We start from the raw sequence: 56,873 nt of genomic DNA on the forward strand, positions 1-56,873 counted from the left end.
GTGGCCTCCTCCTCGCCCAGTTTCAGGATCTGGCTCAGCCTCTGACCGAGCTCGTCGTAGTCCTGAGGGGCGTCGGAGAGCCTCCTGCGGGCCTCGGCCAGCTCGATCCGGCCCTGCTCGGCCTGGTCGATCGCGCGCCCGAGCCGCTCCTCCAGATCGCGGATCTGGTGGCGGTGGCGGTCCATGTAGTCGTGAACCTGACGACGGCTGTAGCCGCGCATGACGACCTCGAACGAGTCCTCATGCATCAGGTCGGGAAAGCTCTCGTGCTGGTTTGTCATGGCACTGCCCGTGGAGGTTGTGTGGCGGGAAAGGAGACGTCAGGAGACGACTTTCCTGCTTACTGCCCAAGTCCGCAACCGGAACGCCCGACCTGCTTGCGGAAATACCGGGCAGATCACCCCCTCGTACCATCGTGTTCATGAACGCCACGCCCTACATCGCCGCCCTCGACGGCGACGCGATCCCCCAGATCCATCCGGACGCCTACGTCGCCCCCGGAGCGGTGGTCGTCGGGAGGGTACGGCTGGGCCGTGCCGCGAACGTCTGGTACGGCTCGGTCCTGCGCGGAGACGACGAGGACGTCGAGGTCGGGGAGGAGTGCAACATCCAGGACCTGTGCTGCCTGCACGCCGACCCGGGCGAGCCGGCCGTACTGGAGCCCCGGGTGAGCCTCGGGCACAAGGCCATGGTGCACGGGGCCCACGTGGAGACCGGCGCGCTCGTGGGCATCGGCGCGATCGTGCTCGGCGGCGCCAGGATCGGCGCGGGATCGCTGATCGCGGCGGGTGCCCTGGTGGGACCGGGCAAGCGGATCCCGGCGGGGGTCCTCGTCGCGGGCGTCCCCGGGAGGATCGTCCGTGAGCTCACCGACGACGACCGCGACTCCTTCGCCCGCACACCGGCCGGCTACATCGCCAAGGCGGCCCGCCATCGGGCCGCGACCGCCCTCCCCCCGGCCTTCCCGTCGCCCCTCCCACCGACCTGAACGCCCCGGATCACCTGAACGCCCGGACGCCCCGGACGCCCCGGACGACCTGAACGATTTGAACGACCTCGGCGACCGAACGCCCGAGGATCCAGAAGCTCCGGACGCCCAGGTGCACGGGCGTTTCGGGATTTCCCGGCCCTGGCCGCACCGGCACGCCCCCGACACGGCGGCGGGGAGGGCCTTACGATCGTGCCAGGCCCCATCGGGGGATCGCGGGGCCTGGCACGACCTTGACCGAAGGGAGGCAGGGGCATCCCGCCCGTGGCGCAGGCCAGGGGCCATCGCCCCGGAATGCCGATGACCGGCATGTGGCAGTGGGACGGGTTCGACGCCATCGAGAACGACGTGCGGACCATGGTCGCCGACCACCGGTGGGTGACGCTGCCGCCGCTCGCGCGCGCCCAGGCCATCGCACAGCGCACGCTGGCCACCCCGGACGGCGGGCGCTGGCTGTTCGGCGCCCACGCCCGGTGGTACCGCCAGGACCCCGCCGACGGCCGCTGGTACCTGACCGCTCCCCCCGCCGACCGGAGCTTCCGCGCCGCGGCGCAGGTGATCCACGTCACCTCGATGATCATGCCGCACCTGGTGCCGTCCGGCGCCGACCTCGTCGCCGACCGGGGTTCGATCCAGGGGTTCGTCGGTCCCGACGTGCCGTACAAGATCACCGAGCGGGTCCGCGAGCTGGTGGTCGCCCAGCGCGGCAGGCGCAGGGAGGACTTCCCGATCACCGGGCCGTTCGCCGAGCTCTTCGCCAGGGAGGTGGCCAGTCCCGTCGCCGCGATCTGGGGCACGCTCATGTGGTGCGCCTACGCCCCCGCCTTCGACGGCAACGAGGTGCTGTTGTCGATGTTCGGGGAGTTCCTGGCCCGCCCGCTGCCCGGTGACGAGTGGGTCCGCTGGCTGCCGCCCACCTCGCTGGACGACCTGGTCGCGCTGTACGGCGAGCGGGTCAGGGCCGGGCACCCGGAGGCGGGCCTGCGGCTGGTCGCGCTGATGGCCGACACCGCCGCCGTGGTGCGCGAGGACCCGAGGTTCAGGCCGAGGGCCGACGCCCTGCTGTCCATGGTCGAGCCGTTGCTCCGCCGGGCCTGCCAGGACCCCGTCGTGGCCCACCGGGGAGACGAGGCCGTACGGCACGCGTGGCTCTCGCGCTGCCCGCCCCACCTGACGCTGCCCGACACCTCACCCGGCGAGTACTTCCAGCACGCGGTCTACGACCTGGTCCAGGCGCTGGACTTCCTCGCCCCGATGGGCGCCGACCCCAGGGCGGTGGCCGCCTCGCTGCTCGCCGCCGACCTGTCGGGCGTCGCGCCCAGGGCGGCCGACGGCCTCTACCCGTGGCTGGATCCCGAGCTGCGGCACATCCTCCACGTGGTGCTCACCGACGCCTCCCACCCGCTGCGAGGGTGCTGGCCGCGCTCGGGGGAGCTGCCCTCGGCGCTCCACCCGCCGGACCGGGCCGCGGCGGCGGCCCTGCTCGGCGCCGCCTACGCCACGGGGCTCGCGTGGTGCCGCCTCACCGGGACCGAGATACCGGAGCGCGGGTTCGCGACGGCCTCCGCGGTCGTGCACCGGCTGACGCACGAGCGCGACGACCCCGTCCCCGGCGTATCGGGAACGTACCCCCGTCACTTCTGACACGCGCCGGTATACCTAAACCACAAATACAGTTATTTCATCCTTACTCTCCCTATATCCTTCTAGCCCCCCACGCATCAGACAATTAGCTGAATTGTGATCTCCTAAACGGGAAATGATCCTCCTTGAGGATGTGCCGGGCGGGGCGAGGAATGGTCCCGATGGGCCATGGGCACCGATGACCGCCCGCCGTAACCTCGAAGTGGGTGTGGGCTGCGGAAGGAAGGACGACGCGGTGGGGCACGACGACCTGGACTCTAGGGTCCACGACCGTGTCGCGTTGGACGAGATCGCGCTCTATGCCGAGGTGCTGTCCGCCGTCGCGATCAGCGAACGGCCCCTCACCTTGGTGGAGCTCGACAACGCGCTCGGATTGAGCGCCTCGGCTGTTTGCTGAGGCCTCGGGAAGAACCGTTTCCAAGACCTGGTCCCGGACCCTCCAGCGGGGTCCGGGACGTGGTCGGAAAAGATAGTCATGTGACTAGTCACGAACGGACGAGACGGGCGATCGCGGCCGAGGCCTCCTTGACCTTCTCCTCCGCCTCCGGCCCCCCGGTGCTGATGGCGTCGGCGACGCAGTGCCCGATGTGGTCCTCCAGCAGGCCGAGCGCCACCGCCTGGAGCGCCCGTGTGGCGGCCGAGACCTGGGTCAGCACGTCGATGCAGTAGGCATCCTCTTCGACCATCCGCTGCAGGCCCCTGATCTGCCCCTCGATGCGCCGCAACCGGGTCAGATAAGCCTGCTTGTCACCGCTGTACCCATGCATGTCCCAACGGTACCGGTGTCAGGCGCGATGGGACGTGGCAGCGATCAGTTTCTCCCAGCGGTCGGCCACCGAGGACGCGCCGTGGCCCGCCGCGACCTCCAGGGCTCCCGCGGCCAGCTCCCTGCGCCGCCGCTCGTCGTCGACGAGCGCGAGCAGCGCGGACGCGTACGCCTCGATCTCGTTCTCCCCCTCGGAGACCAGCACCCCGTTCCGCCCGTCGGTCACGAACTCGCCCGGCCCCCGGGGCCCGTCGAACGCGATCACCGGCACCCCGCTGGCCATCGCCTCGATCACGGTCATCCCGAGCACCTCCGTCCTGGAGGTCGTCGCCACGATCGACGCCTTGGCGAACTCGCCGGTCAGGTCGGAGGTCGTCCCCATGAAGTAGACGTGGTTGTGCAGGTCGAGGTCGGCGACCAGGGCGCGCAGGCGCTTCTCCTCGGGCCCCCCGCCGTACAGCCGCAGCCGCCAGTCGGGGCGCTTGCCCGCGACGACGGCGAACGCGCGGATCAGCCGGTCGTGGGCCTTCACCGGCACCAGGCGCCCTCCCGCGGCGACGATGCGGTTGTCCATCCGCGAGCGCGGCCACGGCCCGGCGGGCAGCGCGTCCGGGATCACGCTGACCGGGACGCTCCCGCCCAGCAGTTGGTCCCACTCCTGACAGCTCGCCTCGGTGGCGGCGGCGACCGCGTCCAGGCGCGGGTAGAACTTCCTGATCGGCCCCGGCACCGGCGGCCGGCCCCACTCACGGGCGATCCGCGTCACGTCGCGCGGCGCGTGCCTGGCCACCTGGACGCTCAGCCCCGGCCGGGTGCTGACGATCACGTCGGCCCGCAGCCCGCGCAGCCGCCGCCAGAGGGCGACCTCGGTGCGCATCTGGCCCCGCGGGAGCAGGTACCTCACCCCCGGCCGGCCGTCGACCACCCAGGAGAGCTTCACGCCGGACGCCACCGGGAAGAACGGTTTCTCCCGGTGGCGGCGGACGCTGATGATCTCGACCTCGTGACGTTCTGCCAGCTCCCCCGCGAGGTTGACGATCGAGCGGACGTCACCGCGCATGCCGTAGACGGAGGGGGTGAGCAGGCAGATCCTCACCCGCCGACCTCGATCCTGAGCTCGTCGTCAGCCGTGTAGCAGGGCCGGATCGGTACGCCGTCGATCTGGGCGGCGGGATAGTGCAGGCGGCGGCGCTTGCCGTCGACGTCGTCCAGACGGGAGGCCAGGCGGAGCGGCGTGGCCACCCCACGCACCTCCAGGGAGGGTTCCCAGGTGCCGGTCTGGTCGGGGGCGGCGGCGATCACGTCGCACAGCGAGAGCGCGGCGTGGAAGCGCACACCCTGGACCGTTGCAACCGAGGTCAGCTCCGCGTCGGGCCGGCTGCGGCGCAGGGCGAGCTTCGCCTCGTGCCGCGCCTCGTCGTCGTCGAGGCCGGTGAAGGCGAGCAGGCCGGTGACCTCGAAGCGCCCCTCCCTGAACCAGACGGAACGGACCTCCGCCGCCGGCTGGGCGTCGTCGACCTTAAGGGCGAGGAAGCCGTTGCGGGTCCGGTAGGCGCGGTAGGCCAGCGTGCGGCGGCTCAGCGCGTACGCGTCGAGGTGGTCGAGGGAGAATCCGGGATCGACGCTGCGCAGCCGCGTGCGCGCCGCGCCCTGTTGCAGGTAGGTGTCCCAGCGGCCGGGACCGAGTTCGAGCGGCGCGAGCGAGACCGCCAGCTCCGCCTCGCGCATCCGTGCGTCCGGGGTGCCCAGCGGCACCCGGCTCTCGACCGAGGTGGCCCGGTTACGCAGGACCAGTTCGGTGCCGTCGGCCAGAGGTTCGTCGACGGCCAGCCGAAGTGAGAGAACATCGGCCAGGGTAACCTCGGCATCGCTGACGACGACGGGCATCGTCAAGCCCCCTCCCCGTTGAATGAGCTACGCGACGTTGAGGTTACCGTGATTTTCCCGTTATGTGGAGAAAGGTTTTCGGACCTGACGTCCTTTTCCCGTTGACTTGACCATATGTCAGAGGGGATATCGGGAAGATGTCCCCTCTGACCGGTCACCGGACGGATGTCAGGATGCCTCGACGGGCTGGCCCTTGATCGACTTGATCAGCAGCTGGGAGACGTCGACGACCTCCAGCGTCTCCTTGGCCTCCCCCGTGTTCTTCTTCTCGTTGATCGAGTCACCGAGCATGACCAGGCAGAACGGGCACGCCGTGGAGATGGTGTCCGGCTCGGTGGTCAGCGCCTCGTCCACCCGCTCGGTGTTGATGCGCTTGCCGAGCCGCTCCTCCATCCACATCCGCGCGCCACCCGCGCCGCAGCAGAAGCCGCGGTCCTTGTGGCGGTGCATCTCCTGGGTCCTCACCCCGGGCACCTTGGCCATGATGTCGCGGGGCTGGGAGTAAACCTTGTTGTGGCGTCCGAGGAAGCAGGGGTCGTGGTAAGTGATCTTCTCCTCGATCGGCGTGACCGGGACCAGCCTGCCCTCGTCCACGAGCTTGGCCAGCAGCTGGGTGTGGTGTACCACCTCGTAGGTGCCGCCGAGCTGGGGATACTCGTTGGCGAGGGTGTTGAAGCAGTGCGGGCAGGTCGCGACGATCTTCTTGACCCCGGCCTCGTTCAGGGTCTCGATGTTCTGCTTGGCCAGCATGTCGAAGAGATACTCCATGCCCAGGCGGCGGGCCGGGTCGCCGGTGCACGCCTCCATCGGGCCGAGCACCGCGAACTTGACGCCCGCGACGTGCAGCAGCTCCGCGACCGCCTTGGTGGTCTTCTTCGCCCGGTCCTCCAGGGCTCCGGCGCAACCGACCCAGAAGAGATATTCGACATCTTCGCCCATTTTGTCATCGATGAGCGTGACCTCGATGGGGTCGACCTCACGCCCGGCCAGCTCCTCGATCCAGTCGGCCCGCTTCGTCTCGGACATCCCCCACGGGTTGCCCTTGTTCTCCAGGTTCTTGACCATGACCCCGGCCTCGGACGGGAAGTTGGACTCCACCATCGCCTGGTAGCGGCGCATGTCGAGGATGTGGTCGATGTGCTCGATGTCGACCGGGCACTGCTCGACGCAGGCGCCGCAGTTGGTGCAGGACCACAGCACATCGGGGTGGATGACACCGTCCTCGCCGACCAGCGGCTTCTCCAGCAGGGCCAGCACGTCCTCGTGGAAGCCCGCGCGCTCCTCCTGGGTGGCCGTCAGGTACGGCGCGACCTTGAAGGCGTGGTCGCGCTGCTCCAGGATCAGCATCTTCGGCGACAGCGGCTTGTCGGTGTTCCAGGCCGGGCACTGATCCTGGCAGCGTCCGCACTCGGTGCAGGTGTAGAAGTCGAGGAAGCCCTTCCAGGTGGTGTCCTCGATCTTGCCCCGGCCGAGCCGGTCGCCGTCGAGCTCCTCGTCCTCGAAGTCGACGACCTTGCCGTCGATCCGCATCGGCTGGGCCGGGCCGTTGCCGTCGGGGCGCCGGGAGAACGCCACGTTCAGCGGCGCGGTGAAGATGTGCAGGTGCTTGGAGTTCACCACGATCACGAGGAACACCAGCATGACGCCGATGTGCAGGAGCAGCCCGATGTGTTCGAGCACCTCGTTGGCCGAGGCTCCCAGCGGGCGCAGCAGGGCGGCGACCGCGTCGGAGGCGAACGCCCCCGAGGCGTACGGCAGGTTGCCGGTGTTGGCCGCCGCGCCGCGGAAGAGCAGCATCGTCCAGATCACGTTGAAGATCATGAAGAGGACGAGCCAGGCGCCGCCGAGGTGCGACCCGGAGAAGCGGGACCTGCGGCCCAGCCTCTTCGGCGAGTTCTTGATCCTGATGATCGCGAAGGCGAGGAGGCCGAGCAGGGCCGCGACCGCGATGAAGTCCTGCAGGAAGCCCAGGACCGCCCACGTCCCGACGAGCGGGATGTGGAAGTCGGGGGTGCCGGTGACGGCCCCCTGGATCAGCGCGCCGTACGCCTCCAGATAGACGGTCGCCAGGATGAAGAACGCCCACATGACGAAGAAGTGCGCGATGCCGGACGCCGTCCACTTCAGCAGCTTCCGCTGCCCGAAGACCTCGACCAGCTGGGCCTTGATCTCCTCACCCAGGTGACTCCTGGCGTACGCGACGCGCTCGGGCGCGGCGGGCCCGACGGTGGCAAGCTTGTACAGGAACAACACGCGGCGCGCGGCAAGCGCGACCGCGACGGCTGTCATGACCAGCCCGATGATCGCTACCCAGAGCACGGGTCCTCCCACAGACGGCGTTGGCTGCCAGCGTACGACCGCCGGTCATCCACGATGACAAGAGGTCTCCACGAATCCTACCGACGAGTAACTTCGCTTCGCACCGGGGCCCGTGGCGACCGTGGTCACCCTATGGTCAACACCGTTCCCAGAACAATGCTCTGTACGCCTCCGGACGGCACCGGAGTGACCGGGGAGACCCTCAGGACGTGACGGGAAGGTGGCCGTCCGGACACCGGAGCGACCGGGAAGGTCACGCGGTCGAGCGGGAAGAGGCTATCGGGGAGCGTCGAGATAGCCCTGGATCGTGGGCGTGAGCAGTTTCACCAGATCCTCGATGTCCGCCGAGGCCAGCGGCTCCAGCCTGAGGACGTAGCGCACCAGCACCACGCCGAACATCTGCGCGAACGCCGCCTCCATCCGGATCGGCGGGACGTCCAGGGCCTCGGCGACCCGGTTGAGGAGCGCCCGGGTCATGAACTCGCGGATCGTGGCGACCATCTGCTCGTTGGTCATCGCGGTGCGGACCAGCGCCAGCACCGGCTGGCGCGCCCCCTCCTCCGCGACGATCGTCAGGATGAGCCGGACCAGCCGCTCCCCGGCCTCCTCGCGAGGCACCGCCGTCACCGCCGAGAGGACGAGGTCGGGGGTGATCGGCAGATCCATCGCCTCGACGAACATCCCCTCCTTGCCGGAGAAGTAGTGGTGGACCAGCGCCGGGTCCACCCCCGCCTGCCGGGCGATGCCCCGGATGGTCGCCTTGTCGAACCCCTTCTCCGCGAAGGTCTCGCGCGCCGCCGCGAGGATCTGCCCCCGTGTGTCGGCCGACCCCGGCCTGCGCCCCGGACGCCTCCTGGCCTCCGCGACGGGCTCGTCCCCGGACGCGAGTCCGTCCCCGGACACGGATCCGCTCCCGTCCCTGTTCCCGGACACGGATCCGTTCCCGGACGTGAGCCCGTCCCCGGACGCGAGTCCGTTCCCGTTCCCCTTCCCGGACGCGGGATCGTTCCCGGACCCGTTCCCGGACCCGTTCCCGGACCTGTTTCCGGACAAAGGCCCGTTCCCGGACGGGGTGCTCGCGACGGGCTCGCTCATGCGGGAGTGGAGGCCGCGAGGTGCAGCCGGGCGAAGGCCAGCGCCTCCGCGAGGTCGTCGATCCGCTCGGAGCGGCTGGCCGCCTTGCGCGTGTTGATCTCCAGCACGACCAGCCCGGAGTATCCGTTGCCCGCCATCCGCTCCAGGATCGGCGCGCACGGCTGGCCGCCCCGGCCGGGAACCAGGTGCTCGTCCTTGTTCGGCACCCCCAGGCCGTCGGCCAGGTGCAGGTGCGCGAGCCGGTCGCCGAGCTTGGTGAACATCTCCAGGGCGTCGGACCCGGACACCGCCGTATGCGACAGGTCCAGCGTGACCTGCGGGAAGTCGTAGTCGACCGGGTTCCAGTCGGGCGAGTAGGGGACGACCTCGTTGCCCCTGGCCTTCAGCGGGAACATGTTCTCCACCGCGAAGACCACGTCGGTCTCCTCGCGCATCCTGGCCAGGCCGATCTCGAAGTCGCGCGCGTAGTCGCGCTGCCAGCGGAACGGGGGATGCACCACGACCGTCCTGGCGCCGACCCGCTCGGCGGCGCGCTGCGCGCGCTCGAGCTTGGCCCACGGGTCCTTGCCCCACACGCGCTGCGTCACCAGCAGGCACGGCGCGTGGATGGCCAGGATCGGCAGCTGGTAGTGGTCCGACAACCGCTCCAGGACGTCGACGTCCTGGCTCACGGGGTCGGCGCCCACCATGATCTCCACGCCGTCGTACCCCAGGCGCGCGGCCAGCTCGAAGGCGTCGGGAGTGCGCTCGGGATACACCGACGCTGTGGACAGCGCGATCTTCGCGCTGGATACACGGACGCTCATACCGCTTCCTCGTCTCCGGCTCGGAGCGCACACTCGCGAACACCGCCGGGCCGACCGGCCCACTCGCTCAAGTCGCTCACCTTTGCCAGCCTAAGCGGGTCTGGCGGGCAGTGCTGTCCGCCACCACCGACGCGTCCCAGATCACACCATTACGGTGAGGGCATGCCGAGGTTCTTGAGGGGCGCCATCCCCAGCCCCAACATCTGGAACACCCCCCAGACCTACGAGTTGGAGAACCGGGCGGTGGACCCCGAGGGGCGCGCCGAGGCCGCGATGTCGGCCATCCGGTCCTGGACCGGGGCGACGGTCCTCGACATCGGCTGCGGCACCGGCTACCACCTGCCCGCCCTCGCCGCCACCGCCGCCCGCGTGATCGGCGCCGAGCCGCACGAGGACCTCGTCCGGCTGGCCAGGCGCCGCTGCCGCGCCCTGCGGAACGTCGAGATCCACGCCGCCACCGCCCAGGCCCTCCCGCTGCCCGACGCCTCCGTGGACGTGGCCATCGCCCGCTGGGCGTACTTCTTCGGCCCCGGGTGCGAGCCCGGCCTGGCCGAGCTCTCCCGGGTGACGCGGCGCGGCGGCGCGGCCTTCGTGATCGACATCGACACCACCCGAGGCGCCTTCGGCCGCTGGTTCGGCCAGTCCATCCCCGCGTACTCGGCCAGGTCCGTCGAGAACTTCTGGAACCGCCAGGGCTGGCAGACGAGCAGGCTCGACCTGCGCATGTCCTTCGAGCGCCGCGCCGACCTGGAGGCGGTGCTCCGCATCGAGTTCACCCCCGCGGTCGCCGAACAGGCCATCGCCGAGACCCCCGGCCTGGAGATCGCCTACCCCAACCTGCTGCGCTGGAAGCTGTTCTGATCTCCGGACACGGCCGTACGGGCGGTGATCTCCGCGACCTCCGCGACCTCCGCGACCTCTGCGGCCTCTCCGGGGTCGGCCGACCTCCCCGGGCCGGCCGGGAACAACGGGACGGGGGCTTGACCTTGACGTTGATGTCAAGGTTTATCGTCGTGTCATGGGGAGGGCCGGATGCGGATCGGTGAGCTGGCGCGGCGGGCGGGTGTCAGCACCCGGGCGCTGCGCTACTACGAGCAACAGGGCCTGATCACGGCCCGGCGCTCGGCCAACGGCTATCGGGAGTACGGGGAGGCGGATCTCAGACTCGTCTCCGAGATCCGTTCGCTGCTCGCCGTCGGATTCACCCTGGACGACGCCCGCCCGTTCGTGGACTGCCTGCGGGCCGGGCACGGCTCCGGGGGGTCGTGCCCGGAGTCCGTGGCCGTCTACCAGCGCAAGCTGGCGGAGATCGACGACGAGATCCGCGCGCTTCTCACCCGGAGGGCGGAGGTGGCTGCACAGCTGACCACGGCCTGCCCAGGATGCGTACTGAGGAAAGTGGGAGAGTCATGATCACATTGACCGCGGAGAACTTCGACGAGCAGGTGCTGCGGAGCGACAAGCCCGTCCTGGTCGACTTCTGGGCCGAGTGGTGCGGACCGTGCAAGATGATCGCGCCGGTCCTGGCGGAGATCGAGGCCGAGTACGGCGACCGCGTCACGATCGCCAAGCTCAACGCCGACGAATACCCCGAGATCACCGCGAGGTACGGCGTCCTCGGCCTGCCGACGCTCAACCTCTACAAGGACGGCGAGGTGGTGCAGCAGATCAAGGGCGCCAAGCCCAAGCGCCTGCTCCTGGCCGACATCGAAGACCACATCTGACGGAGCGCACGCCGCCCCTCCCGACAACTTTCACCCGGTACGGCATGCCGTACCGGGTGAAAGTTGTCGGGCCCTGCCGGTAACGTGCGGCCATGGCGAAGAAGGCTGGTGGCTACCGCTGTGCCGAGTGCGGGTGGCAGACGGCCAAGTGGGTGGGGCGCTGCGGCGAGTGCCAGGCCTGGGGCACGGTCGAGGAGGAGACGGCGGCCGCGGGGGCGCGTGTGGCCTCCGCCGCGGCGGTGTCGGCGCCCGCGGTGCCGATCGGCCAGGTCAAGGCCGAGGTGGCGCACGCGCGCGGCACCGGGGTGCCCGAGCTCGACCGGGTCCTCGGCGGCGGCCTGGTCCCCGGAGCCGTCGTGCTGCTCGCCGGTGAGCCCGGCATCGGCAAGTCGACCCTCCTGCTGGAGGCCGCGGCCAAGATCGCCCGGCAGCAGACGGTCCTCTACATCACGGGCGAGGAGTCGGCCGCCCAGGTGCGGATCAGGGCCGACCGGATCGGCGCGATCCAGGACCGCCTCTACCTGGCCGCCGAGACCGACCTGGGCGCGCTGGTCTCGCACGTCGAGAAGGTCCAGCCCGACCTGCTCATCGTCGACTCGGTGCAGACGATCGGCTCCACCCAGGCGACCGGCGTCCCGGGCGGGGTGACCCAGGTCAGGGAGGTCGCGGGAAACCTGGTGCGGCTCGCCAAGGAGCGCGGCATGGCCACCGTGCTGGTCGGCCACGTCACCAAGGAGGGCTCGATCGCCGGCCCCCGGACCCTGGAGCACCTGGTCGACGTCGTGCTCCACTTCGAGGGCGACCGGCACTCCCGGCTCCGCTTGGTCCGCGCGATCAAGAACCGGTACGGCCCGGTCGACGAGGTCGGCTGTTTCGATCTTCACGAGAACGGCATCGAGGGCATCGCCGACGCCAGCGGCCTGTTCGTCTCCCACCGCACCGACCCGGTGCCCGGCACGTGCGTCACGGTCACCCTGGAGGGCACCCGCCCGCTGCCGGCCGAGGTCCAGGCGCTGGTCGCCAGGACCGAGGCGCAGCAGCCGCGCCGCTCCTCCTCCGGGCTCGACACCTACCGGGTGACGATGGTCCTCGCCGTCCTGGAGCGGCGGCTCAACGCCAAGCTGGGCGGGTGCGACGTCTTCACCGCCACCGTCGGGGGGATCAAGCTCAGCGACCCCGCGGTCGACCTGTCGGTGATGCTCGCGGTCGCCAGCGCGGCCGGCGACAAGGCGCTCCCCTCCGGCCTGGTGGTGCTCGGCGAGGTGGGCCTGGCGGGAGAGCTGCGCCCGGTGCGCGACGTGCGGCGCCGCCTGTCGGAGGCCGCCCGGCTCGGCTTCACCCGGGCGCTGGTCCCCGCGGGCTCCCTCGACACCGGCAAGAAGCGCAACGGCGACCACTCCCTGGTCCCCATGGCCGGGCGCGGCGCGCCCTTCGCGCCCGGATTCGACGTCGTCGAGGCGGAGAACGTCTGGGATGCCCTCACCCACGTCACCTGAGCCGCACCCCGCCCCCGTGACCGCCACGGGCTCCGTACGGCCCATGGAGTGCCCGCCCGCGCCCGTGCCGGGGGCCACCCCGTCGCGGCGGTGCCGACGCCTCACAGGGCCGTACGGGACACGGCCGGCGACCCCGCGTCACGGGCACCGGGCGGGAGACGGCCGGCGGCCTCCTCCCGGTGCGGCGCGTCACGGGAGTCGCACGGCGCGTGGCATCCACCGATTTCGGGCCGCACCGGGCCTTCGCCGGTAAGCTGAGCGTTATACGCAGACCACGGGGGTCATGTGGCATCAACCTACAAAGGGCTCGACGAACGCCGCAGGGCCGTCCTGGCCGCGGTCGCACCGGGCACCGCCCTGCGCGACGGGCTGGAGCGCATTCTTCGCGGTCACACGGGTGGCCTGATCGTGCTGGGATACGACGGCACGGTCGAGGAGATCTGCAGCGGAGGCTTCGAGCTGGACATCGAGTTCTCCGCGACGCGGCTGCGGGAGCTGGCCAAGATGGACGGCGCCATCGTCCTCAACGCCGGCGATCTCAGGATCGTGCGGGCGGCCGTGCACCTGATGCCCGATCCGTCCATTCCCACCGACGAGTCCGGCACCCGGCACCGTACCGCCCAGCGCGTGGCCCTGCAGACGTCGCTGCCGGTCATCTCCCTCAGCAAGTCCATGCGGATCATCGCCCTCTACCTCGACGGCATCCGTTACGTGGTGGAGGAGTCGGCGGTCATCCTGTCCAAGTCCAACCAGGCCCTGGCCACGCTGGAGCGCTACAAGCTCCGCCTGGACGAGGTCTCCGGCACGCTCTCGGCGCTGGAGATCGAGGATCTGGTGACGGTCCGCGACATCGCGGTGGTCGCCCAGCGGCTGGAGATGGTCAGGCGCATCTCCGAGGAGATCGCGGGCTACGTCGTCGAGCTCGGCACCGACGGCCGGCTGCTCTCCCTGCAGCTGGACGAGCTGGTGGCCGGCACGGAGAGCGACCGCGAGCTGATCGTGCGCGACTACCTGCCCGTGGCGGGCCGCCGGCCGCGCAAGTTCGCCGAGGCGCTGCACGAGCTCGACCAGCTCTCCTCCGCCGAGCTGCTCGACCTCTCGGTCGTCGCCCAGGTCCTCGGCCACTCGGGCAACGACGCCCTTGAGGCGCCGGTGAGTCCCCGGGGCTACCGCCTGCTGGCCAAGGTCCCGCGCCTGCCCAACACGGTGGTCGACCGCCTCGTCGACCAGTTCGCCAGCCTGCAGAAGCTCCTGGCGGCCAGCATCGGCGAGCTCCAGGAGGTGGGCGGGGTGGGCGAGGCCAGGGCCCGCCACATCCGCGAGGGCCTGTCCCGGCTGGCGGAGTCGTCCATCCTGGAACGCTACGTCTGAGGTCCGGGCGCGGGCGGCGTCCCGCCCGGCACGGCTCCGAGGTGCGGGCTCGTCGGCCCCTGGGGCCCCTGCCGGACCGGGCCCTTCGGCGGCCCCACCAGGGGCGGAGCCGGGATCCCCGCCAGGCGAGACCCCTCGGCGGCCACCGGGGACGGCCCCGGGGTCTCCCGCCGGGACGAGGACCCTCGGGCGGCTACCGCAGGTGGAAGACGGCCTTGCGGCTCCTCAGGCCCGGGGCGTGGACCACCGCGACGTAGGTGCCGGGCAGGGCCGCGGCACGGTCGGCGGTGCAGTCGTCACCGGACCGGCGACGGTCCCACACCAGCTCCTTGACGTACGGGATGCCACGGTCGAGCTTGCGGACGTTGGTGGCCTCGCCGCTGACGCAGTCGGAGGACGACCACACGCGGTCGTCACCGGAGGTGATGCGCACCTCCATGGCGCGCGGCCCCACGTCGGTGGTGCACATCACCTTGCCGACGTTGACGAGGGTGAGGGTGAAGCGGGGCCGGATGCCCGCCGGGTAGATCGTTCCCTGGCCCTCCATGCTCAGCACGAGCTGCGGGGAGAGGCAGGGCTCGCCGGGCCGCCTGGGTCTCGCGGACGCCTCGGCCGCCCCCGGCGAGGGCGTCGGGCTCGCGGACGGCGAGGGGATGACCGTCACGGTCGGCAGGACGGCCACCAGCGGGTCCGGGGTCTCCTGCCGGGCGGCCGAGCTCCTCTCCCTGACGTCGTCCGGCCCGCTCGTCGACGAGCAGGCCCACGCCACGACGGCGACCACCACGAGCACTCCGACGAGCGCGGCCATCCGGCGCCGCCAGTAGACGTCGACTCCGATATCGCTACGGAACGTGTCGGGATCCATACGCTCAGTATGGTTAGTCCTCGCGGACCACAGCAGGCGACCCGCCGCTTCCGGCCTGTTTCGGCCTCCGGACACGGGACGGGGGACGCGGACGGACGAAGACAGGCCGAGGGGGCCCGGGGCCGCACTATCGTCGAAAGGTGCCCGAGCCGAACCGCTTACTCGAACCCGTCCTCGACTGGTACGCCGCCAACGCCCGCGACCTTCCCTGGCGGACGCCCGGCGCCTCCCCCTGGTCGATCCTGGTCAGCGAGATCATGCTGCAGCAGACCCCGGTGGTCAGGGTGCTGCCCGTCTGGACCGAGTGGATGGAACGCTGGCCCACGCCCGCCTCGCTCGCCCGCGAGTCCCCCGGCGAGGCCGTACGCCACTGGGGCCGCCTCGGCTACCCCCGCCGGGCACTGAACCTGCACGCGTGCGCCCGTGCCATCACCGACCGGCACGGCGGCGAGGTTCCCACGGAACACGACGCCCTGCTGGCGCTTCCCGGCGTCGGCGAGTACACCGCCGCCGCGGTCGCCAGCTTCGCCTTCCAGGGCCGGCACGCGGTTCTCGACACCAACGTGCGGCGGGTCCTGGCGCGGGCCGTGAGCGGTCAGGAGTACCCGCCGAAGGCCACCACCCCCGCCGAGCGCAGGCTCGCCGCCTCGCTCCTCCCCGACGCCGACCGCGCGCCCCTCTGGGCGGTCGCCGTCATGGAACTGGGCGCCCTGGTCTGCACCGCCCGCGCCGCCCGCTGCGCCGACTGCCCGATCAGCGACCTGTGCGCCTGGCGCCTGGCGGGCAAGCCGGCCCACGACGGTCCGGCGCGCAAGGGCCAGACGTACGCGGGAACGGATCGCCAGTGCCGCGGCCGCCTCCTCGCGGTGCTGCGCCAGGCCCACGGCGCCGTGCCCAAGGAGGCTCTCGACGTGGTCTGGGACGACGCCCCGCAGCGCGAGCGCGCCCTCGACGGCCTGGTGGCCGACGGCCTGGCCGAGGTCCTCGACGACGGCACCTACCGCCTCCCCGGCTGAGTCACCAGCCGGTGCGGTACATCGTCCATGCGATGGCAGCGGCAGCCGCTCGGCGTTGGTAGCCGCGAAGGTTCGGGACACTCGGCGGTGCGGGCTGCCGGCTCATCCGGGTCCAGTACCCGGCGAACGATGCGGCGTAGCTGGTGATCACATCTGGTGGGGCGGAATCCCATGCCTGGACGCCGATCAACGCTTTCTCCGCCGCCGCCGGAGAGTGGCCCGCCATGATCATGTGGGGGACGAGGTCGGCGACGTCCTGCCAGGCGGCTCCCCGGCTGGGTTGCGCCCAGTCCACGACGAACACGACCTCGCCCGCAGAGATGATCATGTTGTCGGGGCGAATGTCGCCGTGAACCAGGGCGGAACCCTCGGTGTGCCGCGCCCAGTGGGTTTCCAGCTCCGAGAGATCGGGTAGGTGGCGTCGTTCCCAGGCTCCGAGGTCCACCGGCGGGCAGGTGACCAGTTCGCGCCAACCGTGCAGGAGGGAAACGCGAGTGGCGGAGGCCGAGGGAAGGTCGGACAGCGGGGAGGGCGTCAGCAGTTCACCCATGCCGGATACGGCCGTGACGACAGCGGGCACATCGGCCGACCCCGGCGACAGATCGGGGTGGCGGCCGTCGAGGTCATCGAAGATCAGAACGATCCACCCCGCCGATGCGCCGTACCACCGTAGACGTGGAACCGGCGCGGTGGCGGGAAGACCGGCGGAGGTCGCGGCCTCGGTCAGGTACTTGCCGGACAGAACGTGGTCGTCCGGGATGGCCTTGACGAACACTCGATCGTCGTTGGCCAGACCGAGGCGTGCGGCGACTCCGGGGGTGAAGCCTCCCCCTTGGACATCGGCGGTGACGACGGCGGAACCGAGATGAGCCGTGATGGAGTCCCGCAGGCTCCCGGGGAGCTCGCCCCAGGACGGACGTATCGCGGTGGCGCCGAGCGGCGGATGGTCGTACGAGGCGGGCGACAAGGGAGGACCCCTTCGTGTTGGTCGGGCAGAGCGCGAAGGCACACACCGGACAGGACGAGGAGGTTCCTCGTCATCCCTGTCCGGCGCCGATAGCTCGCCGTCCCATCTGAAGGGGCATGTCATCCACCGTATCGCGTGGCGACGGCTGATCGCCGTGCACTCAGTCGAGGTCGAGATGGTAACGATAGGCGTCGATGGACAGGCTCAGCCCTTCGACGGCATGCGGGGCGGCGCGGTGGGCGAGCGCGAGGATGCGCTCCAACATTTCGGTCAGGGACTCGTGGGTGGGCAGCGGTGGGGAAGCGATCAGCACCTCCAGCTCCCGCAGGCAGGCTCGGCCGATGGGTGTGGTGCCGATATCGGTGTCGAGGTGGTACCAGCCGTAGAACGCCGTCTGCGGGGAAAGTGCAGTCCGGACCAGGGTGCGCGCGGCGGTGTGAAGCATGTGCGTTTCGGCGTAGGCCATGAACCGCTGCCCCCGGATGATCCGCTTGTGGATCATCCAGCTCAGCGCCAGCATCTCGATGATGAGCTGCTCGCAGGTGGGCGGTGCCGCCATGCGGTCGGCGATGAACTGAGTCACAGCCGGATCAGGAATGGTGTCGTTGGCCTGCGCGGTGTAGATGATCTGCCCTCGGGTGAAGGCGGCGATGCTCTCGATCTGTTCGGACGGGGCCAAGTACAGGTCAAGTTGATAGAGCTTGCCGTCGTACTCGATCAGGTGGACGTAGCCGAGCCCGCCCATTCGGGGAACGATCGTGTCGAACCAGCCGGGCATGATCGCGCCGAGCCGCGTGGCGGCGAGGGCGTCGTGCACGGTGACGAACTCTATGAACGCCGAAGGGGTGATACCGATTACGAGGTCCACATCGGACAGCCGATCGGAGGTGCCCCGTGCGAAAGAGCCACGTACGAGCAGGTGTGTGACGAAAGGGCTGGCGGCCAGGAGATCGGTGACGTTCTCCATGATGGTGAACTGGCGGGGCCGGTTCGCTGCCGCGAGCCGATCGATGGCGTCCAGGCAGATAGCGGGCATGGGGGTGTCCCTTCTCACGCGGTGAGGCCGAGCAGGATGGATTTCCGACTCCGCCATTCCTGGGCGATGTCGGGGGTACCAATGGCGTCGTACATGTCGCTGATCAGGTCGTAGGTTCCGCCCTCGGGCAGGGAGTGCTTGAAAAACAACCGCAGTAAGTGCTGCTCGGCGGCCTTGGGGTATCCGAGCCGGGCGAGGGATGTCGCCTTGTCGAGCTGTTGCTGAAGCGATTCGCCGTGCAGGGGCGGCAGGTGGCGAACGTAGTTACCAGGAAGCTGCTGGCCGGCGATGAGGTCGTCGAGTTCAGGGCTGGCGTAGCAGTCGAGGATCAGGTGGATACGGGTAGGCCCGTACAGGTTGCAGGCGCCGTGAACGAAGGTCGGAGTGAGCCTCCACAGAGCACCGGCCGCCAGATGTACAGCAGACCCGGCCAGGACCAGAAAGGCCGAAGGACTGGTGACGATGGGGATGTGCAGGCGGTAACGCTCGACCGATCGCAGCTCTCCGTAGTCGCGGTGTTCCCACAGGAAGGAGCCGGGAGTGAGTCTGGCGATTCGTGCCCACATATAGCGGAAGCCGAGACCGGACAAGAGCTGTTTCGTGGCGGGCATCGAGGCGAGCACGCTGGTCTCGATCGGCTCGCAGTCGGTGATGGTCACGTCGGTGGCCACGCCGCTGGCGTTCAGCAGCGACAGCGTCCCCCAGCCTCCGGACTGGTAATCGCCGTACTCGGTGACCCACCCGTCCGGAACCGTGAGCGTCTCGTGGCGGACACGCTCCAGAAGCGCGGCATCGAGGGCGCCACTGGTGCAGGCGACTTGCTGAGTGAGCAAGGTGGTCATGGTGGAACCTCCCCTTACACGTGCGGCTCTTTGGCCGCTGGATGTACGCGGTTGGTTGTGTCCGTCCCTACGGGCGGCCCCTGGTGGCGCACCACCGCCCGCAGGAAGTTGGGGCGGACAGCACCGGAGATCAGGTATCGCCGTGCTGTCACGTGGCTCAGGGCGGATCTATCGGTTCGGCGTAGTGCTTGCCGAGTCGTCCAGCGATGCGGCGCGCGACCTGCGGCACGTCGTCTGTCGGCGCCTGGTCGACAGGCCCCTGGAGGAAGCAAGCTCCCCAACAGAAGATCATGCCCGCCTGATCAGCCCATACGGTCAGCTCAGAGCTGATCACAAGGCGAGGCCTGCCCTCGTCGTAGGCGATCTCTGGGTAGATGCGGTGGGCGTGTAGTTCGGTGCGCAGGTGTTTGACGGCGCTGATGGCACCGAGGCGCCAGGTGGTCGCGCTCAACTGGTCGCCTGCCAGGGGGTTGAAGTACGGGATCACGGACGCCTCCTTTTCCACGACGAGAAATGTGGCTTCGGGACTTGCTCGGCACGCGCCGAGGGCAGGGCGCGGGGACGAGGAAAAAATCCCGAGGTCATCGGGAGTGGCGGGTTCGGGCTGGCCACGTCGGAGGGCAGCGTGGCGCCATGCGGTGAAATCCGCCGCAGGCCGACTTCGGTCAGCTGCATGAGGTTCCACAGGGCGGTGGCGCTTTGCGCGTAGACGATGCGGCACCCCTGAGGGTCGGTGCAGTTCCATGCCTCGAAGCGACGGTGGCGCAGGCTCCAGATGACGAACCAGGCGGGCGCGTGCTGTTGGACCTGTTGAGCGGCTCGGGCCGCGTCGAGGTCAGCGAGGGTCAACATGCTCGGCCCCGATCACATCGCCCAGCAGGGGTAGCCCGCCGCGCACCACGTCGGTGGCCTCCCGCGCGCTCAGGATGGCATGGTGTTCGGCGAGCTGGGCGGCGGCTTCGGTCAGAGTGAGCGCGGAGCTGAGGATCGGTGCTCCGGCGTGATTGAGTTCGGGGCTGGTCCACCAGAAACCTTCGCCATCGGTGTAGGCCAGCAGCCCGTAATGAACGGACACGATGGCGTTGCCGGAGGCGAACTCGTGGACATCGGCCACGATGCCGTGGAGGTCGGCCAGAAGAGCGGCCAGGTCCTCGGCGTGCCGCACGGGAGACGGCCGTTTGGCGGTGGGCGACAACGCGGCAGTGATCGTTCGAGCGGCAGGACTGCTGTCGCGTCGGCTGGTGGGGGCGTCGCCCCGTTCCGGGGGCGCGTTCATGCCGCGACCTCCTGACGATACGGAGCGAGCAGGAAAGAAGGGAGGGAAGTCGGCGGGTGACCCCGGCCGAGGGCGACGGCCGACCTCGGCTGGAGGATCCGGTGCAACTGACGTCGTTCACTCGCGTCGGGAAGGTGGGCGGACTGCTGGAGCACAGCGGTCCGGCGCGGGGATGTGTGCTCGTGCGCGCGAGCCACGACACGGGCTCGGCGGTGGGCGCGCGGGTCGCGGGCGAGCGTTAGGCGGGCCGCGCGGTCCTGCCGGGGCTCGACGAGGCGGGGGGCGGGGCGGGTGTTCGAATGAGGGAAGGACAGGGGTGGGCGCTTGGGCAGTGGCGTCGGCGCGGCCGAGGCGGGTTGTTCAGGACGGCGCTGCGCGGGCACGAGGGGGATGACCTCGGCGTCGACGAACGCTTCGGAGGCGGGCAGCGGAATGCCGAAGCGCCAGGCCTCCAATCGGACGGCCATCAGTTCCCTGGACGGCTGGGCATAGTCGTGGTCGACGGCGCCCTGGCCGGGACAGCCATGCGCGTAGGGGGCGTGCCCGCAGAGGGCGCAGCCCATCGGCATCGGCGAAGCCTCGGCAAAGCAGCCGCAGCCGATTGCCGCAGTTCGGTCGAGACTCGGGGCATTAGGGTTGTTCACGGGTCAGGAGTGCCTTCCTGATCAAGGGCCTGTTCGGTGTTCTCAGCACCTGGCAGGCCCGATCTTTTCTCTGACAGCTCAAGGCGGTACTCTAAAAGACAAACGTTTAACGTCTCCAGCTTGGCGCGGTCGAGACCCCACGTCAAGAGATGACAAACGTTTAACCCTTATGCTGAGGTGTCAGCGAGAGAGGAAAGCCGGATCGTGAAGTTCACATACAGGGACATAGCCGAAGACCTACGTAAATCAATCCGGAGTGGAACCTACGCTCCTGGTAAGACATTGCCGTCCGAAACAGCCCTCGCTGCGGACTACGGCGTCTCTCGTAGTCTGGTGAACAAGGCGTTGCAGCTCCTGGCCGTTGAAGGCCTGGTACGTCCCCGACAGGGAGACGGAACCCGAGTGACTTGGCTTCCGCCGCTGTCGCGGTCCGGCGCCCGCTATCGGCGCGACACGCGTGAGCACGAAGGAGCGAAAGGGGCGTTCGACGCTGAGATCCGTGCCATCGGCCTGGAACCACAGCATGAGATCTCAGTTACACGAATGCCCGCTCCGGACGACATCTCCGTCCTTTTTGGCCTCTCGGAGATCACCGTAGTGCGCAGGTCACGTCGCCTGCTTGCCTCCGGCATACCCGTCAGCCTCGTTGTTTCCTACATGCCTGCTGACATCGCGGTCGGCACGGCGCTTGAAGAGCCTGAGCCGGTGATCGTCGGAGGCATCAAGTCCCTGTACGCCAGTCTCGGCCATCCTCAGGTGGAGGCAGACGAACGGATCTTGGTTCGCCTCCCAACCGACGAAGAGGCGGAGAAGCTGGAGATCAGTGCCGAAAGGCCGGTCTTCGACATTCTTCACACGGGGCGCACGGCCGACGGCCGGACCGTGGAGGTGACCACGACCGTCACGCCTACCAGCTACCTGATCATCGAATCCACGTTCCCTCTCGCCTGATCCTCGGCATCCCACATCCATCGGAGATTTTTGTGGACGCTCTCACCGTAAGAGCCCGTGAGCTGGCGGCGGCCGGAAGGCTGCCCGCCTATGTGTACGGCCTGGCCGCCCTGGACGCGCACGCGGCGGCGGTGCGGGCGGCGCTTCCGGGAGTCGAGCTGTACTACGCGGCGAAGGCCAACCCGGACCCGGAGTTGCTGCGGGTGCTGGCCCGGCACGTGGACGGGGTCGAGGTCGCCTCCGGTGGCGAGCTGGAGCATGTGCGGGGTGTGCTCCCCTCGGCCAGGATCGCGTTCGGCGGCCCCGGCAAGACCGACGACGAGCTCCGGCTCGCCCTCGATCACGGCGTCGAACGGCTGCACGTGGAAAGCCCGAACGAGTTGCGCCGCCTGATCGCCACCGGGCGGGAGGCCGACGTGCTGCTCCGCGCCAACCTGGCCCTCTCGCTGGGGGACGTGGCCCTGGCGATGGGCGGCGGTGCGACCCCCTTCGGCATGGACCCGGCCGGCGTCGAGGAGTGCCTCGCGCTCCTGGATCGCCAGGACGCGGTGCGCCTGCGCGGCGTTCACGCCCACCTGGCCAGCGGCCTGGACGCCCCGCGCATGCTGGAGGTCGCCGACGGCGTGCTCGGCTACGCCCGTGGTCTTGGCCTGACCGAGATCAACCTCGGTGGCGGCATGGCCGTCGACTACGCCGACCCCGGCGCCGTCTTCGACTGGGAGACCTACGGCAAGGGCCTGGCGGGGCTGCGCCGCCCCGGCGAGACGCTGCGTGTCGAGCCCGGCCGGTCCGTGTCGGTCTACTGCGGGCGGTACGTGACCCGTGTGCTGGACGTCAAGCGGGTCCACGGCGAGTTGTTCGCCATCGTGGCGGGCGGGACCCACCACATCCGCACGCCCGCGACCAAGGGCCACGATCAGCCGATGGTCATCGCCGAGGAGGGCGAGCCGGTGACGATCGTCGGCCAGCTCTGCACTCCCAAGGACACCCTCGCGCGCCGGGTCCCGGCGGCTCTGGCGACCGGCGATCTGGTGCAGTTCCTGATGGCCGGCGCCTACGCCTGGAACATCTCCCACCACGATTTCCTGATGCACCCGCATCCGGAGTTCTCGTACGTCTGAGGTGTGCCGTCCCGATGCCGCGAAAGCCCTCGGCTCTTCCTGGAGCCGAGGGCTTCGACGTTTTCCCGGTGATGAGCGCCGTGGCACGGAGAGATCAGGACACCTCTCTCGGAGCCGTCCGGCGCCGAGGGCGGTGAGTCCGCCCTCGACATCGACACGACAGGGCACCGAGCGAGGATCGACACGACGGGGCGTCGAGCCGGGAGGGTCAGGCGGCGAGGCGCAGGCCGAGGGCGGTGAGGCTGGTGCGAGCCCAGTCGAGCTCCTCGGCGATCATGTTGACCAGGGCGCCGGGGCCCCTGGTCCGCAGCGGCACGGCCAGGTCGTGGGTCTCCACCTCGATGTGCGCGGTGCCGTTCACCGCGCCGGAGAGCATCGCGGTGAGGGTGTCCTCCAGCACCGGCCGGGTGCTGGGCAGCTCCTGGCAGGCGGCGGCCATGTGGTTGTGCACGTGGCCGAGCTTCACGACCGGGGCCCCGGTGTCGGCCAGGCCGCGCAGGGCGGCTCCGGGCTCCTCAGAGCCGCCCGCGAGGTAGCAGGCGTCCAGGCAGATCCCGAGATGCTCGGAGTCGATGCCGCCCACCCGGTCGAGGGCCTGTTTGGTGGTCTCCAGCACGCATCCAGGCCACGGCTCGAAGCCGACCCTGATCGTCTTGCCGGTGACGCTGTGCAGCCCGCGCAGCTCGCGGGCGAGGCGCTCCAGCCGTCGCGAGGCGATCGAGTGCAGGTCGGCCGGCCAGTCGCGGCGCCAGCCGATGGGGATGGTGGAGATGCTTCCGAAACGGACGTCCTCCGGGAGCAGGAAGGCCAGGATCTTGGCCAGGGCCATCGTGTAGCGGTAGCGCTCGGGCTTGGCCCAGTCGGGACCGGGGACCTCCTGGTTCCTGCCGCCGGTGCCGTTGAGGCTCACGACCTCCAGGCCGCGCTCCTCCAGGGAGCGGCGCAGGCGCACCAGCTCGATCCTGTCGGCGGTGAGATGGTCGGCGACGCTCGGGGAGAGCCAGAGGCCGACCCCCATGCGCTCCACCCCGAGGCGCTTGCGCACCGGCACCGCGTATCGCGTCAGGTGCGCGATGAGGTTCTCCAGATCCTCGGCGGGGTGCACACCCGCGTTGTAGGCCAGGTGAACGAGTGTCCCGTCCTCGTGCCGCAAACGCATGTGTGCCTCCAAGGCGTGCTTTCCGTGTGAGCGTCCCCGATGGCTCCGTGCCGGTCGTCGAGGGCGGCGTGAGCCGGGGCTCTCCCTGCCGGGAGCTCGACCCGGTCGTCCGAAGCATCCCGCGCGGGCACCGACCTCCGCGTCACTCCCGGAGCTGATTCCTCGGTACGTCGCTGGGCTGACCTCGATACCGCTCTCAGCGCAGTTCGTACAACGCTGAGATCATCTGGGTGGGATTAACCGAACTCGCTCTACAGAGTGTAGTACTACCTGTGGTGGCGAGATACCGTCTTTGGTAACAAATAAGCAGACCCCGCCGTGAGTCTCCTCACTGCGGGGTCTGCTCCCTGCCTGATCAGGCCATGCCTGGTCGTTCCTAGTTCTGGATCGGCTCCGCGATGGCGGCGGCCGAGTCGGGAACCTGGTCGACCGGCGCGTTCTCACCGATGAAGGTGAACTTCGCGTTCTCGCCCTCGCCCTCGATGCCGATCTTCACGATCTGGCCGGGACGGAGCTCGCCGTACAGGATCTTCTCGGACAGGGTGTCCTCCAGCTCGCGCTGGATCGTGCGGCGGAGCGGGCGGGCGCCCATCACCGGGTCGTAGCCACGGTCGGCCAGCAGCTGCTTGGCCTCCTGCGTGAGCTCCATCCCCATGTCGCGGTCCTTCAGACGCAGGCCCACCTGGGCCAGCATCAGGTCGACGATGCGGATGATCTCCTTCGGCGTGAGCTGGTGGAAGACCACGATGTCGTCGACACGGTTGAGGAACTCCGGCCGGAAGTGCTGCTTGAGCTCCTCCTGGACCTTGGACTTCATCCGGTCGTAGTTGGACTCGGCGTCGTTGTTCTTCGCGAAGCCGACGCCCTGACCCTTGGAGATGTCGCGGGTGCCGAGGTTCGTCGTCATGATGATGACGGTGTTCTTGAAGTCGACCACCCGGCCCTGGGCGTCGGTCAGGCGACCGTCTTCCAGGATCTGCAGCAGCGAGTTGAAGATGTCGGGGTGGGCCTTCTCGATCTCGTCGAACAGGACGACCGAGAACGGCTTGCGCCGCACCTTCTCCGTCAGCTGCCCGCCCTCCTCGTACCCGACATAGCCGGGAGGCGAGCCGAACAGGCGGGAGACGGTGTGCTTCTCCATGAACTCCGACATGTCCAGCATGATCAGCGCGTCCTCGTCCCCGAACAGGAACTCGGCCAGCGCCTTGGACAGCTCGGTCTTACCGACACCGGACGGGCCGGCGAAGATGAACGAGCCACCCGGACGGCGCGGGTCCTTCAGACCGGCGCGCGTACGGCGGATCGAGCGGGACAGACCCTTGATGGCGTCGTCCTGACCGATGATCCGCTTGTGCAGCTCGTCCTCCATGCGGAGCAGTCGCTGGGACTCCTCCTCGGTGAGCTTGAAGACCGGGATGCCGGTGGCGGTCGCCAGGACCTCGGCGATGAGCTCCTCGGTGACCTCGGCGACGACGTCCATGTCGCCGGCCTTCCACTCCTTCTCGCGGCGCTCGCGCTTGAGCTGGAGCTGCTTCTCCTGGTCACGCAGCGCGGCGGCCTTCTCGAAGTCCTGCGCGTCGATCGCGGACTCCTTGTCGCGCCGCACGTTGGCGATCTTCTCGTCGTACTCGCGGAGGTCCGGCGGCGCGGTCATGCGGCGGATGCGCATGCGCGAGCCGGCCTCGTCGATGAGGTCGATCGCCTTGTCGGGCAGGAACCGGTCGCTGATGTAGCGGTCGGCCAGCTGGGCGGCGGCCACCAGGGCGCCGTCGGTGATGGAGACGCGGTGGTGTGCCTCGTAGCGGTCGCGCAGGCCCTTGAGGATCTCGATCGTGTGGCTGAGGCTGGGCTCGGCCACCTGGATCGGCTGGAAGCGCCGCTCGAGCGCCGCGTCCTTCTCCAGGTGCTTGCGGTACTCGTCGAGGGTGGTGGCTCCGATGGTCTGCAGCTCGCCTCGGGCCAGCATCGGCTTCAGGATGCTCGCGGCGTCGATCGCGCCCTCGGCGGCACCCGCGCCGACGAGCGTGTGGAGCTCGTCGATGAACAGGATGATGTCGCCTCGGGTGCGGATCTCCTTGAGGACCTTCTTCAGCCGCTCCTCGAAGTCACCGCGGTAGCGGGAACCCGCCACCAGGGCACCCAGGTCGAGGGTGTAGAGCTGCTTGTCCTTGAGGGTCTCGGGCACCTCGCCCTTGACGATCTTCTGGGACAGGCCCTCCACGACGGCGGTCTTGCCGACGCCGGGCTCGCCCACCAGGACCGGGTTGTTCTTGGTCCTGCGGGACAGGACCTGCATGACCCGCTCGATCTCCTTCTCCCGGCCGATGACCGGGTCGAGCTTGCCCTCGCGAGCGGCCTGGGTCAGGTTGCGGCCGAACTGGTCCAGCACAAGGGAGGTCGACGGTGCGGCCTCGGTCGGCCCGCCCGCGGCGGCCGGCTCCTTGCCCTGGTAGCCGTGGAGCAACTGGATGACCTGCTGCCGGACCCGGTTGAGATCGGCTCCCAGCTTCACCAGCACCTGGGCGGCGACGCCCTCGCCCTCACGGATGAGGCCGAGCAGGATGTGCTCGGTGCCGATGTAGTTGTGGCCTAGTTGCAGGGCCTCGCGGAGCGAAAGCTCAAGGACCTTCTTGGCACGCGGGGTGAACGGAATGTGCCCCGACGGCGCAGACTGACCCTGGCCGATGATCTCCTCGACCTGCTGACGCACACCTTCAAGACTGATGCCGAGGCTCTCCAGAGCCTTGGCGGCAACGCCTTCACCTTCATGGATCAAGCCAAGAAGAATGTGCTCCGTACCGATGTAGTTGTGGTTGAGCATCCGGGCCTCTTCTTGGGCCAGGACGACAACCCGCCGTGCGCGGTCGGTGAACCTCTCGAACATCTCGTCGCTCCTCACAGAGCGGTCAGGCAGGTCCGGGATATCCGAGCCCTGTCATCCCGCATGGTAGCCCCGACCCGGCGACCGCTCTATGCAGAAGACGTTCCCCGAGAGCAGGGCGTTCACCCTCCATCCAACTACTTACGAGGGGCGGGATGTTCCCGCTACGCCGCAAGCGAACGGCGTTTGTCTGTCGGCGAAACGCATCATGCGGTCATGGCCGCCACCGGACCCCACCGTGACCGCCATAACCGCATGATTCACTCGATCCGCTGGGCCGATCTAGTGAGCCGCTTCGTACTGCTCGACGATCTTGGAGGCGATTCGACCGCGCTCGCTGACATTAAGGCCGTGGGACTTCGCCCACGCCCGGATGTCGGCGCTCTTCTCTCGCGTGAGCGCCCGCGCTCCGCCTGCGCGGCGGCGGCGGGGAGCCAGGGCGCCGGACCGGCGGGCGCTCTGCACGAAAGGCGACAGGGAGTCACGGAGCTTCTTCGCGTTAACGTCACTCAGGTCAATCTCATAGCTGGTGCCGTCAATCGCGAAGGCGACAGTCTCATTGGCCTCGCCCCCATCGAGGTCGTCGATGAGAATCTCCTGGATCTGCTTGGCCATCTACACAATCCTTTCGCGGGTATTGTTTCATTCGCAAGCTAAACATATACCCGGGATCGAAGAGCGGCAATTCCAGGAGCCCGGCGATTCTCACAGGCAACCGAGACTCGCAGTCGAGGCTCCCGTGGATCAGCTCTTCTGCGACTCGGGGTCGGGTCGTTTTGCCGGACGCCGGCCGACGGCTTCACTCCGAAGTAGCTTGACGACTCCGAAGATGAAGGCCCCGCCGACGACCGCCGGGGGTATCAACGCGGACAATACGTCGTACATTCGTCCTCGCTCCGCACCGTGGGTGGCTTTCTGGGGACCATGGAAATGTGGCGGCGACTCCCGGGTCGCGCAGGCACGCCCGATCGGTCTGGAACCGCCCACAGATGACCATAGCGCCACCGACCGGCGACGTGCGTCAGCAGGGGCGACCATGTCCGTCTCTCTCCAGCCTAATGCTTCTCTCCAGCCGCCTTACCGGTTGCGGTCGTAAAGCCGCGAGGAAAAACCGACAGGGCGATCAGGTGATCATCGCCGTCTCCGTAATACCAATGACCGCCGGGTTCCCGGCCGCCGCGCCGTCAGCCTCCTCGCGCCGAAACCCCTGGTGGAAGGGACCTGCCCGCCGGGACGAACGGCGCCCCGCCGTGGAACCGGAGATCGCCGCGAGCGGGTTCATCACGGGAATGCCCGCCGTTGACGGAACGCCCGGACGGAGAGCTGCTCGCTTCATCACCCCGGTGTGGACCGATGTGACGCAAGCGTATGGAACAAGACGGATCTTCAACACTTTCTCGCCAAGAGTACGACCCGCTCTGGCACGGAGTACATAGTCGTAGACCGTATAACCACCAAACGCGATGAGCCCCTCGGACAACCCCGCCAACACCACGCGCCCCCGATCCGGATCCGTAAGAAGGCCTTCACCGGCTGTCCTGAACGCGCGGCGGAAGGCGAAGAAGAGAATCAGGCACGGGGGCGCCGAGGATGCCGGAGGCATGCCGAGCCGACCATTCGGTGAGTAGTGCGCGAACCCCCGACGGCGGTGGATCCGGCATTGACGCCTCATAGGAGACCCACGGGCACGGGTGAGCCCGTTGTGGGCACCGTACGCGAATATTCCGGCGAGCGGGGCGAGACTCGGTCATAAGTTCCCCTACGTTGCTCAGGGCGCGGCAAATGGTTTTGCGCTTCCGTGGCCCTGGACCCCGAGACCCATACGGAGCCCCTAAGGCCCCTCGTTTTCTCACCCGTACGCGAAAACGGGGCCGGCGGTTCAACCGCCGGCCCCGTTATTCAGGGAACTACTTGATCTTGACGACGACCGTCCCGGCCACCTTGTCGTGCAGGGCCTGCTGCAGCGGCTTGTCCCACAGCAGCCACAGCACGTTCACGAGGGAGAAGATATTGGCCGCGTAGTTCAAGAACGGAACCCAGCTCAGGAACTGCGGGCCGAAGAGCACTCCGGCGCGCTTGAGCGCCACGTCGGAGCTGAGCCCGCCGGGCGGCAGGGCGCCGCCGACCGGCACGACCTTGATGCCCATGACCATCTTGCCGACCGTCTGGCCGCCCCGGGTGAGCATGAAGAACTCGTAGGCCACGTAGATCGCCCCGGTGATCAGGGCGGTGAGCAGGCTGGCGAGGAATACGCCACCCGGCTCCGTGAAGGCGCCCGTCTCCGTGTTGAAGCTCGCCTGCGTCACGATGACGGCGGTCAGCACCGCGGTGATGATCAACATCGGGATCACCAGGATGACCCCGTCGATGATCCTCGCCACCAGGCGCTGCCACCACTCGGCGAGCGGGGCGGGGGCCCCGGGGGGGCCGCCGTACGGCTGGCCGTAACCCTGCTGGCCGTACGCGGGCTGCTGCTGGCCGTAGCCCTGCTGCCCGTAGTCGGGCTGCTGACCGTAGCCCTGCTGCCCGTACTGCTGCTGCCCGTAGTCGGGCTGCTGGCCGTAACCGGGCTGGGGCTGCTGCTGCCCGTAGTCGGGCTGCTGGCCGTAGCCGGGCTGCTGCTGGCCATAACCCGGCTGCTGACCGTACCCACCCTGCTGGCCGTAGCCCTGCTGCTCGTGGGAGGACTGCTGACCGTAGCCGGGCTGCTGACCGTACGCGCCGGTCCCGCCCTGCTGGCCGTACCCCTGCTGCTGGCCGTAACCGGGCTGGGGCTGCTGCTGCCCGTAGTCGGGCTGCTGGCCGTAGCCGGGCTGCTGACCGTACGCGCCGGTCCCGCCCTGCTGGCCGTAGCCGGGCTGCTGGCCGTACCCGCCCTGCTGGCCGTATTCGGGCTGCTGGCCGTAGCCCTGCTGCCCGTATCCGGGCTGGCTCTGCCCTGGGCCGGTGTTCGGCTGTGAGGCCTCCGACCTGTACCCCACGACTGTCACGTCGGGGTCGAGTCCGCCAGGGCCTCGACCCGCGTTGTGCTGTCCGTAATCCGGCTGTCCCGACGGTGTGCGATCGCGGTCGGGATCATCCTGTGGATACGGCGGCTGTCCGGTGCTCACCGCGTCACCTCACTTAGACTGCGCATGTGGCAAATGTCAGACGCACATGCATGCTGCTGCACAAGGTATCGACATAGGTATCAACAGTCACCTTTCCGATCAGTCAGCTCTAAAGTCATCAGAGTCGGGCTCGCGTGTCAGATGCAGCAGCATCCGGGTGTTTCCCAAGGTGTTGGGCTTGACGTGTTCCAGATCGAGGAACTCCGCCACACCCTCGTCGTAGGAGGCGAGAAGCTCGGCGTAGACCTCCGGGGCGACGGGTGTGCCCTGGATCTCCCGAAATCCGTGCCGCGCGAAGAAGTCGACCTCGAAGGTCAGGCAGAAGACCCGGCGCAGGCCCAGGTCGGCGGCCGTGCGAATGAGCGCGGAGACGATCCGGTGGCCGATTCCCATTCCCCTGCGGGTCGGATCGACGGCGACGGTGCGGATCTCGGCCAGATCCTCCCAGAGGACGTGGAGCGCTCCGCAGCCGATCACCTCCCCCTCCGCGTCGGTGGCGACCCAGAACTCCTGGACGTCCTCGTACAGGGTGACGGTGGCCTTCTCCAGCAGGCGCCGGCCGACACCGCCGTAGGTGTCGACGAGCCGCCTGATGGCCCGGACGTCCTGGGTGCGGGCGCGGCGGACCGTGACCTCGGAACCCGTCCCCGGCACGGGCGAACCCTGCTCCGCCCCCGCGGATTCGGCGCGCCGCTCCCCGTCGCCGGGGGCGTGAACAACCGGCACGGGAGAATGCTCAGCAAGCTGCTCCATGACCGTTCAGCGTACGTCCTCACGGGTCTTCAATTACGGCTCACCCTTAACTCCCAGCTCGCGGGCCGCACATGACCCTTGGCAGTCGCTTTACCACGCTCGGTACACGACGCCTCCAGTGTGCCGTAGCTCACCTTTGGCACGGTCCCGGAGCTGGGAAGACCTTCGTCACACGCGTCGCACAGGAGGCAAAGGCAGCGTAACGGCCATGTTGATCATATTGAGGTGTGATCTTTTCGTGACACCTCGGTTGCGAAACCTCTACTGAATTCGCAGTTCTGGTTGAGCAGGAACCATAGGTGCACTAATCTCCGTGCTCGATGTCAGAGACGTAAAAAGCCTGACCCGCCGAATCCTCGCACGTGGGGAACCGGGGACCCACCACGTCCTCCGGGGTGAATCCGAGTGCCACCGGCGCACCCGGTAGGGCTGCCTCCGGCCCGAACCCGTCAGCTAACCCGGTAGGCGGCCGAGGAGAGGAGCCTGTTGGTGAAGCGCACGCGCGACCACGGAGGAGAGCACGCGGGTCACGACGCCCGCGGCCGCGAACGCGCGCCACGAGGGCTGCGCCGTCGCATGGCGGTCGTCGGCCTGGCATTCGCCACCCTGACCCTCGGCACCCCGCTGGTGGCGGCCACCGCGGACCCCGAGCCCAGCCTCCAGCAGCTGGCCAAACAGGCGGAGAAGCTGCAGCAGGAGATCGGCGTCCTCGCGGAGCGCTACAACGGCGAGCGGGTCAAGCTCAAGCAGGCCCAGCGGGCCGCGGAGAGCGCCAAGAAGACTCTCGCGTCGAGCGAGTCCGAGCTGGCGTCCCGTCGCACCAAGGCCACCCTCCTGGCCCAGAGCACCTACATGTCGGGCGGCCTGAACTCCGGGCTCGCCTTCACGCAGGCCACCGATCCCGACACCTTCCTCGACCAGGCGACCACCAACTACGCGCTCCAGCAGCAGCAGAGCGAGGAGGTCGCCCAGGTGAGCCGGGCGATCGAGGCCGCCGAGCGGGCCCAGGCCAGCGCCAAGGCCAGGACCGCGGAGGTCAAGAAGATCCTGGCGGAGATCGACGGCAACCGGACCAAGATCGAGCGGCTGGTCGACCGGGTCGAGAGCGACCTGTTCAGCGAGGTGCGCACCAGGGCCGTCAGCAACAGGGGCGCCCGGGTGAAGACGAACGTGCCCATCGTGGGCAGCGGCAAGGCCGCGGAGGCCACCCGCTGGGCGCTCACCCAGCAGCTGAAGCCGTACGTCTGGGGCGCCGAGGGCCCCAACTCCTTCGACTGCTCCGGCCTGGTCATGTGGGCCTACCAGAAGGTCGGCATCAGCCTGCCGCACTACACCGGCGACCAGTGGACCGCGGGCACCCACGTCTCCAGGAACGAGCTGCGCCCCGGCGACCTGGTCTTCTTCTACAGCGACCTGCACCACGTCGGGATCTACATCGGTGCGGGCCTGATGGTCCACGCTCCCCAGACGGGTGACGTCGTCCACATCACCACGATCGACAACCGGCCCTTCGTCGGAGGCGTCCGCATCGCCGCCTGAACCGGCGCCCGAACCGCCGCCTGAACCCGGCGTCCGAAACGGCATCTGAACGGCATCTGAACCGGCATCGCCGATCGGATCCGCGTACGGCGGAACCGGGGACGCGCACGGTCGCATCGGGGACGCGCACGGCAGAGCCGGGGCGTCCGCCGGATCGGATCGGCGTCCACCCGTGTCCGGGCCGCACACATGTCCGGCCCGCACGCGTGTCCGGCCCGACCTGCCGGACACGCGGCGGTGTGTCAGATCAGGCGGCGACGGGCTGCCCAGGCCACGGCCTCGATCGCCGTGGCGACGCCGATGCGGTCGCAGATGCCTCTGAGCCTGCGTCTGACCGTCCGGCCGCTGATGTCGAGGCGACGCCCCACCCGATCGACCGTGACACCCTTGGCGAGCTCAGCCAGCAGCACGAGGTCGTCGTCGCTGAGACCGATATCGCTCATGCCCAGGGGGCTGTCGCCATGGCGTGAATCCACTTCTGGATATGCCATCAAGAGTCACTCCCCCCACTCTGGAAACCGGGTGCGAGACGCCGGAAATGAATACCGTCCGCCAGGAACGGTAAACGCCTTGTTCAAAGGTCGTCAAGTTCCACTCTTCATAGCGTGCGTCCAGTATTGACATAGCAGGCGCTACGTGAAGTACTCATGATATGTCAGTGCCTTTGCGGCTATGTCATGATCGAGCGCAGGCACGAGCCGGCAAGCACCCCCTGGCTGCGGTGACCGAGGTCCTGGCAGAACAAGGTTTCGCCGGAACCACCGCTCCGCCGGTCACCTCGAAGCCACCCTCTCGGGATCCGGACCGCCCGCATTTCTCGGAAAAAATTGATCTCTTCCCGACGCCCTCCGGCGACCACGCCCCCGCTACCTTGACGGCGCACCGTGAAAAACGCGGAAATATGAGGGACAAGCGTACAGCTTTGCGGCATTCGCGAAGTACCGTGCGGCGGGGGCGGGATGTCCGGGCGATATTGGACATACAGGAAAGGGACTTCTGCCCCATACGGAAATGCGTCCGGTATTGCGCGGAACCATGAGCCCGACGGACATTTCCGGCCCGCCGGGTCAGCCCCGGCGCCTCGGGGCGCTCCCACGAGGACCCACCCGATGCGCGGGGTCCCACGGGGCCCCGCCCCGCCGCCTCGGGGCGTTTGCCGCGAAGGACGGCCGGGAGACGGCGGGAACGGCCTTGAGGCGTTTCCCGTGAGGGACGGACCGGAGACGATCGGGGAATCGCCTTTCACCGCGACCAGGCCGCGCGCGGCTCACACTCCCGGTTCACGCCCAACGGCGCGAGATCGCGTCGTGACGGCCGCGGGCCGGGCCGGCCGACGAGGAGAACGCCGATCGGCAGGGGGAATCGGCAGGGGGAGAAGAGAGGGCAGAGGGGACGGTGACGGCGCCGCCCCGCGCGGCAGATCAGGCTCCTGGGCGTCCCCGCCGGGCTCTCGGGCGCTCCCCGGACCCGCTGGTCCCGGCCGGACCCGCGCGGGACCGGCCGGGCCACAGCCCGATTCCGAGCGGGCCGGGACCCGTTCCCGAGCGGTGACCGAGGTGGCCATCCGGCCCCGTTCCCGGCACGCCCCTGCCCGGGAGCCCGCCGTCTCCGTCCAGGGGCGCGCCGTCGCCAGGAGGCGACAGGATGACCGGAGCGACCCGGGCCGACCGGGCCGACCGGGGCGACCGGGGCGACCGGGGCGACCGGGGCGACGCAGCCTCTCATGGCGGTGGCGCCGGGCCTGACAGTGTCAGGCCCGGCGCCACCGCACCGGTAGAACGTCCTTCCGCACCGCCCGCCGGACTCAGGCGGTCGGCTTGACCAGCGGGAACAGGATGGTCTCGCGGATGTTCTTGCCGGTGAAGGCCATGATGAGGCGGTCGATGCCGAGCCCCATGCCACCGGTGGGCGGCATCGCATATTCCAGGGCCGTGAGGAAGTCCTCGTCAAGCTGCATGGCCTCGACGTCGCCGCCCGCGGCGAGCATGGACTGCTCGGTGAGACGGCGGCGCTGCTCGATCGGGTCGTTCAGCTCCGAGTAGCCGGTGCCCAGCTCGGTGCCGAAGCCGATCAGGTCCCACTTCTCGGTGAGGAGCGGGTTGTCCCGGTGGATGCGGGCCAGCGGGGAGGTCTCCAGCGGGTAGTCCATGACGAACGTGGGCTGGACGAGCGTGTGCTCGACGAGGGCCTCGAAGATCTCCTGGACCAGCTTGCCCTGACCCCACTTGGCGTCCCAGTGGATCTCCCGCGCGTCCGCGAGCTTGCGGACGCGCTCCAGGGGCGTCTCGGTGGTGACCTCCTCGCCCAGGGCCTCGGAGACCGACCCGTACAGGGTGATCCGCGGCCACTTCGCCAGGCCGAGGTCGATCTCCTGGTCCTCGTGGACGACCACGGAGTGACCGAGGGCGGCCACCACGGCCTTCTGGATCATCCGCTGGGTCAGGTCGGCGATGTCGTTGTAGTCGAGATACGTGCCGTACGCCTCCAGCATCGTGAACTCGGGGTTGTGGGTGGAGTCGGCGCCCTCGTTGCGGAAGTTGCGGTTGATCTCGAAGACCTTCTCCAGGCCGCCGACCACCAGCCGCTTGAGGTAGAGCTCGATCGCGATGCGGAGGTAGAGCTCCATGTCGTACGCGTTGATGTGGGTCTTGAAGGGCCTGGCCGTGGCTCCGCCGTGGATCGGCTGGAGCATCGGCGTCTCGACCTCCAGGTAGCCCTCGTCGTGCCAGAAGTCGCGGACGGCCCTGACCACCGCACTGCGGGTGAGGGCCATCTTCCTGGCCTCGTCGTTGACGATGAGGTCGACGTAGCGCTGGCGGACCCGCGCCTCGGGGTCGGTGAGCCCGGCGTGCTTCTCCGGCAGCGGGCGCAGGCACTTCGAGGTGATCGCCCAACGGTCGGCGAGGATGGACAGCTCGCCCCTGCGGGAGGTGATGACCTCGCCCTCGATGCCCACGTGGTCGCCGAGGTCGACGTCGCGCTTCCACGCGGCCAGGGACTCCTCGCCCACCCTGTCCAGGGAGATCATGACCTGGAGGTCGCCGGAGCCGTCGCGGAGGGTGGCGAAGCAGAGCTTGCCGCCGGTCCTGGACAGCATCACGCGGCCGGTGACGCCCACTTTGTCGCCCGTCGCGGTGTCAGCGGAGAGATCAGCGTATTTCTGGCGGATCTCGGCGTTGGTCGCGGTGCGCGGGAAGTTCACCGGGTAGGGGTCGACGTCCTCGGAACGGAGGCGGTCGAGCTTCTCCCGGCGCACGCGCATCTGCTCGGGCAGATCTTCGGCGGGATTCGTCACGTCATCGGTCACAGTTCCAAAGGGTACCGATGCGGCGAACCTCGTGAGTTCGCCGGTCGTACGGCACCAGAGCCGGTCGCGCCGCACGAGAACCGGTCGGGCGGCGCGGGAACCGGTCATGCGGACACGAGGAACCGATCAGCGGACACGAGGAACCGATCGGGCGGCGGAGAGAGCCGGTCCGCGACACGAGGAACCGGTCGGGCGGCACGGGAGCCGGTCCCGCACGGTGCGCCCCGGCGCCGTGCGATGTGCCTCGGCGCCGTGCGGCACGTCGTGCGGCGCGGGGAGGACTCCTCCTCCGCGCCGCGGTCGCCGCCCTCAGGGGGCGTTGCGGTGGTAGATCAGCCGCAGGCCGATCAGCGTGAGCCAGGGCTCGTGCATGTCGATCGAGCGCGCCTCGCTCACCACGAGCGGCGCCGCGCTGCCGGTGGCGACCACGGTGACGTCGTCGGGGTCGGCGGCGAGCTCGGCCGCCATCCGCTCGACGATCCCGTCCACCTGACCGGCGAAGCCGTAGATGATGCCGGCCTGGAGCGCCTCGACGGTGTTCTTGGCGATCACCGAGCGGGGGCGGATCAGCTCCACCTTGTGCAGCTGCGCCCCGGCCGCGGCGAGCGCGTCCACCGAGATCTCGATGCCGGGGGCGGTCACCGCGCCGACGTACTCCCCCTTGGCGGAGACGGCGTCGAAGGAGGTCGCGGTCCCGAAGTCGACGATGACGCACGGCCCGCCGTACAACTGGATGGCCGCCAGCGCGTTGACGATGCGGTCGCTGCCGACCTCCTTCGGGTTGTCCATCCGGACCGGGACCCCGGTGCGGACGCCGGGTTCGACGATCACCGCGTTCACGTCGCCGTAGTAGCGGCGGCACATCTCGCGCATCTCGTTGAGCACCGAGGGGACGGTGGAGCAGATCGCGATGCCGTTGACGTCGGCGCCCTTGAGCAGCGGCGACTGCCCGAGCAGCCCCTGGAGCACGACGGCGATCTCGTCCGCCGTGCGCCGGGCGTCCGTGGCTATCCGCCAGTGCTCGATGACGTCCTCGCCCTCGAAGAGCCCGAGAACGGTGTGAGTGTTGCCGACGTCGATGGCAAGCAGCATCAATTCCCCCGAAGGTCCAAGGCGATGTCCAGCGCCGGCGCCGAGTGCGTGAGCGCGCCCACGGCAAGGTAGTCAACACCTGTTTCGGCCACGTCACGAGCGACCTGGAGGGTCAGTCCCCCGCTGGACTCCAGCCGTGCGCGGCCGGCCACCAGCCGTACGGCCCGTGCCAGCTCCTCGACGGTGAAATTGTCCAACAGGATCTCCTCCGCTCCCTCGGCCAGCACCGGTTCGATCTGGTCGATCCGATCGACCTCGACCTCGATCGGCAGGCCGGGGTAGGCGTCGCGGACCGCACGGAACGCCTCGGCGACCCCGCCCGAGGCCACCACGTGATTGTCCTTGATCAGCGCGGCGTCCGAAAGCGACATCCGGTGATTGGTTCCGCCGCCGCACCGGACGGCGTACTTCTCCAGGGCCCGCAGTCCGGGCAGCGTCTTGCGGCTGTCCCTGATCCGGGCGCCGGTCCCCTCGACGGCCGAGACCCAGCGGTCGGTCAGGGTCGCGATGCCGGACAGGTGGGTGAGCAGGTTGAGCGCGGTGCGCTCGGCGGTCAGCAGGTCCCGGGTGAGGCCGGTGACGGTCATCAGCACGTCGCCCCCGGCGACGCGCTCACCGTCCTTGACCCTGCGCTCGGTCACCAGGCGGCCCTGGCTGAGGTGGGAGAACGCGCCCTCGGCCACGGCGAGCCCCGCGACCACGCCGTCCTCGCGGGCCACCACGTCGGCGGTGGCGGTCTGGTCCGCGGGGATGGTGGCGGCGCTGGTGACGTCGCCCTCCTCCCGCAGGTCCTCGGCCTCGGCGGCCTCCAGGATCGCGGTCACCACCGCCGGGTCCAGGCCCGCCTCGACCAGGTCGTTCTCCACCTGGGGCGGCAGGGCGGTCACGCGGCGCCCGTGCGGTACGTATGTCATGGCGGGTCCCTCCGTTGTCAGGGTGGTGTCGAGGTGGCCCAGCCACCAGGCGTCGTCGCGCTCGGGAAAGTCCTCCCGCCAGTGCGAGCCCCGGGTCTCCCGGCGTTCGCGGGCGGCCGCCACGAGCGCGGAGGCGACCGTCAGGAGATTCGTGGTCTCCCAGGACTCGGTGCACGGCTCGACCGTCACCGGGGTCCACCTGAGGTTCAGCAGGGCCCTGGCGACCTCTCCCAGGGACTCCTGGCCGCGCAGCACGCTCGCCCCCCGGCTCATGTGCGCCTGGATCCTGCTCCGGGCCCTGGGGTCGATCAGGCCGGTGGGCCGGTCGTCGGGAACCGGCTCGCCCGCCACCGGCGTCGCGTTCCCGGCGTGTACGGCCCGTACCGCGTGGATGTCGGCGGCGATCCGCCCGGCGAAGACCAGTCCTTCGAGCAGGGAGTTGGAGGCGAGCCGGTTGGCGCCGTGCACGCCGGTGCACGCGACCTCGCCGCACGCGTACAGGCCGGGCACGCTGGTACGGCCGCGCAGGTCGGCGCGGACGCCGCCGCTGGCGTAGTGGGCGGCGGGCGCGACGGGGACGAGCTGGGTGACCGGGTCGATGCCGTGCTCCAGGCAGACCGCGTGGATCGTCGGGAAGCGGGTGCGCCACTTCTCCTCGCCGAAGTGGCGGGCGTCGAGATAGACGTGGTCGGCGCCGGTGGCGCGCATCCGCCGCATGATCGCCTTGGCTACGACGTCGCGGGGGGCGAGGTCGGCGAGCTCGTGCACGTCCTTCATGAACCGGGTGCCGTCCGCGTCGACCAGCACGGCGCCCTCGCCCCTGACCGCCTCGGAGACGAGCGGCTGCTGGCCGGTGGAGTGCTCGCCGAGCCAGAGGACGGTCGGGTGGAACTGGACGAACTCCAGGTCCCTGACGACGGCGCCCGCGCGCAGCGCGAGCGCCACCCCGTCGCCGGTGGAGACGACGGGGTTGGTGGTGGCGGCGTAGACCTGTCCCATGCCGCCGGTGGCCAGCACCACGGCCCCCGCCGTGACCGCGCCCACCCCGTCGCGGTCGCCCTCGCCCATGACGTGCAGGGTCACCCCCGCGGTATGGCCCTCGGCGTCCTTGAGGAGGTCGAGGACGAGCGCGTGCTCGATCACCTCGATCCCCGCCTCCGCGACGGCCTGGACGAGCGCCCGCTGCACCTCGGCACCGGTGGCGTCGCCGCCCGCGTGCACGATGCGGTCGCGCCGGTGGCCGCCCTCCCTGGTGAGCTGGAGCGCCCCCGAGTCGTCGGTGTCGAACCGGGCGCCCACCGCGATCAGGCCGCGCAGCGCGTCGGGCCCCTCGGTCACCAGGATCCGGACGGCCTCCTCGTCGCAGAGTCCCACTCCGGCGACGAGGGTGTCCGACAGGTGTTCCTCGGGGGTGTCCCGCGGGTCGAGCACGGCGGCGATGCCGCCCTGGGCCCAGCGGGTCGAGCCGGACGACAGGACGTCCTTGGTGACGACCAGGACCTTCGCCCCGGGGTCGAGGGCGACGTACCGCAGCGCCAGGGTGAGGCCGGCGACGCCGGAGCCCACCACGACCACGTCCGCCCGTACCGTCCAGCCCGGAGCGGGAGCGGTCAACCTCTGGGGAATGGCCGGGATGCTCATAGCCGCCTCCTCGCGGGGTTCATTAGAGGCTGTTCATTTCGTCAGTGTGACGATAACGCGGCCCTCGAAGCGGCTGTTCCCCGGGGTAGGACATTTCGCCCGAACCTTGAAATCACCGCAGTTCGGGGACGCCCCCAGCGACTCCCCGGCCGCCACTCACCACAGACCGCGCATCGCCCACCACGGGCCCCGCGCCGCCCACCACGGACCGCGCACCGGTCGCCACGTGTCGCTCACCGGTCACCCGTCGCAGGTCACCGGCGATCACTCATCGGTCTCCTCCGGCCACTCGCCGGTCACCGCCGCCCGCTCGTCGACCAGCGGTCAACCGGCGGTCGGTCAACCGGTCGATCGGTCGTCGGCCACCGCTCACGGCTCACGACTCATGGCTCACGACTCATGGCTCATGGCTCACCGCTCGCCGGGTGGGACCGGCGAGCGTCCGGGGTCAGCCGACGCCGAGCGTGACGTTGTCGATCAGCCTGGTGGATCCCACCCTGGCGGCCACCGCGAGGATCGCCTCACCCGTGTGGTCGTCGCCGACCTCCGTGAAGGTCGCGGGGTCCACCAGGACCAGGTAGTCGAGCGCCAGCGACGGCTCGGCCTCCAGGACGGCGAGCGCGGCCCGGCGGATCTCCGCGGGCGCGTGCCGCCCGGCCCCCGCCGTCAGGGCGCGGGACAGGGCCAGGGCCGTCACCCGGTCCTCCGATGACAGGTAGCGGTTGCGGCTGGACAGCGCCAGGCCGTCCGGCTCGCGGACCGTGGGCCCGCCGACGATCGAGACCGGCAGGTTCAGGTCGGCGACCATCCTGCGGATCACCGCGAGCTGCTGGGCGTCCTTCTGCCCGAACACCGCCACGTCCGGCTGGACCAGGTTGAACAGCTTCAGCACCACGGTCAGCACGCCGTCGAGGTGACCGGGCCTGAACTCCCCCTCGACGACCGAGCCCATCCCGCCCGCGGAGACGCCGACCTGCCTGTCCGGCAGGTACATGTCCTCGGCCGAGGGGGCGAACACCACACTCACCCCCTCGGCCTCGCAGACTTCGAGGTCGGCGTCGAACGTACGGGGATAGCGGGAGAAGTCCTCGGTGGGCCCGAACTGGAGCGGGTTCACGAAGATGCTCACCGCCACGTGAGCGGCTCGCTCACGGGCCAGCCGGATGAGCGAGCGGTGCCCCTCGTGCAGCGCGCCCATGGTCGGCACGAGCGCCAGAGCGCCTCTCCCGGGGGAGGCGCCCGCGCCGATCCCCAGTGCCTCGCGGGCCTTGAGCAGCCCTGCGCGGTCGTCCGCCACGATCACTGGAACCTCCCGGGGGTGCTCCGGCTCCCGGGCCGGAGAGGAATGACGGTCATCGGAATCCGCCGGTTCCCTTCGCCGGGCGGATTCGGCTCACCGGATCAGCTAACCCGATCGGGTCGCCGGGGCGGGCACCGGGTCGGCGCGTGGGCCCCAGCGCCATACGTCGCGCCCCCGGAGCCTGTACGGGCCCTCAGAAGGTCCCTCAGGTCCAGATGTTGCCGCCCAGGGCGTCCAGGAGGCGTTCGGCGGCCTCCGGCTTGAGCAGCCCGGCCGCGAGTGCCCGGTCGGCGGTGAGCCTGGCGAGCGCCACGTAGGCGTCCGCGGCCTCGGGGGCGGCGAGGATCAGCGCGTCCACGTGCCTGCGGACGGTCCCGGCGTCGCCGCGTACCACCGGGCCGGTCAGCCCGGCGATGCCTAGCCTCAGCACGTTCTCCAGGGCCGCGCCGAGCAGCGGGCCGAGCATCCGTCCCGGCTGCTCCACCCCGATCTTCTCCAGCAGCTCCGAGGACTCGGCGATGAGCGTCACCATGTGGTTGGCCGCCTGCGCCAGGGCCGCGTGGTAGAGCGGCCGGTCCTCGTCGGCGATCCAGACCGGCTCGCCCTCCATCTCGATGACGAGGGCCTCGGCCACCGGGCGGAGCTGGTCGGGAGCGGTCACCCCGTACGAGATCCCGGTGAGGCGGCGCAGGTCGTCGTCGCGGCCGGTGAAGGTCATCACGGGATGCAGCGCCAGCGGCAGCGCCCCGGCCTTGATCGCCGGGTTCAGCACGGCCAGGCCGTACGCGCCGCTGGTGTGGGCCACCAGCTTGCCGCGCAGGTCGGCACCGGTCTCGACCAGGCCGGAGACCAGGCCGGGCAGCACGTCGTCGGGGACCGTCAGCAGGACGAGGTCGGCGCCGGCCACCACGTCCTGCGGCCGGGTGGGGACGAGCCCGAGCCGCTCGACCGCCCGCTCCCTGGAGGCGTCGGAGACACCGCTCGCCGCGACCACCCGGTGCCCCGCCCTGACGAGCGCGGCGCCGAGCGCCGAACCGACCCTGCCCGCTCCAACCACTCCGACGGCCAGCCGTGCCGGGCGATCGACTGCGTCCATGACGTCCCGTCCTTCGACCATGTGGGGCTCCGTGCCCGATTGACCAGCGTAACGGGCCATGCCGCCGCACCCACGGCAAGACGCGTGTTCGGCAGCGGTCGGTAGCGGTCGGTAGCGGACCCCCGCAGGCCCGGCCCGGGAGAACCGGGAGCGTACAGGCCCCGCCGGAGAGCCCGCAGGCCCGGCTCACGAGGCGATCCGGGCGGCGACGCGCCGAGGCGGCGTCGACAACGATCAGGCAAACCGGTGACAGAATGTAGTCATGCATTCACTCGAAGCGTCAGCGCGAGTCGATCTCGTTCCCCCGCCGCGGCGGGTAGCGTCTGAGAGCGTGTGGCTCACCTGGCGTGCCGCGATGGAGCATGCGCTCTACGGCGAAAGCGGTTTCTATCTCCGGGAGCGCCCCTCCAGCCATTTCCGGACATCGGTCGGCGCCTCCCCCGTCTTCGCCGAGGCCGTGCTGCGCGAGCTGGCCGCGATCGACGAGGCGCTCGGCGGCCCCGACCCGCTCGACCTGGTCGACATCGGCGCCGGTGGGGGCGAGCTGGCGGCCGGCGTGCTCGCCGCGGCGCCGCCCGCGCTCCGGTCGAGGCTGCGGGTGACCGCGGTCGACCTGGCGCCCCGGCCGGCGGCGCTGCCCGGGGAGATCGTCTGGGCGAGGGCCGCGCCTGACGGGATCCACGGGCTGGTGATCGCCAACGAGTGGCTCGACAACGTCCCGGTCGACATCGCCGAGCAGACGGCCGACGGGCCCCGGCTGGTCATGGTCAACGTCACCGACGGTGAGGAGCGTCTCGGCGGCAGGCCCTCCGAGGCGGACCTCGCCTGGCTGGACCGATGGTGGCCGATGCGGGCCGTCGGGGAGCGGGCCGAGATCGGCAGGCCGCGCGACAGGGCCTGGGCGTCGGTGATCGTACGGCTGGCGCGCGGCCGGGCGGTCGCGATCGACTACTCCCACGCCCTGGACGACCGGCCGCCGTACGGCACGCTGGCCGGCTACCGCGACGGGTCGATGGTCGCGCCCGTGCCCGACGGCTCGTGCGACATCACCGCCCACGTGGCGCTCGACGCCTGCGCGGCCGCCGGTGAGAGCGCCGGGGCCGTCACGACGGCGCTGACCACGCAGCGGGAGGCGTTGCTCGCCCTCGGGGTCACCGGGGGCCGCCCGGCGATCGAGCAGGCCGCAAGTGACCCTCGCGGCTACCTGCAGGCCCTCGCGAGGGCCTCGGAGGAGGCGGAGCTCATCGCCCCGGGCGGCCTCGGCGGGTTCGGCTGGCTGTCGCAGAGCCGTCCCTGACCCGCCGGGCCGATGCCGTTCCGGCGGGGTCCGCGGGGCGGGCGTGGCTCCGCGTCCACGGGATGGGCGTGGCGCCGCCCGGCCATGGACGCCGTCACGCACGGCCGGACGGGGCACCGCCCGGCCTGTGTGACGGCACCCATGTCACCCGCGCCGGACCGGCTCTCAGAACCCACCTGGAGGGGCCGGTTCTCGGACTCCCACCCGCGCCGGGCCGGCTCTCAGACCCGCACCTGGAGTGCCTGCAGACCGCGGATGACGTAGCCCGGTCCCCAGCTGGGCTCGGCGGCGAGTTCCATCTTCGGCGCCCTGCGCAGCAGGGCACCGAAGGACTCGATCAGCTCGACCCTCGCCAGCGGGGCCCCCAGGCAGAAGTGGATCCCGGCACCGAAGGAGATGTGCGGGTTGTCGGCCCGGCCCACGTCCAGGCGGGCGGGGTCGGCGAAGACCTCGGGGTCGCGGTTGGCCGAGCCGAACAGCAGCGCCACCTCGGTGCCGCGCGGGATGTCGATCCCGCCCACCGAGACGTCCTCCAGCACCCAGCGCTCAAACATCTGCAGCGGGGTGTCCCAGCGCATCAGCTCCTCGACCGCGGTGGGCAGCAGGGAGTGGTCGGCGCGGAGCCGATCCAGCTCGGCCGGGTTGCGGAACAGCGACCACCAGCCGTTGCCCGTGACGTTGACGGTGGCCTCGTGCCCGGCGTTGAGCAGCAGCACGCAGGTGCCGACCAGCTCCTCCTCGGTGAGCCTGTCCCCCTCGTCGGCCACCAGGGCGAGCGCGCTGATCAGGTCGTCGCCGGGATCGGCCCTGCGGGCGCGGGCCAGCTCGACGAGGTAGGCGGAGAACTCCTCGGCCGCCCGTACGGCCGTGTGCTGGGCCTCGACCGACGGCTGGAGCTCGTACATGCCGCAGATGTCGGCCGACCAGGGCCGCAGCAGGTGCCGGTCGCCCTCGGGGACGCCGAGCATCTCGGCGATCACGGTGACCGGGAGCGGCTCGGCGACCTCGGCGATCAGGTCTCCGCCGCCGCGCTCGACGAAGGCGTCCACCAGCTCCCCGGCCATCCGGGCGACCTTGGGGCGGAGCGCCTCGACCATGCGGGGGGTGAACGCCTTCGACACCAGCCGCCGGAGCCTGGTGTGCACCGGCGGCTCGACGTCGAGCATCCCGGCCCTGATCACCCGCCAGAACGGATCCTGGAAGTCGGGGTCGTCCGGCCTGCCGAACTCCTGGTGCGAGGCCACGTGCAGGTAGGAGCGGCCGAGCCTGCGGTCCCGCAGCAGCGCGTTGACGTCGGCGTGCCTGGCCACCAGCCACTGGCCGGTCGGCTCGAAGAAGCTGACCGGCCGCTCCCGCCTCAGCTCGTCGTAGACGTCGTAGGGGTGGGCGACGAATTCCGGATTCCAGGGATCAAAGCGCACGTAGGCATCGTAATCCCCGGTCCCGGCGATCCCCGGTTCAGGATCCGGCCCGCTCGTCCGGCCTCCCCCCCTCGGCCGGCTCGTCCGCCCGGCCCGCCGGAGCCGCCTGGCCCACCTGGACCCCCGGGGTCCCCGGGGTTCTCCGGGGCTCCGGGCCGGTCTCGCCCTCGCCCTCGTCCTCACTCTCGTAGCGGGAACGCAGCTCGACCGGCTTCCGCCTGCTCGCCTTGCCGCGCATCCGGATGTTCAGCAGCTCCACCAGCAGCGAGAACGCCATCGCGAAGTAGATGTAGCCCTTGGAGATGTGCTGCTCGAACCCCTCGGCGATGAGCACGACGCCGATCAGCACCAGGAAGGACAGGGCGAGCATCTTGATGCTCGGGTGCCGCTCCACGAAGCGGCTGATCGGCCCGGAGGCGATCAGCATCACGATGACCGAGACGATGACGGCCGCGATCATGACGCCCAGCTCGTCGACCATGCCGACCGCGGTGATCACCGAGTCGAGCGAGAAGACGACGTCGAGGATCATGATCTGGATGATCACCGAGGTGAAGGACGAGGCCACCCTGCCCTCGGAGTGGCCGGAGTCGCCCTCCAGGCTGCCGTGCATCTCGTGGACGCTCTTGCCCAGCAGGAACAGGCCGCCGAGTATCAGGATCAGGTCGCGCCCCGATATCCCCTGCCCGAAGACCTCGAACATCGGTTCCGTGAGCCTCACCACCCACGACAGCGCCAGCAGCAGCAGGAGGCGGCTGAGCAGGGCGACGGCGATGCCGAGCTTGCGGGCCTTGTCGCGCTGCTCGGGCGGAAGCTTGCCCACCAGGATCGAGATGAAGATGATGTTGTCGATTCCCAGGACGATCTCCAGGGCGACAAGGGTGAAGAACCCTATCCATATCTCCGGATTGGTCACCCAGTCCATTGCTTACTCCTTCGTCGGTCGGCGCATGAACACACCGTCGGCCAACTGCCCGAACGCTTCTTCGGCTGACTGCCAGGACGACCGGGAGGCGCCCGGAGTTCCTTCCGCGCCATCACGCTTCGCTGTCAAAATTCGCCGGGCGCCTCCGAGGCGCTCGCTCCGGCTCCGATATCGGGTTGATCACGTTTCGGACTTGCGGGGCACCGCGGGGTGTCGGTTATAGTTCCCCCGTAGGTCATGAGTGCCAGTGACAAGCCCCGGCTCGCTGGCCGGCAACCCTCGCGTCCGCGGCGGGGTGCCCCGGGTGAGGACCTGGTCCGGCACGAGGTGTGCCGGGCAAGCGCGGGCTCCAGGCACCTGTGTCATGGGTTGGGGTCCGATGACCTCCAAGGAGCCCTGGCATGTCCACCCTGACGATCTTCACCGCCCCCGAGAGCCCCGCCCCCGCCGTGGTGAGCGTTCCCGAGACCCGCGCGTCCGGTGGCCGCCCGATCCCGGCCGTGCTCGGCTCGGACCTGGAGGTCCCGGTCAGGGGCGGCAGGCTCGTCCGCTACGCCAACCTCGACTACGCCGCGAGCGCCCCCTGTCTGGAGCCGGTGAGCGCCGCCGTCGCCGCCGCGCTCCCGGCCTACTCCAGCGTCCACCGCGGCGCCGGATACGCGTCCCAGCTGACCACGGCCCGCTACGAGCAGGCCAGGCACACGGTCCGCGCCTTCGTCGGCGCCCGTCCCGACGACTCGGTGATCTTCACCCGCAACACCACGGACGCGACCAACCTGCTCGCCCGCAGCCTGCCCGAGGGCACCACCGCCGTGGTCTTCGAGACCGAGCACCACGCCTCGCTGCTGCCCTGGGACCGGGTCGTGCGGCTCGCGGCCCCCGCCTTCCCCGGCGAGGCCGTCCGCGCCGCCGACGACGCCCTCGCCTCGATCGACGGCCCCAAGCTGCTGGTCGTGACCGCCGCCTCCAACGTCACCGGGGAGCTCTGGCCGATCGCCGCGCTGGCCCACATCGCCCACCGCCACGGGGCCCGCGTCCTCGTCGACGCCGCGCAGCTCGTCCCGCACCGCCGCCTCAACCTGACGGCGCTCGACCTGGACTACGTGGTCTTCTCCGGCCACAAGCTCTACGCGCCGTTCGGCACCGGGGCGCTGATCGGCCGTTCCGACTGGCTCGCCGAGGCCGAGCCGTACCTGCGGGGCGGCGGCGCGGTGAGGGCCGTGGACGACGACGCCACCGAGTGGCACGACGACCCCGAGGCCCGGCACGAGGCCGGAACCCCGAACGTGCTGGGCGCCGTCGCGCTCGCCGCGGCCTGCGACGCCCTCACCGCCACCGGCTGGACCCCGCTGGTCCGCGAGGAGGAGCGCCTCCTCGGGCGCCTGCGCGCGGGCCTCGCCTCCGTGCCCGGCGTGCACGAGCTGTCCCTGTGGGGCCCGGACCACCCGCGCGTCGGCATCGTCTCCTTCGTGGTGGACGGCTTCACCGCCCGCGAGGTCGCCGAGGCCCTGTCCGGCGACTACGGCATCGGCGTCCGCGACGGCAAGTTCTGCGCCCACCCCTTCGTACGGCACCTGCTGGGCGCCAAGGACGGCGGCTGCGACGACGTCACCGCCTCAGCCGTCCGCGCCTCCATCGGCATCGGTACGACCTCCGAGCACGTCGACCGGCTGATCGACGCCCTGCGGGATCTTGCCTCGCGCGGCTGACGTGACAGCATGGCCCTATGACTGAAGGCGCGCCCCGCGAGCTGAGCGTGGGAATGGGGGCGGGAGCCGAGGCCGTGCGGGGGGCGCACGGCAAGGAGCTCGCGACCGAGGACATGATCCTCAACATCGGCCCGCAGCACCCGTCCACGCACGGTGTGCTGCGGCTGCGCCTCACCCTGGACGGCGAGCGGATCAGCTCGGCCGAGCCGGTCGTGGGCTACATGCACCGGGGCGCGGAGAAGCTCTTCGAGGTGCGCGACTACCGGCAGATCATCGTGCTGGCCAACCGGCACGACTGGCTGTCGGCGTTCGCCAACGAGCTGGGCGTCGTGCTCGCGGTGGAGCGGATGCTCGGCATGGAGGTGCCGGTCAGGGCGGTCTGGACGCGCACGCTGATGGCCGAGCTCAACCGGGTGCTCAGCCACCTGATGTTCCTCGGCTCCTACCCGCTGGAGCTGGGCGCGATCACCCCGGTCTTCTACGCGTTCCGGGAGCGCGAGACCCTCCAGGCCGTGATGGAGGAGATCTCCGGCGGGCGCATGCACTACATGTTCAACCGGGTCGGCGGCCTCAAGGAGGAGATCCCCGAGGGGTGGACGGGCCGGGTCGCCCAGGCCGTGGCCGACGTGCGGCGGCGGCTGCCCGACATCGAGAACCTGATCGTCGGGAACGAGATCTTCCTCGCCCGTACGCGCGGGGTGGGCGTCCTCGACCGCGAGACGGTGATGCAGTACGGCGTGAGCGGCCCCATCGCCCGCGCCTCAGGCGTCGACGTCGACCTGCGCAGGGACGAGCCGTACCTCGCCTACGGCGAGCTGCCGGTGAAGGTCGTCACCCGGTCGGCCGGAGACTGCCACGCCCGCTTCGAGGTGCTGCTGGAGCAGGTGAAGGTCTCCCTCGACCTCGCGGACGCCTGCGTGGAAAGGCTCCTCGACCTGCCTCCGGGGCCGGTCAACCAGCGTCTGCCCAAGGTGCTGAAGGTTCCCGAGGGCCACACCTACGCCTGGACGGAGAGCCCGCTCGGCCTGAACGGCTACTACCTGGTCTCGCGCGGGGAGAAGACGCCGTGGCGGATGAAGCTCCGCTCGGCCTCCTTCAACAACGTCCAGGTGCTGCGCGAGATGCTTCCCGGCCACCTCGTCGCGGACATGGTGGCCATCCTGGGCTCGATGTTCTTCGTCGTCGGCGACATCGACAAGTAAGGCACGGTTGGAACCGCATGATCGAACCCGGTGAGGACCAGGAGAGGGCGACTCCCGCGGCCCCTTCGGCACCCCCCACGCCCTCCGCCCTCGTCTCCCCCTCCGTCCCCATCTCCCCCTCCGTCCCCATCTCCCCCTCCGTCCCCCTCGCCACTCCCGTCCCGGGGGCCGCCGAGACCCCTTGCGCCGGAACCACCGCGGCCCCGGATCCCGGGTCGTCCGGAGCTTCCGGGGTCGCGGACGGGCCGCGGCGGGACCGGTACGTCGACTGGCTGCGCGCGTTCAGCCTGATCGTCGTGGTCGTCTGGCACTGGGCGTTCACGATCCTGCAGTGGGGCCCCGACGGCCCCTCGCCGACGAGCCCGCTGGGCTTCACCTCCGGGCTGTGGATCCTGACGTGGTTGCTTCAGGTGCTGCCGCTCTTCTTCTACGTGGGCGGATACGTCCACCTGCTGTCGTGGAACCGGGCCTGCGAGCGCGGGGTCGGCATCGGCACCTTCGTGTCGCGGCGCATCCGGGGCCTCGCGATCCCCGCGCTGGCGCTGACCGCGACCTGGATCGTGTTCGGCGTGCTCGTGGCGTGGGCGTTCGGGATCGAGTGGATGGACCGCGTGGTCCTGCTCGTCATCAGCCCGCTCTGGTTCATCGGCGTCTACCTCGTGCTGATCGCCCTGCTCCCGATCTCGCTCTGGCTGCACCGGCACTACGACGTGCTGGCCCTGATCTGGCTGGCGGGGGCGGCGCTCGTCGTCGACGTGCTGCGGCTGCGCTACGGGTACGAGGCCGTGGGCTGGCTCAACATGATCATCGTCTGGGGACTGGCCCACCAGGCCGGTTTCTTCTACGACAGGGTGGTGGCGCTTCCCCGCCGCTTCGACGTCGCCATCCTGTGGACCGGGCTGTTCGCCCTCTTCGGCCTGGTCTACTCGGGCATCTACCCGGGTTCGATGGTGGGCGTTCCCGGCGACAAGCTCTCCAACATGGCGCCGCCCACCTTCGTCATCGTGGCGCTCCTGATCTTCCAGATCGGCCTGGTGGAGGTGCTGAGGCCGTCCATGGAACGCCTGCTCGAACGTCCCAGGTGGCAGCGCGTGAACGAGACGGTGAACCGGTTCGCGCTCCCGCTGTTCCTGTTCCACACGACCGGGATGGCGATCTGGGTGGCGCTGACCTGGTGGGTGGCGGGCGGCGGGCCCGGCGAGGGGGTGCGGCCGGACCTGTTCTGGTGGCTGGAGCGCCCCCTGGCCGTCGCCGGGGCGCTGGTCTGCACGCTCCCGGTCATCATGCTCTTCGGACGCAAGTGGACGACGAGGCGGCGGGGCTAGCGCGACATCCCGACGGCGGACGGCGGGACCTCGGCGACAGACGGCGAGGCGGGCCCACCGCCGGATGGGCTGGGCCGGGGCGGGGGCGACGCCGGGCGGACCGGGGCGGGGCCGACCGCCGGGCGCGGCACCTCAGCGATCGTCGTCCGAGGAGTCCCTGGGCACCTTGCAGCAGTGCTCCAGGTACAGGGCCGAGCAGATCAGCAGCACGCACACCAGCAGCGATCCTCCGGTGATGAAGAAGTCGCGGCGCGGGACCTCCTGCTCCAGCAGCTCCACCGTGTAGAGGGTGAACCCGGCGAAGCCCCCGCCGAAGATCGCCCCGCCGTACGCCGAGGCCTTGGCCAGGGCGGCCAGACGGGCCACGGCGAGGGGCTCGACGGGCTTGGTGTCGGGCTTGCGCTCGATCCTGGCCTTCGTCATCCACCCGCTGTAGAACTCGCCGATCGCCAGCAGCAGCACCGTCGGGATCGCCGTCCACGGCACGGTCGGCAGATCCGAGTAGAGCGGCTTGAGAAGCCCCCAGGTGAGGATCGCGAACACGAGAAAGATCCCGATGAGCACACCGGGACGGGTTGGCTTCACACGGGCCTCTGGAGGGTCAGGTCGGGGCGCGGCCGTACGTAGCCCTGGTCGAGACCGGCCAGCAGGTCGGCCACCCGGCGCCCGGAGAGGACGGCGCCGGGGTCGGCCCGCACCCAGGGGACCAGCACGAACGCGCGCTCGTGCGCCCTGGGGTGCGGCAGGGTGAGGTCGGGGTCGTCCATCACGGCGTCCCCCACGGTGATCAGGTCGATGTCCAGGGTGCGCGCTCCCCAGCGCTCCACCCGGACTCTGCCGAAGGCGTTCTCCACACCTTGAGCACGATCGAGGAGCGCCCGAGGTTCCAGCGCGCTCTCGGCGATCACCACCGCGTTGAGGTAGGCGCCCTGTTCCGGGCCGCCGACCGGGTCGGTCTCGTAGACCGGCGACACCGCGACGAACGTGAGGTCCGGCTTCTCGAAGAGGGCGTCGAGCGCGCCCCGCAGGGTGTCGAACCGGTCGCCCAGATTGCTGCCGAGCGCCAGGACCACCCTCATGCCCGGCCCCGGGTGATCGTCACGATCACGTCGTCGAACGGCAGCGGGATCGGCGCGGCGGGCTTGTGCACGCTCACCTCCGCCACCTGGACGAGCTCGCGGGCCAGGCAGACGTCGGCCAGCCGCTGGGCGAGGGTCTCGATCAGGTCGACCGGCTCGCCTCCCACGACCCCCGCCAGGTCCTCGGCGAGCTCGCCGTAGTGGACGGTCCTGGTGAGGTCGTCACCGGCCGCCGCCGGTGCCGTGTCGAGGAACAGGGTGACGTCGACGACGAACTCCTGGCCGAGCTCCCGCTCGGCCGCCAGCACGCCGTGCCGCCCGTGCACCCGCAGCCCCTTCAGGCTGATCCGGTCGGTGGCGGTCCTGACGAACCCGCCCGGTGGCAGGCCGTACGCCACCTCCCTGGCCGGGCCCAGAGCCAGGTCGTCCAGCAGGTCCGGCAACCGGCCGCCCGCCGGGCCCCCGACCGGCTCGTCGGCCGGATCTCCGATCAGGTCGCTGACGCCGTCGTCGATCCGCAGGGGCGTCTCGTCACGGCCCCCGGATGCGTCACTGAATCCGGGGCCGTCACCGGTCTTGGAGCCGTCACCGGCCCTGAGTCCGTCACCGGCCCTGAGTCCGTCACCGGCCGGCCTCGCGCCCTCCGCGGAGTCGCCGCGCCCGCCGGGCCGCTCGTCCACCACGAAATCGCCGTTGCCGGCGGGCCGCCTCCCGGCCACCGGGTGACCGCCACCCCCGCCGGACCGTTCACCGGTGCGCTCGCTCACGCGGTTTCCTCTTCCTCGTCCTCGTCGTCTCCCTGCAGCACGGGTGAGCCGTGGTGCAGCCAGAGCCGCCACCCCGCCGACGTCCGCACGAAGGTGTTGCTCGCGACCACCTTGCCCGCCGCGAAGCTGGAATCACCTTCGTCGCCCGCCGTGAGGATGTTCTCCTCACAGGTGAGGATGGCGACGTCGCCCAGGACCATGACGCGGACGTCGGTCAGCACGAACTGGATGTAGGGCGTGTTGGCCATGATGAGCGCCCAGGAGCGCAGCACCTCCTGCCGGCCGTTCACGATCGGCCAGCCGGGGTGGACGCAGCTCACCTGCTCGCCCTCGATGTCCTCGGCCCAGATCTCGGTCATCCGGTCGAGGTCGGCGTCCTCGATGGCGGTGTAGAACGCCTGGTTGACCGTCTCGACGGCGGTGGTGTCGACGCTCATGATCTCGCTCCCTGAACTGCGGCAGCCACACGGACGGCGTCCGCGTTCGGACGGACGTCGTGCACGCGCACGCACCAGGCCCCCGCCTGCGCGGCGAGCGCGGTCACGGCGAGCGTGGCATCGTCACTACGACTGAAAGGGCGCGGCACGCCCTCCGGGTCGGCCAGGAGGCGACCCAGGAAGCGTTTCCGCGAGGCTCCGACGAGCAGCGGGTAACCCAGCTCTCCGAGCCTGTCGATGCCCGCGATCAGCGCCCAGTTGTGCTCGGGGTTCTTGGAAAAGCCCAGCCCCGGGTCGAGCACGATCTGCTCCTCCGCCACCCCCTCGGCCAGCACGGAGGCGACCCGTTTGGCGAGCTCCTCGCGCACCTCGGTCACCACGTCGCCGTACACGGCCCTGCGCTCCATGGCGTGGCTGTGCCCCCGCCAGTGCATCACCACGTACGGCACGCCCGAGGCGGCCACGACCCTCGGCATCGCCGGGTCGGCCAGCCCTCCGCTGACGTCGTTGACCAGTTTCGCCCCGGCCTCCACGGCCATCTGGGCGACCTCGGCCCGCATGGTGTCGACGCTGACGGTGACGCCCTCGCGGCTCAGCTCCCGGATGACCGGCTCGACCCTGGCCAGCTCCTCCTCCAGGGGCACCCGCGCGGCGCCGGGCCTGGTGGACTCGCCGCCCACGTCGACGATGTCGGCGCCCTGCTCCACCAGCTCCAGGCCGTGACGCACGGCCACCGCCGGGTCGAACCACCTGCCGCCGTCGGAGAAGGAGTCGGGAGTCACGTTGACCACGCCCATCACGAGGCACCGGCCCGCGTCCGGCAGCCCGGGCACACTCCACGTAGTCATGGCGACAAGCCTAGGCGTTGCGCACCGTACGCCCGTCTCGTGGGTCCGGCTTGCGCCATAACGAATCCGCACACCCGTCACAGGGCGGACGGCCCTCGGTCGGCGTCCCGCCCGGGACGTCTGGCTGGCATGCGTTCTCCTCCACTCGGAGTCGGCTGCTCCACGGGATCACTCGGAGCCGGCGGCCCCGCGGGACCCACGGGCGTGGCCGTCTCGATCCGGGAGCCGGAGAGGACCGATCGGGGCGCCCGGCCCTGCCGGGTATGGCGGTATCAGCGCCGGGTGTGGCGATATTAGCCCGGCCAAGGTCGGCTTGGGGAACTTTCCCCGCCCCACAGCCCTTCCCGGCCACCGGCCTTTCCCGGCCACCGGCAAGAGCCGACCCGATCGCCGGTCCGGTCACCTGTCCGGCCACGGACCCGGCCCCCGGTCACGGCCCGGTCATCACCCGGTCACGGCCCTCCGCTCCCCTGACAACGCGAGAACCCCGCTCGGGTCGCCGATCGGCGGTCCGGGCGGGGTCTTGTTCGTACGGGCTCTCGAAAGCACGCGGGAAGGCGCTCCTGCGGATCCGGCGAATCAGGGGATTCAGGGGATCCACAGGACTCAGCGGATGATGAGGGCCATCGCCTCGGCGCGGGTCTTGTCGCTGTTGCGGAAGTCCCCGCGCACGGCCGAGGTGATCGTCTTGGCACCCGGCTTGCGGACCCCCCGCATGGTCATGCAGAGGTGCTCGCACTCGATCACCACGATGACCCCCCGCGGCTCCAGCACGCTCATGAGCGCGTCGGCGATCTGGGAGGTCATCCTCTCCTGCACCTGGGGGCGCCTGGCGTACACGTCGACGAGGCGGGCGAGCTTGGACAGGCCGGTGACCTGCCCCTTCGCGTTCGGGATGTAGCCGACGTGGGCGACGCCGTGGAACGGCACGAGGTGGTGCTCGCAGGTCGAGTAGACCTCGATGTCGCGGACGAGCACCATCTCGTCGTGGTCGACGTCGAAGACCGTGGTCAGGACGTCCTCCGGGGTCTGCCCCAGCCCGGCGAACTGCTCCGCGTAGGCGCGGGCGACGCGGGCGGGGGTGTCGCGGAGGCCGTCGCGGTCGGGATCCTCGCCGATGGCGATGAGGATCTCCCGAACGGCACTTTCCAGCCGGGCCGCGTCGACCTGGAGCGGCTTGGCACCCCCCACGCTCAGTTCACGTCCTTGGGCGAGGCGTCGGGGTGACCCGTCCCCGCCGGAAGGGCGCCGTTGCCACCGGCCTCGCCCGTGGGGAGCGCGCCGTTGCCGGACTGCTCCTTGCGGGACAGGATCGGCGGGCGGTTGGAGGGCAGCCGCTTGCCGTAGCCGGAGTAGGAGGGCCTCTTCTCCTTGACGACGACCGGGGCGAAGATCTGCAGCACCTGGTCGCGGGAGAGGGTCTCCTTCTCCATCAGCTCCAGCACCAGGTTGTCGAGCACGTCGCGGTACTCGACGAGGATCTCCCAGGCCTGGTCGTGGCCGGACTCGATGAGGCGGCGGACCTCCTCGTCGATCGTTGAGGCGATCTTCTCGGAGTAGTCGCGCTCGTGGCCCATCTCACGGCCGAGGAAGACCTCGCCGTTGCCGCTGCCGAACTTGCGGGCGCCGAGCTGCTCGCTCATGCCGTACTCGGTGACCATGCGGCGGGCGATGGAGGTGGCCTTCTCGATGTCGTTGGAGGCACCGGTGGTGGGCTCGTGGAAGACGAGCTCCTCCGCCGTACGGCCACCGAGGAGCATCGCGAGCTGGTCCAGCATCTCCGAGCGGGTCGCGAGGAACTTGTCCTCCATCGGCAGCGTCATCGTGTAACCGAGGGCGCGTCCGCGGGACAGGATCGTGATCTTGTGGACCGGGTCGGAGTTGGGCAGCGCGTGCGCGACCAGGGCGTGCCCGCCCTCGTGGTACGCGATGATCTTCTTTTCCTGGTCCGACATGACGCGGGACTTGCGCTCGGGACCGGCCATCACGCGGTCGATGGACTCTTCGAGCAGCTCCATCGTGATCAGCTTCTGGTCGGCCCGCGCGGTGAGCAGCGCGGCCTCGTTGATCACGTTGGCCAGGTCGGCACCGGTGAAACCGGGCGTCCGGCGGGCGATGATGTCGAGGTCGACGCCCTCGGCGAAGGGCTTGCCGCGGCCGTGCACCTTGAGGATGCCCTTGCGGCCCTCGAGGTCCGGGCGGTCGACGGTGACCTGGCGGTCGAAACGACCGGGACGCAGCAGCGCCGGGTCGAGGATGTCGGGCCGGTTGGTCGCGGCGATCAGGATCACGCCGCCCTTGACGTCGAAGCCGTCCATCTCGACGAGGAGCTGGTTCAGCGTCTGCTCGCGCTCGTCGTGGCCGCCGCCGAGACCGGCGCCGCGGTGGCGGCCCACCGCGTCGATCTCGTCGATGAAGATGATCGCCGGAGCGTTCGCCTTGGCCTGCTCGAACAGGTCGCGGACCCGGGAGGCGCCGACACCGACGAACATCTCCACGAAGTCGGAACCGGAGATGGAGTAGAACGGCACCCCGGCCTCACCGGCGACGGCCCTGGCGAGCAGGGTCTTGCCGGTTCCGGGCGGGCCGTAGAGCAGGACGCCCTTGGGGATCTTGGCGCCGATCGCCTGGAACTTCGCCGGGGCCTGCAGGAACTCCTTGATCTCCTGGAGCTCCTCGATGGCCTCGTCGGCACCCGCGACGTCGGCGAAAGTGGTCTTCGGGGTGTCCTTGGTGATGAGCTTCGCCTTCGACTTGCCGAAGTTCATCACCCGGGAGCCGCCGCCCTGCATCTGGTTCATGATGAACAGGAAGAACAGCACGATGAGAACGATCGGCAGGAAGCTCACCAGGAGCCCGAGGAGGAAGTTCTCCTTGGGCACGTCGACGTTGTATCCGCCGGGCAGCTTGTTGGCCGCCTTGGCCGTCTGGAGCCTGTCGGCGAGCTGCACGCCCTGGCCCGTCACCCACGAGGAGTAGTAGCGCTTCTTGTCGGTCAGAGTGACCTCGATGCGCTGGTCCTTGTCGATGATCTTGGCGTTGGAGACCTTGCCCTCGTCGATCCAGCTGATGATCTGGGAGGTGTCGCGCCTCTCGAAGTTGCCCTCACCGCCCCACATCGTGGTGACGAGAAGAAGCAGAACGACGATGCCCAGGATCCACAGCAGTGGCCCACGTGTAAATCGCTTGAGATCCATCCGATGCGGAACCCCGGCGGGCCCGTCCCTTCCTGACCAGAGCCTGGCAACCCCGGGCGAACCCGGGGTTCGCGGTATCCCTAACCGCTCCAACTGACTACCCAGAGACGGCGGGAGGCCACCTCTTCGGTTGTCCGAAGGTACACCGGCGTGGCGCGCGGGGTCACCGCGCGGACAGACCGGCTTTGCCCTACCAACGTACGTCAGGTAGGTCCGTGTTCCCCGCCGCTATGGGCAATGTCGCGTTTGTGAAGGGCTCACTTCGCGCAGGGCGTACTTTTCAGCCCGCTCCGTATACGTGGGGGGCGAGAGTTCCGATGAAGGGAAGATTGCGGTAGCGCTCGGCGTAGTCGAGGCCGTAACCGATCACGAACTCGTTGGGGATGTCGAAACCGATGTACTTCACGTCGATCGGCACCTTGATCGCGTCCGGTTTGCGCAGCGCGGCGCAGATCTCCACCGAGGCCGGGTTGCGCGACTTCAGGTTGTGGACCAGCCACGACAGGGTCAGGCCGGAGTCGATGATGTCCTCGACGACGAGCACGTGGCGTCCGGCGATGTCGGTGTCGAGGTCCTTGAGCACGCGCACGACGCCCGACGACCTGGTGCCCGCCCCATAGGAGGAGACGGCCATCCAGTCCATCTGCACGGGCAGGCGCAGTGCCCTCGCCAGGTCCGCCATCACCATGACCGCGCCCTTGAGCACGCCCACGATCAGCAGGTCCTCGCCCGCGTAGTCCTCGTCGATCCGGCTCGCGAGCTCCTTGATCTTGGCCTGGAGCTCTTCCTCGGGAATGAGGACCTTCGAGAGGTCCCTGCCCATATCGGCTGCGTCCACCTGGGATTTTCCTTACGAAACGGGGCTGGCTGGCTGTCTGGCGAGTATCAGGGTGTCATACCGCCGGACCGCGCCCACCCCCCCGGGCACCTCTACGCGCCGCTGCCCCCGCCACGCCGTGACCAGACGGTCGACCTGCAGGACGTGCGAGGCCGCGAGCGTGCCCGGCGGCGACCCCGCGTCGATCGCCGCCCTCCGCAGCACCCTCCGCCGCACGGCGGC

General features: G+C 69.9%; 53 protein-coding genes and 2 riboswitches (2 of these 55 running past the window's edge). Of the genes, 15 read left to right on the forward strand and 38 right to left on the reverse strand.

The window, feature by feature from the left end:
• Positions 1-281, reverse strand: partial view of a hypothetical protein gene (locus ACFFRH_RS33740; RefSeq protein WP_344744037.1) — the 5' portion only. Its footprint begins 1,027 nt before the window's first position; only the first 281 of its 1,308 coding nucleotides appear in the window; its start codon is at positions 279-281; the stop codon falls past the left edge of the window.
• Positions 282-421: 140 nt separating this feature from the next.
• On the opposite strand from ACFFRH_RS33740, the gene ACFFRH_RS33745 reads away from it, so the two are divergent.
• Entirely contained in the window at positions 422-988 is a 567-nt protein-coding gene (locus ACFFRH_RS33745; protein WP_344744036.1) for a gamma carbonic anhydrase family protein, read from the forward strand.
• Positions 989-1,288: 300 nt separating this feature from the next.
• Positions 1,289-2,632, forward strand: coding sequence for a hypothetical protein (locus ACFFRH_RS33750; protein ID WP_344744035.1), 1,344 nt, complete (start codon positions 1,289-1,291; stop codon positions 2,630-2,632).
• A gap of 485 nt (positions 2,633-3,117) precedes the next feature.
• Here the strand turns inward: ACFFRH_RS33750 and ACFFRH_RS33755 are convergent, their stop codons facing one another.
• From ACFFRH_RS33755 to ACFFRH_RS33780, 6 genes are all read right to left on the reverse strand, one after another.
• Positions 3,118-3,399, reverse strand: coding sequence for a metal-sensitive transcriptional regulator (locus ACFFRH_RS33755; protein ID WP_031157959.1), 282 nt, complete (start codon positions 3,397-3,399; stop codon positions 3,118-3,120).
• Between the two features lie 18 nt (positions 3,400-3,417).
• On the reverse strand, positions 3,418-4,494 hold the full coding sequence (locus tag ACFFRH_RS33760) for a glycosyltransferase (protein WP_344744032.1): 1,077 nt from the start codon (positions 4,492-4,494) through the stop codon (positions 3,418-3,420).
• Complete coding sequence (locus ACFFRH_RS33765; RefSeq protein ID WP_344744067.1) at positions 4,491-5,285, reverse strand: hypothetical protein; 795 nt, start codon at positions 5,283-5,285, stop codon at positions 4,491-4,493. The genes ACFFRH_RS33760 and ACFFRH_RS33765 overlap by 4 nt, the downstream gene beginning before the upstream one ends.
• Before the next feature lie 168 nt (positions 5,286-5,453).
• Complete coding sequence (locus ACFFRH_RS33770) at positions 5,454-7,604, reverse strand: (Fe-S)-binding protein (protein WP_344744031.1); 2,151 nt, start codon at positions 7,602-7,604, stop codon at positions 5,454-5,456.
• 276 nt (positions 7,605-7,880) lie between these two features.
• The gene (locus ACFFRH_RS33775; protein ID WP_386161466.1) at positions 7,881-8,507 is read right to left on the reverse strand and encodes a TetR/AcrR family transcriptional regulator; all 627 of its coding nucleotides are present in this window, start codon (positions 8,505-8,507) and stop codon (positions 7,881-7,883) included.
• A gap of 188 nt (positions 8,508-8,695) precedes the next feature.
• Positions 8,696-9,505 carry a sugar phosphate isomerase/epimerase family protein gene (locus tag ACFFRH_RS33780; RefSeq protein ID WP_344744030.1) on the reverse strand — a complete coding sequence of 270 codons (810 nt, stop codon included), beginning with the start codon at positions 9,503-9,505 and terminating at the stop codon, positions 8,696-8,698.
• Between the two features lie 162 nt (positions 9,506-9,667).
• Between ACFFRH_RS33780 and ACFFRH_RS33785 the strand changes: the two genes are divergently transcribed.
• From ACFFRH_RS33785 to disA, 5 genes are all read left to right on the forward strand, one after another.
• Positions 9,668-10,366 (forward strand): class I SAM-dependent methyltransferase, encoded by a 699-nt coding sequence (locus ACFFRH_RS33785; protein ID WP_344744029.1) that lies wholly within the window; start codon positions 9,668-9,670, stop codon positions 10,364-10,366.
• Between the two features lie 171 nt (positions 10,367-10,537).
• On the forward strand, positions 10,538-10,918 hold the full coding sequence (locus ACFFRH_RS33790) for a MerR family transcriptional regulator (protein ID WP_344744027.1): 381 nt from the start codon (positions 10,538-10,540) through the stop codon (positions 10,916-10,918).
• Positions 10,915-11,229: a thioredoxin gene (gene trxA / locus ACFFRH_RS33795; protein WP_344744026.1), complete on the forward strand. Its 315-nt coding sequence runs from the start codon at positions 10,915-10,917 to the stop codon at positions 11,227-11,229. Before ACFFRH_RS33790 ends, trxA begins: the two co-directional genes overlap by 4 nt.
• 92 nt (positions 11,230-11,321) lie before the next feature.
• Positions 11,322-12,725, forward strand: coding sequence for a DNA repair protein RadA (gene radA, locus ACFFRH_RS33800; RefSeq protein WP_344744024.1), 1,404 nt, complete (start codon positions 11,322-11,324; stop codon positions 12,723-12,725).
• A gap of 285 nt (positions 12,726-13,010) precedes the next feature.
• Complete coding sequence (gene disA / locus ACFFRH_RS33805) at positions 13,011-14,096, forward strand: DNA integrity scanning diadenylate cyclase DisA (protein WP_344744023.1); 1,086 nt, start codon at positions 13,011-13,013, stop codon at positions 14,094-14,096.
• 193 nt (positions 14,097-14,289) lie between these two features.
• On the opposite strand, the gene ACFFRH_RS33810 is transcribed toward disA, so the two are convergent.
• Positions 14,290-14,961 carry a hypothetical protein gene (locus tag ACFFRH_RS33810; protein WP_344744021.1) on the reverse strand — a complete coding sequence of 224 codons (672 nt, stop codon included), beginning with the start codon at positions 14,959-14,961 and terminating at the stop codon, positions 14,290-14,292.
• Positions 14,962-15,101: 140 nt separating this feature from the next.
• On the opposite strand from ACFFRH_RS33810, the gene ACFFRH_RS33815 reads away from it, so the two are divergent.
• Positions 15,102-15,977 (forward strand): HhH-GPD family protein, encoded by an 876-nt coding sequence (locus tag ACFFRH_RS33815; protein ID WP_344744019.1) that lies wholly within the window; start codon positions 15,102-15,104, stop codon positions 15,975-15,977.
• A 1-nt stretch (position 15,978) separates the two neighbouring features.
• On the opposite strand, the gene ACFFRH_RS33820 is transcribed toward ACFFRH_RS33815, so the two are convergent.
• The 7 genes from ACFFRH_RS33820 to ACFFRH_RS33850 form a co-directional block, all read right to left on the reverse strand.
• Positions 15,979-16,944 (reverse strand): phosphotransferase family protein, encoded by a 966-nt coding sequence (locus tag ACFFRH_RS33820; RefSeq protein ID WP_386161470.1) that lies wholly within the window; start codon positions 16,942-16,944, stop codon positions 15,979-15,981.
• Positions 16,945-17,104: 160 nt separating this feature from the next.
• Positions 17,105-17,980, reverse strand: a complete 876-nt coding sequence (locus ACFFRH_RS33825) for a hypothetical protein (RefSeq protein WP_344744017.1) — start codon at positions 17,978-17,980, stop codon at positions 17,105-17,107.
• A 14-nt stretch (positions 17,981-17,994) separates the two neighbouring features.
• Positions 17,995-18,822 (reverse strand): aspartyl/asparaginyl beta-hydroxylase domain-containing protein, encoded by an 828-nt coding sequence (locus tag ACFFRH_RS33830; protein WP_344744016.1) that lies wholly within the window; start codon positions 18,820-18,822, stop codon positions 17,995-17,997.
• Between the two features lie 157 nt (positions 18,823-18,979).
• Positions 18,980-19,309 carry a hypothetical protein gene (locus tag ACFFRH_RS33835; RefSeq protein WP_386161473.1) on the reverse strand — a complete coding sequence of 110 codons (330 nt, stop codon included), beginning with the start codon at positions 19,307-19,309 and terminating at the stop codon, positions 18,980-18,982.
• Entirely contained in the window at positions 19,306-19,674 is a 369-nt protein-coding gene (locus ACFFRH_RS33840) for a hypothetical protein (RefSeq protein WP_386161475.1), read from the reverse strand. Before ACFFRH_RS33840 ends, ACFFRH_RS33835 begins: the two co-directional genes overlap by 4 nt.
• On the reverse strand, positions 19,658-20,098 hold the full coding sequence (locus ACFFRH_RS33845; RefSeq protein ID WP_344744014.1) for a hypothetical protein: 441 nt from the start codon (positions 20,096-20,098) through the stop codon (positions 19,658-19,660). Before ACFFRH_RS33845 ends, ACFFRH_RS33840 begins: the two co-directional genes overlap by 17 nt.
• Complete coding sequence (locus ACFFRH_RS33850) at positions 20,095-20,667, reverse strand: hypothetical protein (protein ID WP_344744013.1); 573 nt, start codon at positions 20,665-20,667, stop codon at positions 20,095-20,097. The genes ACFFRH_RS33845 and ACFFRH_RS33850 overlap by 4 nt, the downstream gene beginning before the upstream one ends.
• A 279-nt stretch (positions 20,668-20,946) precedes the next feature.
• On the opposite strand from ACFFRH_RS33850, the gene ACFFRH_RS33855 reads away from it, so the two are divergent.
• Entirely contained in the window at positions 20,947-21,693 is a 747-nt protein-coding gene (locus ACFFRH_RS33855) for a GntR family transcriptional regulator (protein WP_344744012.1), read from the forward strand.
• Positions 21,694-21,725: 32 nt separating this feature from the next.
• A complete protein-coding gene (locus ACFFRH_RS33860) occupies positions 21,726-22,814 on the forward strand; it encodes an alanine racemase (RefSeq protein ID WP_344744011.1) in 1,089 nt (362 codons plus the stop codon).
• Between the two features lie 208 nt (positions 22,815-23,022).
• Here ACFFRH_RS33860 and ACFFRH_RS33865 read toward each other — a convergent pair whose 3' ends face one another.
• From ACFFRH_RS33865 to ACFFRH_RS33890, 6 genes are all read right to left on the reverse strand, one after another.
• Positions 23,023-23,973 carry a TIM barrel protein gene (locus tag ACFFRH_RS33865; RefSeq protein WP_344744010.1) on the reverse strand — a complete coding sequence of 317 codons (951 nt, stop codon included), beginning with the start codon at positions 23,971-23,973 and terminating at the stop codon, positions 23,023-23,025.
• A gap of 376 nt (positions 23,974-24,349) precedes the next feature.
• Positions 24,350-26,857, reverse strand: coding sequence for an ATP-dependent Clp protease ATP-binding subunit (locus tag ACFFRH_RS33870; RefSeq protein ID WP_344744009.1), 2,508 nt, complete (start codon positions 26,855-26,857; stop codon positions 24,350-24,352).
• Between the two features lie 279 nt (positions 26,858-27,136).
• Positions 27,137-27,469, reverse strand: a complete 333-nt coding sequence (locus ACFFRH_RS33875; protein WP_012895497.1) for a histone-like nucleoid-structuring protein Lsr2 — start codon at positions 27,467-27,469, stop codon at positions 27,137-27,139.
• Positions 27,470-27,977: 508 nt separating this feature from the next.
• Positions 27,978-28,457, reverse strand: a complete 480-nt coding sequence (locus ACFFRH_RS33880) for a hypothetical protein (protein ID WP_344744008.1) — start codon at positions 28,455-28,457, stop codon at positions 27,978-27,980.
• A gap of 304 nt (positions 28,458-28,761) precedes the next feature.
• Complete coding sequence (locus tag ACFFRH_RS33885) at positions 28,762-29,835, reverse strand: RDD family protein (RefSeq protein WP_344744007.1); 1,074 nt, start codon at positions 29,833-29,835, stop codon at positions 28,762-28,764.
• 228 nt (positions 29,836-30,063) lie between these two features.
• A complete protein-coding gene (locus ACFFRH_RS33890; RefSeq protein WP_344744064.1) occupies positions 30,064-30,618 on the reverse strand; it encodes an amino-acid N-acetyltransferase in 555 nt (184 codons plus the stop codon).
• Positions 30,619-31,053: 435 nt separating this feature from the next.
• Positions 31,054-31,201: riboswitch (cyclic di-AMP (ydaO/yuaA leader) on the forward strand.
• A 5-nt stretch (positions 31,202-31,206) separates the two neighbouring features.
• Between ACFFRH_RS33890 and ACFFRH_RS33895 the strand changes: the two genes are divergently transcribed.
• Positions 31,207-32,256, forward strand: coding sequence for a C40 family peptidase (locus ACFFRH_RS33895; protein ID WP_344744006.1), 1,050 nt, complete (start codon positions 31,207-31,209; stop codon positions 32,254-32,256).
• Between the two features lie 242 nt (positions 32,257-32,498).
• Here ACFFRH_RS33895 and ACFFRH_RS33900 read toward each other — a convergent pair whose 3' ends face one another.
• The 6 genes from ACFFRH_RS33900 to ACFFRH_RS33925 all read right to left on the reverse strand — a co-directional run bounded on the left by ACFFRH_RS33900 (position 32,499) and on the right by ACFFRH_RS33925 (position 41,606).
• Positions 32,499-32,699 carry a helix-turn-helix domain-containing protein gene (locus ACFFRH_RS33900; RefSeq protein ID WP_030905642.1) on the reverse strand — a complete coding sequence of 67 codons (201 nt, stop codon included), beginning with the start codon at positions 32,697-32,699 and terminating at the stop codon, positions 32,499-32,501.
• 1,361 nt (positions 32,700-34,060) lie between these two features.
• Entirely contained in the window at positions 34,061-35,563 is a 1,503-nt protein-coding gene (gene lysX / locus ACFFRH_RS33905) for a bifunctional lysylphosphatidylglycerol synthetase/lysine--tRNA ligase LysX (protein ID WP_344744004.1), read from the reverse strand.
• A 309-nt stretch (positions 35,564-35,872) separates the two neighbouring features.
• Positions 35,873-36,655, reverse strand: coding sequence for a type III pantothenate kinase (locus ACFFRH_RS33910; RefSeq protein ID WP_344744003.1), 783 nt, complete (start codon positions 36,653-36,655; stop codon positions 35,873-35,875).
• Positions 36,655-39,210, reverse strand: a complete 2,556-nt coding sequence (locus ACFFRH_RS33915) for an L-aspartate oxidase (RefSeq protein WP_386161481.1) — start codon at positions 39,208-39,210, stop codon at positions 36,655-36,657. The genes ACFFRH_RS33910 and ACFFRH_RS33915 overlap by 1 nt, the downstream gene beginning before the upstream one ends.
• A gap of 448 nt (positions 39,211-39,658) precedes the next feature.
• Positions 39,659-40,486, reverse strand: coding sequence for a pantoate--beta-alanine ligase (panC, locus tag ACFFRH_RS33920; RefSeq protein ID WP_344744063.1), 828 nt, complete (start codon positions 40,484-40,486; stop codon positions 39,659-39,661).
• A gap of 229 nt (positions 40,487-40,715) precedes the next feature.
• Positions 40,716-41,606 (reverse strand): Rossmann-like and DUF2520 domain-containing protein, encoded by an 891-nt coding sequence (locus ACFFRH_RS33925; RefSeq protein WP_344744001.1) that lies wholly within the window; start codon positions 41,604-41,606, stop codon positions 40,716-40,718.
• Between the two features lie 331 nt (positions 41,607-41,937).
• On the opposite strand from ACFFRH_RS33925, the gene ACFFRH_RS33930 reads away from it, so the two are divergent.
• The gene (locus tag ACFFRH_RS33930; protein ID WP_386161484.1) at positions 41,938-42,903 is read left to right on the forward strand and encodes an SAM-dependent methyltransferase; all 966 of its coding nucleotides are present in this window, start codon (positions 41,938-41,940) and stop codon (positions 42,901-42,903) included.
• 221 nt (positions 42,904-43,124) lie between these two features.
• Here ACFFRH_RS33930 and ACFFRH_RS33935 read toward each other — a convergent pair whose 3' ends face one another.
• Together ACFFRH_RS33935 and ACFFRH_RS33940 are read right to left on the reverse strand one after the other, a co-directional pair.
• Positions 43,125-44,324 carry a cytochrome P450 gene (locus tag ACFFRH_RS33935; RefSeq protein ID WP_344743999.1) on the reverse strand — a complete coding sequence of 400 codons (1,200 nt, stop codon included), beginning with the start codon at positions 44,322-44,324 and terminating at the stop codon, positions 43,125-43,127.
• 37 nt (positions 44,325-44,361) lie between these two features.
• Positions 44,362-45,249 (reverse strand): TerC family protein, encoded by an 888-nt coding sequence (locus tag ACFFRH_RS33940; RefSeq protein WP_344743997.1) that lies wholly within the window; start codon positions 45,247-45,249, stop codon positions 44,362-44,364.
• A 233-nt stretch (positions 45,250-45,482) separates the two neighbouring features.
• Positions 45,483-45,598: riboswitch (SAM riboswitch) on the forward strand.
• A 52-nt stretch (positions 45,599-45,650) separates the two neighbouring features.
• Here ACFFRH_RS33940 and ACFFRH_RS33945 point away from each other — a divergent pair.
• From ACFFRH_RS33945 to ACFFRH_RS33955, 3 genes are read left to right on the forward strand one after another with little or no spacing between them, the layout of a single operon-like run.
• Positions 45,651-46,958 carry an aminotransferase class V-fold PLP-dependent enzyme gene (locus ACFFRH_RS33945; RefSeq protein WP_344743996.1) on the forward strand — a complete coding sequence of 436 codons (1,308 nt, stop codon included), beginning with the start codon at positions 45,651-45,653 and terminating at the stop codon, positions 46,956-46,958.
• A gap of 17 nt (positions 46,959-46,975) precedes the next feature.
• Positions 46,976-48,160 (forward strand): NADH-quinone oxidoreductase subunit D, encoded by a 1,185-nt coding sequence (locus ACFFRH_RS33950; protein WP_344743995.1) that lies wholly within the window; start codon positions 46,976-46,978, stop codon positions 48,158-48,160.
• 17 nt (positions 48,161-48,177) lie between these two features.
• The gene (locus tag ACFFRH_RS33955; protein WP_344743994.1) at positions 48,178-49,485 is read left to right on the forward strand and encodes an acyltransferase family protein; all 1,308 of its coding nucleotides are present in this window, start codon (positions 48,178-48,180) and stop codon (positions 49,483-49,485) included.
• 132 nt (positions 49,486-49,617) lie between these two features.
• Here ACFFRH_RS33955 and ACFFRH_RS33960 read toward each other — a convergent pair whose 3' ends face one another.
• The 9 genes from ACFFRH_RS33960 to tilS form a co-directional block, all read right to left on the reverse strand.
• A complete protein-coding gene (locus ACFFRH_RS33960) occupies positions 49,618-50,070 on the reverse strand; it encodes a DUF3180 domain-containing protein (protein WP_344743993.1) in 453 nt (150 codons plus the stop codon).
• Positions 50,067-50,564: a 2-amino-4-hydroxy-6-hydroxymethyldihydropteridine diphosphokinase gene (folK, locus tag ACFFRH_RS33965; protein WP_344743992.1), complete on the reverse strand. Its 498-nt coding sequence runs from the start codon at positions 50,562-50,564 to the stop codon at positions 50,067-50,069. The genes ACFFRH_RS33960 and folK overlap by 4 nt, the downstream gene beginning before the upstream one ends.
• Positions 50,561-50,950, reverse strand: a complete 390-nt coding sequence (folB, locus tag ACFFRH_RS33970) for a dihydroneopterin aldolase (RefSeq protein WP_344744062.1) — start codon at positions 50,948-50,950, stop codon at positions 50,561-50,563. The genes folK and folB overlap by 4 nt, the downstream gene beginning before the upstream one ends.
• 377 nt (positions 50,951-51,327) lie before the next feature.
• Positions 51,328-51,768 carry a nuclear transport factor 2 family protein gene (locus ACFFRH_RS33975; protein ID WP_329087560.1) on the reverse strand — a complete coding sequence of 147 codons (441 nt, stop codon included), beginning with the start codon at positions 51,766-51,768 and terminating at the stop codon, positions 51,328-51,330.
• Entirely contained in the window at positions 51,765-52,616 is an 852-nt protein-coding gene (gene folP / locus ACFFRH_RS33980; RefSeq protein WP_386161488.1) for a dihydropteroate synthase, read from the reverse strand. Before folP ends, ACFFRH_RS33975 begins: the two co-directional genes overlap by 4 nt.
• Positions 52,617-53,222: 606 nt before the next feature.
• Positions 53,223-53,813, reverse strand: a complete 591-nt coding sequence (gene folE, locus ACFFRH_RS33985; RefSeq protein ID WP_386161508.1) for a GTP cyclohydrolase I FolE — start codon at positions 53,811-53,813, stop codon at positions 53,223-53,225.
• Positions 53,810-55,813, reverse strand: a complete 2,004-nt coding sequence (gene ftsH, locus ACFFRH_RS33990; RefSeq protein ID WP_386161490.1) for an ATP-dependent zinc metalloprotease FtsH — start codon at positions 55,811-55,813, stop codon at positions 53,810-53,812. Before ftsH ends, folE begins: the two co-directional genes overlap by 4 nt.
• A 280-nt stretch (positions 55,814-56,093) precedes the next feature.
• Positions 56,094-56,651: a hypoxanthine phosphoribosyltransferase gene (hpt, locus tag ACFFRH_RS33995; protein WP_386161492.1), complete on the reverse strand. Its 558-nt coding sequence runs from the start codon at positions 56,649-56,651 to the stop codon at positions 56,094-56,096.
• Between the two features lie 12 nt (positions 56,652-56,663).
• Positions 56,664-56,873, reverse strand: the end of a protein-coding gene (tilS, locus tag ACFFRH_RS34000) for a tRNA lysidine(34) synthetase TilS (protein ID WP_386161493.1). 804 nt of this gene lie beyond the right edge of the window; only the last 210 of its 1,014 coding nucleotides appear in the window; its start codon lies off the right edge, out of view — the gene reads right to left on this strand; the stop codon is at positions 56,664-56,666.

It is taken from the genome of Streptosporangium vulgare, from assembly GCF_042428775.1.
Classification (GTDB): domain Bacteria; phylum Actinomycetota; class Actinomycetes; order Streptosporangiales; family Streptosporangiaceae; genus Streptosporangium; species Streptosporangium vulgare.

Bases quoted from the DNA above. Each gene is read 5' to 3' on its own strand.
- ACFFRH_RS33745 (WP_344744036.1), top strand. From the start codon at position 422: ATGAACGCCACGCCCTACATCGCCGCCCTCGACGGCGACGCGATCCCC.
- ACFFRH_RS33750 (WP_344744035.1), top strand. From the start codon at position 1,289: ATGACCGGCATGTGGCAGTGGGACGGGTTCGACGCCATCGAGAACGAC.
- ACFFRH_RS33755 (WP_031157959.1), bottom strand. From the start codon at position 3,399: ATGCATGGGTACAGCGGTGACAAGCAGGCTTATCTGACCCGGTTGCGG.
- ACFFRH_RS33765 (WP_344744067.1), bottom strand. From the start codon at position 5,285: ATGCCCGTCGTCGTCAGCGATGCCGAGGTTACCCTGGCCGATGTTCTC.
- ACFFRH_RS33780 (WP_344744030.1), bottom strand. From the start codon at position 9,505: ATGAGCGTCCGTGTATCCAGCGCGAAGATCGCGCTGTCCACAGCGTCG.
- ACFFRH_RS33785 (WP_344744029.1), top strand. From the start codon at position 9,668: ATGCCGAGGTTCTTGAGGGGCGCCATCCCCAGCCCCAACATCTGGAAC.
- ACFFRH_RS33790 (WP_344744027.1), top strand. From the start codon at position 10,538: ATGCGGATCGGTGAGCTGGCGCGGCGGGCGGGTGTCAGCACCCGGGCG.
- trxA (WP_344744026.1), top strand. From the start codon at position 10,915: ATGATCACATTGACCGCGGAGAACTTCGACGAGCAGGTGCTGCGGAGC.
- radA (WP_344744024.1), top strand. From the start codon at position 11,322: ATGGCGAAGAAGGCTGGTGGCTACCGCTGTGCCGAGTGCGGGTGGCAG.
- ACFFRH_RS33810 (WP_344744021.1), bottom strand. From the start codon at position 14,961: ATGGATCCCGACACGTTCCGTAGCGATATCGGAGTCGACGTCTACTGG.
- ACFFRH_RS33825 (WP_344744017.1), bottom strand. From the start codon at position 17,980: ATGCCCGCTATCTGCCTGGACGCCATCGATCGGCTCGCGGCAGCGAAC.
- ACFFRH_RS33830 (WP_344744016.1), bottom strand. From the start codon at position 18,822: ATGACCACCTTGCTCACTCAGCAAGTCGCCTGCACCAGTGGCGCCCTC.
- ACFFRH_RS33840 (WP_386161475.1), bottom strand. From the start codon at position 19,674: ATGTTGACCCTCGCTGACCTCGACGCGGCCCGAGCCGCTCAACAGGTC.
- ACFFRH_RS33845 (WP_344744014.1), bottom strand. From the start codon at position 20,098: ATGAACGCGCCCCCGGAACGGGGCGACGCCCCCACCAGCCGACGCGAC.
- ACFFRH_RS33850 (WP_344744013.1), bottom strand. From the start codon at position 20,667: ATGCCGATGGGCTGCGCCCTCTGCGGGCACGCCCCCTACGCGCATGGC.
- ACFFRH_RS33865 (WP_344744010.1), bottom strand. From the start codon at position 23,973: ATGCGTTTGCGGCACGAGGACGGGACACTCGTTCACCTGGCCTACAAC.
- ACFFRH_RS33870 (WP_344744009.1), bottom strand. From the start codon at position 26,857: ATGTTCGAGAGGTTCACCGACCGCGCACGGCGGGTTGTCGTCCTGGCC.
- ACFFRH_RS33875 (WP_012895497.1), bottom strand. From the start codon at position 27,469: ATGGCCAAGCAGATCCAGGAGATTCTCATCGACGACCTCGATGGGGGC.
- ACFFRH_RS33880 (WP_344744008.1), bottom strand. From the start codon at position 28,457: ATGCCTCCGGCATCCTCGGCGCCCCCGTGCCTGATTCTCTTCTTCGCC.
- ACFFRH_RS33900 (WP_030905642.1), bottom strand. From the start codon at position 32,699: ATGAGCGATATCGGTCTCAGCGACGACGACCTCGTGCTGCTGGCTGAG.
- ACFFRH_RS33910 (WP_344744003.1), bottom strand. From the start codon at position 36,655: ATGCTGCTTGCCATCGACGTCGGCAACACTCACACCGTTCTCGGGCTC.
- ACFFRH_RS33915 (WP_386161481.1), bottom strand. From the start codon at position 39,210: ATGAGCATCCCGGCCATTCCCCAGAGGTTGACCGCTCCCGCTCCGGGC.
- ACFFRH_RS33925 (WP_344744001.1), bottom strand. From the start codon at position 41,606: ATGGACGCAGTCGATCGCCCGGCACGGCTGGCCGTCGGAGTGGTTGGA.
- ACFFRH_RS33940 (WP_344743997.1), bottom strand. From the start codon at position 45,249: ATGGACTGGGTGACCAATCCGGAGATATGGATAGGGTTCTTCACCCTT.
- ACFFRH_RS33945 (WP_344743996.1), top strand. From the start codon at position 45,651: ATGTCCACCCTGACGATCTTCACCGCCCCCGAGAGCCCCGCCCCCGCC.
- ACFFRH_RS33950 (WP_344743995.1), top strand. From the start codon at position 46,976: ATGACTGAAGGCGCGCCCCGCGAGCTGAGCGTGGGAATGGGGGCGGGA.
- ACFFRH_RS33955 (WP_344743994.1), top strand. From the start codon at position 48,178: ATGATCGAACCCGGTGAGGACCAGGAGAGGGCGACTCCCGCGGCCCCT.
- folK (WP_344743992.1), bottom strand. From the start codon at position 50,564: ATGAGGGTGGTCCTGGCGCTCGGCAGCAATCTGGGCGACCGGTTCGAC.
- ACFFRH_RS33975 (WP_329087560.1), bottom strand. From the start codon at position 51,768: ATGAGCGTCGACACCACCGCCGTCGAGACGGTCAACCAGGCGTTCTAC.
- folP (WP_386161488.1), bottom strand. From the start codon at position 52,616: ATGACTACGTGGAGTGTGCCCGGGCTGCCGGACGCGGGCCGGTGCCTC.
- ftsH (WP_386161490.1), bottom strand. From the start codon at position 55,813: ATGGATCTCAAGCGATTTACACGTGGGCCACTGCTGTGGATCCTGGGC.